The 55,571-nt window shown below is 70.5% G+C and carries 56 protein-coding genes (2 of these 56 only partly in view); 25 read left to right on the top strand and 31 right to left on the bottom strand.

Features of this window, described 5'->3' with window-relative positions; all coding sequences use genetic code 11:
* Positions 1-665, bottom strand: the 5' portion of a protein-coding gene (locus ABD197_RS11685; RefSeq protein WP_344054707.1) for an aminotransferase. 2,167 nt of this gene lie to the left of the window's left edge; 665 of the gene's 2,832 nt are visible here — the first part of the coding sequence; the start codon lies at positions 663-665; the stop codon falls past the left edge of the window.
* Positions 666-814: 149 nt separating this feature from the next.
* On the opposite strand from ABD197_RS11685, the gene ABD197_RS11680 reads away from it, so the two are divergent.
* Positions 815-3,367, top strand: coding sequence for an ATP-dependent Clp protease ATP-binding subunit (locus ABD197_RS11680; protein ID WP_344054705.1), 2,553 nt, complete (start codon positions 815-817; stop codon positions 3,365-3,367).
* 368 nt (positions 3,368-3,735) lie between these two features.
* Here the strand turns inward: ABD197_RS11680 and ABD197_RS11675 are convergent, their stop codons facing one another.
* A complete protein-coding gene (locus tag ABD197_RS11675; RefSeq protein ID WP_344054703.1) occupies positions 3,736-4,479 on the bottom strand; it encodes an EI24 domain-containing protein in 744 nt (247 codons plus the stop codon).
* A gap of 46 nt (positions 4,480-4,525) precedes the next feature.
* Here ABD197_RS11675 and ABD197_RS11670 point away from each other — a divergent pair, with 46 nt between their 5' ends.
* On the top strand, positions 4,526-4,990 hold the full coding sequence (locus ABD197_RS11670) for a DUF3817 domain-containing protein (protein WP_344054701.1): 465 nt from the start codon (positions 4,526-4,528) through the stop codon (positions 4,988-4,990).
* Between the two features lie 3 nt (positions 4,991-4,993).
* Here ABD197_RS11670 and ABD197_RS11665 read toward each other — a convergent pair whose 3' ends face one another.
* From ABD197_RS11665 to ABD197_RS11645, 5 genes are all read right to left on the bottom strand, one after another.
* Positions 4,994-5,365, bottom strand: a complete 372-nt coding sequence (locus ABD197_RS11665; protein ID WP_344054699.1) for a VOC family protein — start codon at positions 5,363-5,365, stop codon at positions 4,994-4,996.
* Between the two features lie 67 nt (positions 5,366-5,432).
* The gene (locus ABD197_RS11660) at positions 5,433-5,900 is read right to left on the bottom strand and encodes a heme-degrading domain-containing protein (RefSeq protein ID WP_344054697.1); all 468 of its coding nucleotides are present in this window, start codon (positions 5,898-5,900) and stop codon (positions 5,433-5,435) included.
* Positions 5,897-6,157 (bottom strand): DUF6510 family protein, encoded by a 261-nt coding sequence (locus tag ABD197_RS11655; RefSeq protein ID WP_344054695.1) that lies wholly within the window; start codon positions 6,155-6,157, stop codon positions 5,897-5,899. Before ABD197_RS11655 ends, ABD197_RS11660 begins: the two co-directional genes overlap by 4 nt.
* Positions 6,157-6,921 (bottom strand): FAD-binding oxidoreductase, encoded by a 765-nt coding sequence (locus ABD197_RS11650; RefSeq protein ID WP_344054693.1) that lies wholly within the window; start codon positions 6,919-6,921, stop codon positions 6,157-6,159. The genes ABD197_RS11655 and ABD197_RS11650 overlap by 1 nt, the downstream gene beginning before the upstream one ends.
* The gene (locus tag ABD197_RS11645) at positions 6,918-7,508 is read right to left on the bottom strand and encodes a molybdopterin-dependent oxidoreductase (protein WP_344054691.1); all 591 of its coding nucleotides are present in this window, start codon (positions 7,506-7,508) and stop codon (positions 6,918-6,920) included. The genes ABD197_RS11650 and ABD197_RS11645 overlap by 4 nt, the downstream gene beginning before the upstream one ends.
* An 83-nt stretch (positions 7,509-7,591) precedes the next feature.
* On the opposite strand from ABD197_RS11645, the gene moaA reads away from it, so the two are divergent.
* Together moaA and ABD197_RS11635 are read left to right on the top strand one after the other, a co-directional pair.
* Positions 7,592-8,656 carry a GTP 3',8-cyclase MoaA gene (gene moaA / locus ABD197_RS11640; RefSeq protein ID WP_344054689.1) on the top strand — a complete coding sequence of 355 codons (1,065 nt, stop codon included), beginning with the start codon at positions 7,592-7,594 and terminating at the stop codon, positions 8,654-8,656.
* Positions 8,649-8,894 (top strand): MoaD/ThiS family protein, encoded by a 246-nt coding sequence (locus ABD197_RS11635; protein WP_344054687.1) that lies wholly within the window; start codon positions 8,649-8,651, stop codon positions 8,892-8,894. Before moaA ends, ABD197_RS11635 begins: the two co-directional genes overlap by 8 nt.
* A gap of 93 nt (positions 8,895-8,987) precedes the next feature.
* Here the strand turns inward: ABD197_RS11635 and ABD197_RS11630 are convergent, their stop codons facing one another.
* The 4 genes from ABD197_RS11630 to ABD197_RS11615 are packed head-to-tail and all read right to left on the bottom strand — an operon-like array spanning position 8,988 to position 12,666.
* Positions 8,988-9,404 (bottom strand): molybdenum cofactor biosynthesis protein MoaE, encoded by a 417-nt coding sequence (locus tag ABD197_RS11630; RefSeq protein ID WP_344054685.1) that lies wholly within the window; start codon positions 9,402-9,404, stop codon positions 8,988-8,990.
* Entirely contained in the window at positions 9,397-10,380 is a 984-nt protein-coding gene (moaCB, locus tag ABD197_RS11625) for a bifunctional molybdenum cofactor biosynthesis protein MoaC/MoaB (RefSeq protein WP_344054683.1), read from the bottom strand. Before moaCB ends, ABD197_RS11630 begins: the two co-directional genes overlap by 8 nt.
* On the bottom strand, positions 10,377-11,567 hold the full coding sequence (locus tag ABD197_RS11620) for a molybdopterin molybdotransferase MoeA (protein ID WP_344054681.1): 1,191 nt from the start codon (positions 11,565-11,567) through the stop codon (positions 10,377-10,379). Before ABD197_RS11620 ends, moaCB begins: the two co-directional genes overlap by 4 nt.
* Positions 11,568-11,586: 19 nt before the next feature.
* A complete protein-coding gene (locus tag ABD197_RS11615) occupies positions 11,587-12,666 on the bottom strand; it encodes a ThiF family adenylyltransferase (RefSeq protein ID WP_344054679.1) in 1,080 nt (359 codons plus the stop codon).
* Between the two features lie 75 nt (positions 12,667-12,741).
* Between ABD197_RS11615 and ABD197_RS11610 the strand changes: the two genes are divergently transcribed.
* From ABD197_RS11610 to ABD197_RS11595, 4 genes are read left to right on the top strand one after another with little or no spacing between them, the layout of a single operon-like run.
* A complete protein-coding gene (locus ABD197_RS11610; protein WP_344054677.1) occupies positions 12,742-13,143 on the top strand; it encodes a DoxX family protein in 402 nt (133 codons plus the stop codon).
* Entirely contained in the window at positions 13,133-13,735 is a 603-nt protein-coding gene (locus ABD197_RS11605; RefSeq protein WP_344054675.1) for a hypothetical protein, read from the top strand. The genes ABD197_RS11610 and ABD197_RS11605 overlap by 11 nt, the downstream gene beginning before the upstream one ends.
* Positions 13,736-13,751: 16 nt before the next feature.
* Complete coding sequence (locus ABD197_RS11600; RefSeq protein ID WP_344054673.1) at positions 13,752-14,162, top strand: DoxX family protein; 411 nt, start codon at positions 13,752-13,754, stop codon at positions 14,160-14,162.
* 37 nt (positions 14,163-14,199) lie between these two features.
* Positions 14,200-15,717 carry an ATP-dependent DNA ligase gene (locus ABD197_RS11595; RefSeq protein WP_344054672.1) on the top strand — a complete coding sequence of 506 codons (1,518 nt, stop codon included), beginning with the start codon at positions 14,200-14,202 and terminating at the stop codon, positions 15,715-15,717.
* Between the two features lie 4 nt (positions 15,718-15,721).
* On the opposite strand, the gene ABD197_RS11590 is transcribed toward ABD197_RS11595, so the two are convergent.
* From ABD197_RS11590 to ABD197_RS11535, 12 genes are all read right to left on the bottom strand, one after another.
* A complete protein-coding gene (locus ABD197_RS11590; protein WP_344054670.1) occupies positions 15,722-16,870 on the bottom strand; it encodes a class I SAM-dependent methyltransferase in 1,149 nt (382 codons plus the stop codon).
* Between the two features lie 104 nt (positions 16,871-16,974).
* The gene (locus tag ABD197_RS11585) at positions 16,975-18,243 is read right to left on the bottom strand and encodes a sugar ABC transporter permease (protein WP_344054668.1); all 1,269 of its coding nucleotides are present in this window, start codon (positions 18,241-18,243) and stop codon (positions 16,975-16,977) included.
* On the bottom strand, positions 18,240-19,043 hold the full coding sequence (locus tag ABD197_RS11580; RefSeq protein ID WP_344054666.1) for an ATP-binding cassette domain-containing protein: 804 nt from the start codon (positions 19,041-19,043) through the stop codon (positions 18,240-18,242). Before ABD197_RS11580 ends, ABD197_RS11585 begins: the two co-directional genes overlap by 4 nt.
* 87 nt (positions 19,044-19,130) lie before the next feature.
* Positions 19,131-20,213 (bottom strand): sugar ABC transporter substrate-binding protein, encoded by a 1,083-nt coding sequence (locus ABD197_RS11575; RefSeq protein ID WP_344054664.1) that lies wholly within the window; start codon positions 20,211-20,213, stop codon positions 19,131-19,133.
* A gap of 161 nt (positions 20,214-20,374) precedes the next feature.
* Positions 20,375-21,553, bottom strand: coding sequence for a sugar ABC transporter permease (locus ABD197_RS11570; protein WP_344055849.1), 1,179 nt, complete (start codon positions 21,551-21,553; stop codon positions 20,375-20,377).
* A gap of 62 nt (positions 21,554-21,615) precedes the next feature.
* The gene (locus ABD197_RS11565; RefSeq protein WP_344054662.1) at positions 21,616-22,485 is read right to left on the bottom strand and encodes an ATP-binding cassette domain-containing protein; all 870 of its coding nucleotides are present in this window, start codon (positions 22,483-22,485) and stop codon (positions 21,616-21,618) included.
* A 46-nt stretch (positions 22,486-22,531) separates the two neighbouring features.
* Positions 22,532-23,593, bottom strand: a complete 1,062-nt coding sequence (locus ABD197_RS11560) for a sugar ABC transporter substrate-binding protein (RefSeq protein ID WP_344054660.1) — start codon at positions 23,591-23,593, stop codon at positions 22,532-22,534.
* A 63-nt stretch (positions 23,594-23,656) separates the two neighbouring features.
* Positions 23,657-24,844: an ROK family transcriptional regulator gene (locus tag ABD197_RS11555; RefSeq protein ID WP_344054658.1), complete on the bottom strand. Its 1,188-nt coding sequence runs from the start codon at positions 24,842-24,844 to the stop codon at positions 23,657-23,659.
* 345 nt (positions 24,845-25,189) lie between these two features.
* On the bottom strand, positions 25,190-26,578 hold the full coding sequence (locus ABD197_RS11550; RefSeq protein ID WP_344054656.1) for an MFS transporter: 1,389 nt from the start codon (positions 26,576-26,578) through the stop codon (positions 25,190-25,192).
* Between the two features lie 88 nt (positions 26,579-26,666).
* Positions 26,667-27,863, bottom strand: coding sequence for an NYN domain-containing protein (locus ABD197_RS11545; RefSeq protein WP_344054654.1), 1,197 nt, complete (start codon positions 27,861-27,863; stop codon positions 26,667-26,669).
* Positions 27,864-27,910: 47 nt separating this feature from the next.
* Positions 27,911-28,894, bottom strand: a complete 984-nt coding sequence (locus ABD197_RS11540; protein ID WP_344054652.1) for a Gfo/Idh/MocA family protein — start codon at positions 28,892-28,894, stop codon at positions 27,911-27,913.
* Positions 28,891-30,207: an O-acetylhomoserine aminocarboxypropyltransferase/cysteine synthase family protein gene (locus ABD197_RS11535; RefSeq protein ID WP_344054650.1), complete on the bottom strand. Its 1,317-nt coding sequence runs from the start codon at positions 30,205-30,207 to the stop codon at positions 28,891-28,893. The genes ABD197_RS11540 and ABD197_RS11535 overlap by 4 nt, the downstream gene beginning before the upstream one ends.
* 95 nt (positions 30,208-30,302) lie before the next feature.
* Here ABD197_RS11535 and ABD197_RS11530 point away from each other — a divergent pair, with 95 nt between their 5' ends.
* A complete protein-coding gene (locus ABD197_RS11530) occupies positions 30,303-31,130 on the top strand; it encodes a sulfurtransferase (RefSeq protein ID WP_344054648.1) in 828 nt (275 codons plus the stop codon).
* 6 nt (positions 31,131-31,136) lie between these two features.
* On the opposite strand, the gene ABD197_RS11525 is transcribed toward ABD197_RS11530, so the two are convergent.
* Together ABD197_RS11525 and hrpA are read right to left on the bottom strand one after the other, a co-directional pair.
* A complete protein-coding gene (locus ABD197_RS11525; protein ID WP_344054646.1) occupies positions 31,137-32,078 on the bottom strand; it encodes a quinone oxidoreductase family protein in 942 nt (313 codons plus the stop codon).
* Positions 32,078-35,995, bottom strand: a complete 3,918-nt coding sequence (hrpA, locus tag ABD197_RS11520) for an ATP-dependent RNA helicase HrpA (RefSeq protein WP_344054644.1) — start codon at positions 35,993-35,995, stop codon at positions 32,078-32,080. The genes ABD197_RS11525 and hrpA overlap by 1 nt, the downstream gene beginning before the upstream one ends.
* A 130-nt stretch (positions 35,996-36,125) precedes the next feature.
* On the opposite strand from hrpA, the gene ABD197_RS11515 reads away from it, so the two are divergent.
* Positions 36,126-36,962: an aldo/keto reductase gene (locus ABD197_RS11515; RefSeq protein WP_344054642.1), complete on the top strand. Its 837-nt coding sequence runs from the start codon at positions 36,126-36,128 to the stop codon at positions 36,960-36,962.
* A gap of 2 nt (positions 36,963-36,964) precedes the next feature.
* Here ABD197_RS11515 and ABD197_RS11510 read toward each other — a convergent pair whose 3' ends face one another.
* On the bottom strand, positions 36,965-37,432 hold the full coding sequence (locus tag ABD197_RS11510; RefSeq protein WP_344054640.1) for a MarR family transcriptional regulator: 468 nt from the start codon (positions 37,430-37,432) through the stop codon (positions 36,965-36,967).
* Positions 37,433-37,531: 99 nt separating this feature from the next.
* Here ABD197_RS11510 and ABD197_RS11505 point away from each other — a divergent pair, with 99 nt between their 5' ends.
* The gene (locus tag ABD197_RS11505) at positions 37,532-37,915 is read left to right on the top strand and encodes a DUF7882 family protein (protein ID WP_344054638.1); all 384 of its coding nucleotides are present in this window, start codon (positions 37,532-37,534) and stop codon (positions 37,913-37,915) included.
* Between the two features lie 36 nt (positions 37,916-37,951).
* Positions 37,952-38,479 (top strand): MarR family winged helix-turn-helix transcriptional regulator, encoded by a 528-nt coding sequence (locus ABD197_RS11500; RefSeq protein ID WP_344054636.1) that lies wholly within the window; start codon positions 37,952-37,954, stop codon positions 38,477-38,479.
* Positions 38,480-38,528: 49 nt separating this feature from the next.
* Here the strand turns inward: ABD197_RS11500 and ABD197_RS11495 are convergent, their stop codons facing one another.
* Positions 38,529-38,801: a hypothetical protein gene (locus ABD197_RS11495; protein WP_344054635.1), complete on the bottom strand. Its 273-nt coding sequence runs from the start codon at positions 38,799-38,801 to the stop codon at positions 38,529-38,531.
* A gap of 93 nt (positions 38,802-38,894) precedes the next feature.
* On the opposite strand from ABD197_RS11495, the gene ABD197_RS11490 reads away from it, so the two are divergent.
* The gene (locus ABD197_RS11490; protein ID WP_344054633.1) at positions 38,895-39,137 is read left to right on the top strand and encodes a three-helix bundle dimerization domain-containing protein; all 243 of its coding nucleotides are present in this window, start codon (positions 38,895-38,897) and stop codon (positions 39,135-39,137) included.
* 4 nt (positions 39,138-39,141) lie between these two features.
* Here ABD197_RS11490 and ABD197_RS11485 read toward each other — a convergent pair whose 3' ends face one another.
* Positions 39,142-40,677 carry a dolichyl-phosphate-mannose--protein mannosyltransferase gene (locus tag ABD197_RS11485; protein ID WP_344055848.1) on the bottom strand — a complete coding sequence of 512 codons (1,536 nt, stop codon included), beginning with the start codon at positions 40,675-40,677 and terminating at the stop codon, positions 39,142-39,144.
* Positions 40,678-40,775: 98 nt separating this feature from the next.
* Here ABD197_RS11485 and rsmI point away from each other — a divergent pair, with 98 nt between their 5' ends.
* From rsmI to ABD197_RS11470, 3 genes are read left to right on the top strand one after another with little or no spacing between them, the layout of a single operon-like run.
* A complete protein-coding gene (rsmI, locus tag ABD197_RS11480; RefSeq protein WP_344054631.1) occupies positions 40,776-41,594 on the top strand; it encodes a 16S rRNA (cytidine(1402)-2'-O)-methyltransferase in 819 nt (272 codons plus the stop codon).
* A 51-nt stretch (positions 41,595-41,645) separates the two neighbouring features.
* Complete coding sequence (gene metG / locus ABD197_RS11475; protein WP_344054629.1) at positions 41,646-43,217, top strand: methionine--tRNA ligase; 1,572 nt, start codon at positions 41,646-41,648, stop codon at positions 43,215-43,217.
* Positions 43,214-44,098 (top strand): TatD family hydrolase, encoded by an 885-nt coding sequence (locus ABD197_RS11470; protein WP_344054627.1) that lies wholly within the window; start codon positions 43,214-43,216, stop codon positions 44,096-44,098. Before metG ends, ABD197_RS11470 begins: the two co-directional genes overlap by 4 nt.
* A gap of 1 nt (position 44,099) precedes the next feature.
* Here ABD197_RS11470 and ABD197_RS11465 read toward each other — a convergent pair whose 3' ends face one another.
* The gene (locus tag ABD197_RS11465) at positions 44,100-45,386 is read right to left on the bottom strand and encodes an MFS transporter (RefSeq protein WP_344054625.1); all 1,287 of its coding nucleotides are present in this window, start codon (positions 45,384-45,386) and stop codon (positions 44,100-44,102) included.
* Between the two features lie 41 nt (positions 45,387-45,427).
* Complete coding sequence (locus tag ABD197_RS11460; protein WP_344054623.1) at positions 45,428-46,870, bottom strand: sugar porter family MFS transporter; 1,443 nt, start codon at positions 46,868-46,870, stop codon at positions 45,428-45,430.
* A gap of 125 nt (positions 46,871-46,995) precedes the next feature.
* Here ABD197_RS11460 and rsmA point away from each other — a divergent pair, with 125 nt between their 5' ends.
* A complete protein-coding gene (gene rsmA, locus ABD197_RS11455) occupies positions 46,996-47,838 on the top strand; it encodes a 16S rRNA (adenine(1518)-N(6)/adenine(1519)-N(6))-dimethyltransferase RsmA (protein ID WP_344054621.1) in 843 nt (280 codons plus the stop codon).
* A gap of 111 nt (positions 47,839-47,949) precedes the next feature.
* A complete protein-coding gene (locus tag ABD197_RS11450) occupies positions 47,950-48,879 on the top strand; it encodes a phosphodiesterase (RefSeq protein WP_344054619.1) in 930 nt (309 codons plus the stop codon).
* Here ABD197_RS11450 and ABD197_RS11445 read toward each other — a convergent pair.
* On the bottom strand, positions 48,830-50,407 hold the full coding sequence (locus ABD197_RS11445; RefSeq protein ID WP_344054617.1) for a stealth conserved region 3 domain-containing protein: 1,578 nt from the start codon (positions 50,405-50,407) through the stop codon (positions 48,830-48,832). The two genes, ABD197_RS11450 and ABD197_RS11445, sit on opposite strands and share 50 nt — an antisense overlap.
* 140 nt (positions 50,408-50,547) lie before the next feature.
* Between ABD197_RS11445 and mgrA the strand changes: the two genes are divergently transcribed.
* The 7 genes from mgrA to ABD197_RS11410 all read left to right on the top strand — a co-directional run.
* Positions 50,548-51,615: an L-glyceraldehyde 3-phosphate reductase gene (gene mgrA / locus ABD197_RS11440; RefSeq protein WP_344054615.1), complete on the top strand. Its 1,068-nt coding sequence runs from the start codon at positions 50,548-50,550 to the stop codon at positions 51,613-51,615.
* A complete protein-coding gene (locus ABD197_RS11435; RefSeq protein WP_344054613.1) occupies positions 51,612-52,535 on the top strand; it encodes a 4-(cytidine 5'-diphospho)-2-C-methyl-D-erythritol kinase in 924 nt (307 codons plus the stop codon). Before mgrA ends, ABD197_RS11435 begins: the two co-directional genes overlap by 4 nt.
* Before the next feature lie 140 nt (positions 52,536-52,675).
* Positions 52,676-52,978, top strand: a complete 303-nt coding sequence (locus ABD197_RS11430; RefSeq protein ID WP_344054611.1) for a DUF427 domain-containing protein — start codon at positions 52,676-52,678, stop codon at positions 52,976-52,978.
* Positions 52,979-52,991: 13 nt separating this feature from the next.
* A complete protein-coding gene (locus tag ABD197_RS11425) occupies positions 52,992-53,813 on the top strand; it encodes an ABC transporter ATP-binding protein (RefSeq protein ID WP_344054609.1) in 822 nt (273 codons plus the stop codon).
* Positions 53,810-54,505, top strand: a complete 696-nt coding sequence (locus ABD197_RS11420) for an ABC transporter permease (protein ID WP_344054607.1) — start codon at positions 53,810-53,812, stop codon at positions 54,503-54,505. Before ABD197_RS11425 ends, ABD197_RS11420 begins: the two co-directional genes overlap by 4 nt.
* Complete coding sequence (locus ABD197_RS11415) at positions 54,502-55,236, top strand: ABC transporter permease (RefSeq protein ID WP_344054605.1); 735 nt, start codon at positions 54,502-54,504, stop codon at positions 55,234-55,236. The genes ABD197_RS11420 and ABD197_RS11415 overlap by 4 nt, the downstream gene beginning before the upstream one ends.
* Before the next feature lie 34 nt (positions 55,237-55,270).
* Positions 55,271-55,571 carry the 5' portion of an ABC transporter substrate-binding protein gene (locus ABD197_RS11410; RefSeq protein WP_344054603.1) on the top strand. Its footprint extends 617 nt past the window's final position, so 301 of the gene's 918 nt are visible here — the first part of the coding sequence; the start codon lies at positions 55,271-55,273; its stop codon lies beyond the right edge, outside the window.

The raw sequence follows: 55,571 nt of genomic DNA, 5'->3' as shown, positions 1-55,571 counted from the left end.
GGATCGCCGGCGACGACGTTGTCGTCGGTCAGGTCGCCGTGGATGAACTGCGAGGGGAGGCGGTCGGCGAGCCCGGCCACCACCTTCCATGCCGCGTCGGCGGCTCGGGACAGGCTCTCGCGCAGGTCGGCGTCCGTGACGTATTCGCGAAGCTCGGCGAGGACGCCCGGCGCTTCGCGCAGATCCCACTGGTGCGTCCGCTCAGCGGCGGGGGCCACCAGGTCTCCCAGCGCGACGTCGACCGCGGCCGCCAGTGTCCCGATCTCGCGCACGGCGGCGGGGGAGAGGTAGCCGGACAGCGTCTCACCCTCGAGGAACTCCAGGAGGCGAGCCTGCATCGTGACACCCTCCACCACGACGGGGCGGACCGTGGATCCGTCGGCGAACCGCACCGCGCGCGGCGCGCGCACGCCTGCTCGCACGATTGCGTCCGCCGCGGCGGACTGGGCTTCGAGCTCGGCCGCCGTGACACTCGGGTTCGCGATCTTCAGCAGCACCCGCGGCGCGGCGTCCGCCGGGGTGATCAGGAAGTTGCGGTCCTGATGACTGCCGAGCGCCCGCGCCGCGCCGCGCACGCCCCACAGATCGCGCGCGAGGACCGCGGCGGTTTCCTCGTCGATCTCGGGCGGTGCGGGCTGGACGAGGGCGTCCGAGGTGTCGGTCATGCGGTGCTCTCCGTCGGTCGGGATGCGACGAGGCTACCGTTCCCGCCGCAGCCGGGAATACGCCGTGCGCCGAGGCGTTCAACTTGATACGAGTTCACTCAACTACCTAGAGTTGATACGTAACGACTCATGTTTCACCAGGGAGAGAAATGCCCGAAGACTTCACCCCGCAGGATGCCGAGAACGGCGCGAGCGCGTTCGACGAGTTCCTGTCGCGCTACCTCGACGGTGAGCGCGCCCGCGCGTCCCGGTCGATCGACCTGACGCGGTTCCTCAGCGCCCGGACGCAGGAGCTCCTGCAGCAGGCGGGAGCCTTCGCCCTCGCCCGCGGGCAGCGCGAACTCGACGCCCTCCACGTGCTGCGCATCCTCGTCGACGAGTCCCCCGCGAAGGACGCCGTCCAGCGCATCGGCGCTGACCCCGCGGCGATCGTCCGTGCGGTCGAACAGCGGCTGCCGCAGGCCTCCGACCCCGCCGACGTCGACGGGGCCGTCGTGACCCCATCGGTGCAGCGGGCGCTGTTCCACGCCTTCCAGGTTGCGCGGTCCTCCGGATCGACCTACCTCGACCCCGAGCACCTCTTCTTCGCGCTCGTCCTCGGGCAGGACACCCCCGCCGGGCAGATCCTCGCGCACGCCGGCGTCACCGCGGACGCACTGCTGCAGGGTGCCCGCGAGACCGTCACCCCGGGTGCCGCCCCCTCATCCGCACCGGAGGCGGAGGATCCGGCATCCGACACGCCCATGCTGGATCGCTTCGGCACCGACCTCACATCCCGCGCTCGTGAGGGTGGGATGGACCCGGTGATCGGACGCGAGGACGAGATCGAGCAGACGATCGAGATCCTCAGCCGCCGCACGAAGAACAACCCTGTCCTCGTCGGCGAGGCCGGTGTCGGCAAGACCGCGATCGTCGAGGGGCTCGCGCAGGCGATCGTCGCCGGCGCCGTGCCTGAGCAGCTACGGGACAAGCGCGTGATCGCACTGGATCTGCCGGCGATGCTCGCGGGCACGCGCTACCGCGGCGACTTCGAAGAGCGCCTCACCAAGACGATGGACGAGGTCGCCACGCGATCCGGCGAGATCATCCTCTTCATCGACGAGGTGCACACCGTCGCCGGCGCCGGAGGTGGCGGCGAGGGGGCGATGGATGCGGGGAACATCCTCAAGCCCCGCCTCGCCCGAGGCGACCTGCACCTCGTGGGCGCTACGACGCTCAAGGAGTACCGCGTGATCGAGAAGGATCCCGCGCTGGAGCGCCGCTTCCAGCCGGTGCGCGTCGGCGAGCCGAGCCTCGAGGACGCCGTGCTGATCCTGCGCGGCCTGCGACCCGCCTATGAGGAGCACCACGGCGTGCGCTTCACCGACGACGCGCTGCGCGCCGCGGTCGAGCTCAGCGACCGCTACCTCACCGAGCGTGTGCTGCCCGACAAGGCGATCGACCTGATCGACCAGGCCGGCGCGCGACTGCGCCTGCGGCTCGGTGTGCAGGTCGACACCCAGGCGCTCGTGGCGCGGCTGGCCGAGCTCGAGGCCGACAAGAACGCGGCGGTGAGCGCGGAGAAGTACGAGGAAGCCTCGCGGATCCGCGACCAGATCACCGAGGTCCAGGCGCGTCTGCAGGAGGCCACCGCCCGCCCGTCCGCGGACGCCGTCGTCGGGGAGCCCGAGATCGCGGCGGTCATCAGCCGGGCGACCGGCATCCCGGCGGCGCGGCTGACCGAGACGGAGCGCGAGCGCCTGGCGACGCTCGAGGACGACCTCCACGCGCGCGTGATCGGGCAGGACGCGGCCGTGACCGCCGTCGCCAAGGCCGTGCGGCGCAATCGCACCGGCATGGGAGACGCGCGCCGTCCCGTCGGCTCGTTCCTGTTCCTCGGCCCGACGGGTGTCGGCAAGACCGAGCTCGCGAAGGCCCTCGCGGCGGACCTGTTCGACGATGAGACCGCCGTGATCCGGTTCGACATGAGCGAGTACGGCGAGCGGCACACCGTCTCTCGTCTGGTCGGTGCCCCTCCCGGATACGTCGGCTACGACGAGGCCGGGCAGCTGACCGAGCGCGTGCGGCGAAACCCCTACTCGATCGTCCTGTTCGACGAGATCGAGAAGGCGCACCCCGACGTGTTCAACCTGCTGCTGCAGGTGCTCGACGACGGGCGCCTGACCGATGGCCAGGGCCGGACGGTGGACTTCCGCAACACCGTGATCGTGATGACCTCCAACATCGGCAGCGAGTTCCTCGCGTCGCGCTCCGGCGCGATCGGCTTCATCGCCGACGGCGGGGGAGCGACCGGGTTCGGCAGTGAGGACGACCTGCGCGTCCGCGTGATGGGTCGGCTCCGCGAAGCGATGCGGCCCGAGTTCCTGAACCGGATCGACGAGATCGTGCTCTTCCGCAAGCTCGAGAAGACGCAGCTGCGCGAGATCGTCCGGCTCATGCTGGGCGCGACGACGCGGCGCCTGAACGCCCGCGAGGTCTCGATCGAGGTGACGGATGCCGCCGTGGACTGGCTGGCCGAGCACGGGTACGAGCCCGAGTACGGCGCGCGGCCGCTGCGCCGGCTGATCCAGCGCGAGCTCGACGACCGGATCGCCGACCTGTTCGTGAGCGGTTCGCTGACCGACGGCGGGGCCGTGACGGTCGATGCGGTCGACGATGCGCTCGCCGTGCGCTCGGCGGGTGTCCTCGCGACGGCGGCCTGACCCCGGCTGCCCGGGTTCGGGGCGCAGAACGACCTGTGGGGCGCGATTCTCGCGCCCCACAGGTCGTTTTCGCGCCCCGAACCCGCATGAGCGTGTCGTCGCAGGGCTCGGTGGGCGGCATCCGTCGGCACCGGCAGGACTGGGCGACGGATCGTGTCCACCGAGCGTCAGACCCGTTCACTCGGTGGGCGATATCGGCCGCGCGAGCAACGGTCGAGCGACGGATGCCGTCCACCGAGCGCGGCGCGCGGCCGGTCCGGCCCCTTCGGCGGAGGGCGCGCCGCTCCCGGCACGTGCACGATGTCGCGGCACGTCTCCTGCCACGTGCCGCGAGCCCTGCCACGTGCCAGGAGTCGGGGCGCCTGGCCTCAGGGTCTGGGTGCGGGGGCGGGCTCGCGCAGCGAGCGGGCGAGCACGGTCGCTCCGGCCACGGCGGCGGGCATCGTCGCCACGGCGCCGAGCGGGATCAGGAAGCACAGCTGCGTCGCGACGCCGAAGCCCAGCACCCGGGCGCGTCGGCCGCGGAGCAGGGCGCTCCGGGCAGCGCGGTCGAGGCCGCGGGCTTCGAGGGCGCGCGAGGACAGCTCGTCGGCGATCAGCCACCCGGTGAGGGCGACGCCGGTGACGGTGGCGAGCACGCCACCCACCGCGGGGATCAGTCCGATGAGGGCGGCGAGCAGCGCGACCGCCATGCCGCGGACGAACAGCCACAGCGCGTCCGCGACCGAACGCCAGAATCCGGTGCCGCGGTCGATGTCGTCGGGCCCCAGGTCGCGCTCGACCGCTCGCCAGATGCGCTCGTAGAACGGGTCGCCCACGACGAGGGTCAGGGCGGTGAACGAGATCGCCACGAGTACGAGCGCGGCGCCGATCATCGCCGTGCCGATCGCGGCGCGCACGACGGTCGCCCACAGTCCCGGCCAGCCATCGGCGAACGGAGTGATCGCGACCGTGATCCCCGGGAGCGTCGCGGCGAGCGCGACGACGCCCGCGAGGAGAAGGATGCCGACGATCGCGGCCGGCACGAGGCCGAGTGCCATCATCCCGGGCCGGCGGCGCCAGAAGGCGAACCCGCGACCGAGCAGGGCCATGCCCGCGAAAAACTCACGCACCGGCTCAGCCTAGGCTGGAAGCCTCGCCACCCGAACGAGGAGCACCGTGTTCCGGACCCCGCTGAACCTCTTCCGCGTCCTCGCGATCGCCGAGGCGATCTCGTGGACTCTGCTGATCGCGGGGCTGATCCTGCGCGCCGTGGGCGATGTCGCCCTCGCGGTGACGATCGGCGGCGGCATCCACGGGTTCGTCTTCCTGTCCTACGGAGCGACGGCCGTCCTGGTCGCGAAGAATCAGCGCTGGGGCGCGTGGCCGACGATCGTCGCGATCGCGAGCGCGGTGATCCCGTACGCCACGATCCCCACCGAACTCTGGTTGCACCGCACCGGCCGGCTGCAGGGTGACTGGCGACTCGAGGAGACCGATGACCCGCGCGACACGCGCTGGCACGACCGGCTCATGCGTGCACTGCTGCGCCGCCCGTGGGTTTTGGCGGTGCTGATCGCCGCGGCCGTCGTCGTGCTCTTCACGGTGCTGCTGATCCTCGGTCCGCCCGGCGGCCGCGAGTAGCGCTCACGTGCGCGCCGGCAGCTCCTGGAGTGTCCACGTGTTGCCGTCGGGGTCGGCGAACGTCACGAACCGCCCCCAGGACTGCGGATCGACGTCGGAAGCGTCCACACCCACGGAGCGCAGATGCGCGAGCGCCTCATCGGCGTCCGGCACGACGACCTGAATCGTGTTCTGCTGCCCCGGTTCGAGCCGGATCCCGAGCCCGTCGCCGAACGCGATCGAACAGGCCGACCCCGGCGGCGTCATCTGCACGAATCGCAGCCCCTCGAAGGGCACCTGGTCGTGGTCGGCGTGGAAGCCGATCCGTTCGTAGAACTCCTTCGCCCTATCGACATCGGTCACCGGGACCAAGATGAGCTCGATCCGCCAGTCCATGCTGCCGCCTTCCGTCGGGAGCGCCGTCGCGCCAGGTCAGAGGCTACGGCGGGGCGCCGACACGGCCTCATACGGAGCGATACCGGCGGATCGTCTCCGCGACGAGCGCGTGATCGACGACGTCCGGCTCGCCGGACATCGTGATCGTGCCGACCACCTCACCGTCGACGAAGATCGGCACCGATCCGCCGTGTGCGCGGAACACGTCGTGGTCGATGTCGGTCCGGTCCGCGAACGGCGTCCCTGCCTCCTCGTGCCGGCGCCGCACGAGCAGCGACGGCTCGCCGAAGCGCTCGGCCACGGCGGCCTTGCCCGCCAGCCACGGATCATTGCCCGGGCCGGTCGTGCCGAGTTTCGCGACGAACACGACATCTCCGCGCAGCACGATCCGCACCGCGAGGTTCGCCCGGTGGTGGCGGATCACCTCCACCCCGAGCAGCCCCAGCGCGACGGCGTCGTCGTTGTCGAAGCGCTCCGGCTCGAAGCGGGGCACCGCCTCCAGATCGGCCACCGTGAACACCGGCAGTGCGGTCATGGTCTGGTCACCTCCAACGCGCTGATGCCCGGCATCCCGAACCACATCCGCCCCGTGTCGCTCTCGACGAACGTCGCGAGGATCGCGTCGCAGTGCGGGCAGCGCACGACGGAACCCATCGCCGACACGTAGACCACGGCGCCCGCGAGGGCTCCGTGCGAACCGCAGCCGGCGCAGCGTGCGTCCGCGGCGGTGGCGTCCCACCCGAGCGCGTCCACGAGCCGGCCCGCCAGCACATTGCCGTCCAGTCTGGTCATCACGATCCTCCGAATCGCTCGGTGCGCACATCCCCGGGCCGGTGCCCGAGCTCGAGCAGCCAATCGGCCACAGTCTCGACGAACGGCGTCGGTCCGCAGACGAAGATCCGTGGGGCGGATGCCGCCGGCACGGTGACCGCCTCGAGCAGGTCCTTCGTGACCCGACCGGCCGGTGCGGGCCAGCCGGACGGCACACGGCGGGTGTAGACGAAATCCAGCGCGAGCCCGGCCGCCCGGAGCGCCGTCAGCTCGGGACGGAAGAACACGTCGTCGGGCGTGCGCACCGAGTACAGCATCCGGAATTCGGTGGCGTCCCCCGCTGCGTCGTGCGCCGACGCCATCGCATAGAGAGGCACGACTCCGGAGCCGCCTGCGATGAGCTGAACCGGTCGCTGCGGCTCGGCGCCGACCGGAGGCCTCCAGACGAAGAACGCACCCAGCGGGCCGTGCAGCTCGACCTGGTCGCCCACCTGCAGATCGTGCACGAGGAACGGCGAGACCTCCCCGGTGGGCACTTCGTCGACCGCCAGCACCACACGGGTCTCCGAGCCGGCCGAGGCGATCGAATACGACCTGGTCGCCTGATAGCCGTCCGGCGCGGTCAGGCGCACGTCGAGGTGCGCGCCCGCGTCGTTGCCGGGCCAGGTGGGGACATCGAGCTCGATGCGCCGTGCGGTCGCGGTCTCGGGACGCGTCGACGCCACCGTCGCGACGTGCCAGGCGGCGCGTGGCGCCGTCGCCGGAATCGACGCGGGGGCACTCACCAGTACCGCTCCTCCTGCCACGGATCGCCGTGCAGGTGGTAGCCGTTCTGCTCCCAGAATCCGGGATCGTCGGTGGGCATGGTCACCAGACCTCGCACCCACTTCGCGCTCTTCCAGAAGTACAAATGCGGTACCAGCAGGCGTGCCGGCCCACCGTGCTCGGGATCGAGGGGCTCACCGTCCGCTTCGAACGCGATCCAGCTCTTGCCGTCCAGCAGATCCTCCAGCGGCACGTTCGTCGTGTATCCGCCGTACGAATGCGCCATCACGTACTCGTGGTCGGTCTCGACGTGCTCCCAGATGCGGTCCAGCGGCACGCCCCGCCACGGCATCTCGAGCTTGGTCCAGTGCGTCACGCAGTGGATATCGGTCGTGATGTCCTCCAGGCCCAGTGCCCGCAGCTCTTCCCAGTTCCAGCGCTGCGTACCGTTCTCGGTGCGCACCGAGAACTCCCACTCCGCCGTGTCGATCTCCGGGGTGGGGCCTGCGGAGAGGACGGGCCAGTCGGAGACGAGGGTCTGACCGGGAGGAAGCCGCGGGTCGCGCTCGCCGCGCCTGCCGGTGAAGCCTCGAGTGATGAACGACATGATGCCCCTTCCCGCCGGAGACGTTCCGCTGTCGATCACCCTAGCCAGGCCGAGGCCCGGGCGGGGACGCATAGGCTGAACTCATGTCGACGCTTCTGGGGATGCCGCGGATCCACCACGACCCCGCGGGCGCTCCCGACACCACGGGTCGACCCGCTACGTCGGCGCTCGTCGACACGTTCGGACGCGTCGCGCACGACCTCCGCATCTCGGTCACCGAGAAGTGCTCCCTGAGGTGCACCTACTGCATGCCGGCCGAAGGGCTGCCGAGCATCCCGAAGGCCGATCTGCTGACCGCGGCCGAGATCGCGCGACTCGTCGGCCTCGCGGGGCGGGAGCTCGGCATCCGAGAGGTGCGCTTCACGGGCGGCGAGCCGCTCACGCGTGCGGATCTCGTGCAGATCGTGGCGCTGTCCTCGGCGGCCGCGCCCGGCATGCCGATGTCGATGACCACGAACGGCATCGGCCTCGACAAGGTCGCTCCGGCGCTCGTGGCGGCCGGGCTCGGCCGCGTGAACATCTCGATCGACACGATCGATCGCGAGCACTTCGCCAGACTCACCCGCCGCGACCGACTGCCCGCGGTCTTCGCCGGCATCGACGGCGCCGTCCGCGCGGGCATGGGACCGATCAAGCTCAACGCGGTGCTCATGCGCGAGACTCTCGAGGACGCCCCCGACCTGCTCGGCTGGGCGATCGAGCGCGGCCTGCGGCTGCGCTTCATCGAGCAGATGCCGCTGGATGCCGACGCCGCGTGGCGCCGGGCGAACATGGTTCCCGCCGCGGAGCTGGTCGAGGTCCTCTCGCGGCGGTTCACGCTCGTCGAGGCCGGACGTGAGGACCCCTCCGCACCGGCGGAGGAGTGGACGGTCGACGGTGGGCCGGCGACCGTCGGCATCATCGCGTCGGTCACGCGCTCCTTCTGCGGGGCCTGCGATCGCACGCGCATCACGGCGGAGGGCACGGTGCGCTCGTGCCTGTTCGGCGACGACGAGACCGATCTGCGGGCGCTGCTGCGCAGCGGAGCCGGTGACGCCGAGATCGCGGACCGCTGGCGCGCGGCGATGTGGGGCAAGCAGGCCGGGCACGGCATCGCCGACCCCGGCTTCGTCCCACCCGAGCGGTCGATGGGCGCGATCGGTGGCTGACGTGCACGTGCGGTACTTCGCGGCCGCCGCGGATGCCGCCGGCCGACGCGAAGAGAGCCTCCAGGTCGACGGTGCCACGGTGGGTGCCCTGCGCGCGGCGTTGCAGGAGCGCTACGGCGAGCCGATGGAGCGCGTGCTGCGCACCGGGTCGATCCTCGTGGACGGGGTGGTCGGCCGCGACCCCGACCGCGCGCTCGGCGGCACGGCTGACGTCCTGCCGCGCTTCTCCGGCGGCTGATCTCCGTTTCGCTGAAACGACATCTGCGCGTCGAAACCACGGGTGGAGCCCACAGTCTCGACGTGCAGATGGCGTTTCAGCGTCAGGGGGTTGCTACAGACCCACCCACTCGGTCGTGCCCTCGGCGAGGTGCTGGCGCTTCCAGATCGGCGTGCGCTCTTTGATCAGATCCACGAGCCGGGCGCACACGGCGAACGCGTCCGCGCGGTGCGGGGAGGCGACGGCAGCGACCAGCGCGACGTCGCCGATCGTGAGGGCCCCGACCCGGTGGATCGCGGCGACGCGCAGCCCTGACTCCTGCGCGATCTCCCGGCACACCTCCGCGAGGAACTCCTCCGCCTGCGGGTGCGCCTCGTAGTCGAGCGCGTTCACCGCGGCGCCGTTGTCGTGATCGCGCACGACCCCTTCGAAGACCACGAGCGCTCCGTCCTGGGGTGTCGAGACGAACGCCTCGGCGGCCGCGCGGTCGATCGGGTTCGCCGTGATCGCGGCGAGGAAACGCTCACTCATGTCCGCCCCCGGCGATCTGGTCGAACACGTGCGCCAGGAGCGGCTCGAGCACGGACAGCCCGTCACGGACACCGCCCGAGGACCCCGGCAGATCGACGATGAGCGTGCGCCCGGACAGCCCCGCCGTCGCCCGGCTGAGCGCTGCGGTCGGGACCTTGTCGCGCCCCGCGGCGCGGATCGCCTCCGCGATGCCGGGCAGCTCGAGATCGAGCAGGGCGCGCGTCGCCTCGGGGGTGCGATCCTGGGGGTGCAGGCCCGTGCCGCCCGTCACGAGCACGAGGTCGGGCGCGGCATCCACGAGTCCGCGGAGTCCGCGTGCGACATCGGCGTCCGCCACGACGACGGGCTCGCCCGCGTCGAACCCGCGCTCGCGCAGCCAGCCTGTGATGAGCGGTCCGGTCGTGTCGGTGCGTGCTCCGGCCGCAGCGCCGGTGGAGGAGACGAGCACCGCGGCCGTGCGGCCGGTGCCGATCGGATGCCGCTCCTCGGCATCCGTCGACGAATCGGCGTCGCGCGTCCACTGCCCGTTCTTGCCGCCCGACTTGCTCACGAGTCGGATCTCGCCGAGCACGGCCCGCGGGTCCACCGCCTTGACCATGTCGTGGAGGGTGAGGCCCGCGATCGCGACCGCGGTGAGGGCCTCCATCTCCACCCCGGTGCGCGCGGTGACCGACACGGTCGCCTCGATCAGGACGGACGCGTCCTCGAAGGTGAAGTCGATGTTCACGGAGTCCAGCGGCAGGAGGTGGGCGAGCGGGATCAGCTCGCTGGTGCGCTTCGCACCCGCGATCCCCGCGATCCGGGCCGTGGCCAGCACGTCCGCCTTCGGCAGGTCGTCGGCGCGGATGAGCGCGATGACCTCTGCGGTCGTGCGCAGCCGGCCTGCCGCGCGGGCGACTCTGCGCGTGACCGCTTTCGCGCCGACGTCGATCATGCGGGCGCGGCCGTCCTCGTCGAGGTGGGTGAGGGAACTCATAGCTCCACGGTAGCCACGCTCGCGCCGGTCGGGAGCGCGGCGACGTCGGCCGGCACGTCGATCAGCACGTCCGCGGCGGCGAGCGCCGCGACCAGATGGGAGCCCGGCCCGGCGACGGTCTGCACGGCGCCGTCCGCGGTGAGCCGTCCGCGGAGGAACTGCCGACGACCCGGAGTGGACGTGAGCGCGGCGGCGAGCGGCCGCGCAGCGCGGACTGCGGGCGGCATCCCCGCGATCTCCCGCAGGAGCGGCGCGAGGAAGAGGGCGAAGCTCAGCTGGCTGCTCACGGGGTTGCCGGGGAAGCACACGACCGGCACGTCCCGATAGCGCCCGTGCGCCTGCGGCCCGCCGGGCTGCATGTCCACCGTCCCGACGGTCGCGCCGAGGGGCTCCAGCAGCTGCCGGACCGGCTCGTGGGTGCCCATCGAGATGCCGCCGCTCGTGACGACGAACTCGGCGCCGCGCGCGACCGCCTGATCGAGCACGCGCGCAAGGCGGCCGGGCTCGTCGCCGACGAGTTCGAGCGCGACCACCTCCGCGCCCAGGTCGGCCGCAGCGCTCGCGAGGGCGATCCCGTTCGCGTCGGGCAACCGGCCGCTGCCGAGGGGGTTCCCGGGGGCGACGAGCTCGTCGCCGGTGCTGATCACTGCGACGCGCACGCGCGAGCGCACGGCCACTTCGCTGAGGTTCGCCGCCGCGAGCGCGGCCAGGTGGCGCGGGGCGAGGCGTCGCCCGGCTGGAAGCAGCGCCGCGCCGCGGGGCAGGTCGGACCCGGCCTCCCGGACGAACTCGCCGACGGCGCGACCGCGCTGGATCTCGATGCCGCCGCCGACGCGCCGCGTGTCCTCCACAGGGACGACCGCGTCCGCACCCGACGGGACCGGAGCGCCGGTCATGATCGCGACGGCGGTCCCCGGCCGCAGAGGCTCCGGGTCGATCGCGCCGGCGGCGATCTCGCCGACCAGCGGCAGTGTGACGGGCGCGTCCGACACATCGGCGGCCCGCACGGCGAACCCGTCCATCTGCGAGTTGCGGAAGGTCGGCAGATCGATCGGGCTGCGCACCTCCTCCGCCGTCACCCGGCCGGCGGCCATCGCGATCGGGGAGAGCTCGGCGGGACGTTCGCCGAGCGAGGCGAGCAGGTCGCGGATGATGCGGGCGTATTCCTCGACGGGAATGCGATTCATGACGTTCCTCTCGGACGATTCAGTACCGGGGGAGGGTGGGGTCCACCGTGCGCGACCACGCGTCGATGCCCCCGGCGAGATGCCGGGCGCGGGTGAAGCCGGCCGCCCGCAGGCGGTCGAGCGCGCGTGCGGAGCGGACCCCGAGGTGGCAGTAGACGACGATCGCCTCCTCGCGGTCGAGCTCACCGAGCCGGTCCTCCAACTCGCCGAGGGGGATCAGCACGGCTCCCGGCAGGGCGGCGAGGGCGAATTCGTGCGGCTCCCGGACATCCAGCAGCACGGGAGCGTCGCTCGCGAGCAAAGCGGTGAGCTCACGCGCAGTGACCGCCGAATCGGATGCCGCACCCGTCGCCGGCGCGGGGGGATCGGCATCCCGCGCCGGATCACGCTGGTACGCCAGTTCCTGCGTCGTGCCCGTCAGGCCGTCGAAGAGGAGGACCCGGCCGATCAGCGGGTCGCCGAGGCCCGTGAGGAGCTTGAGCGCCTCCGTCGCCATGAGTCCCCCGGTCACGGTGCAGACGGAGGGCAGGATGCCGGCGGTCTCGCACGTGTCGGCCTCCGCATCGGGGCCGTCCGGGAAGAGGTCGCGGTAATCCGTGCCGCCCCACGCGACACCGACCTGGCCCGACCAGCGCAGCGCGGAACCCCACACGAGCGGAATGCCGGCGGCGATCGCGGCGTCGTTCGCGGCGAAGCGGGTCTGGACCGTGTCCGATCCGTCGATCAGAAGGTCCGCGTCTTCGAGCAGCGCCGCGGCCATGGCGGCGGTGAACAGGTCGCGACGGGGGAGAACCGTCGTGTCGGGGGACAGCGCGCGGAGGGTGTCCGCGGCGGAGTCGGCCTTCGGGCGGCCGAGGTCGGCGGGGGTGTGCAGCAGCTGGCGGTGCAGGTTCGTCTCGTCGACCAGATCGTCGTCGATCACGGTGATCGTCCCGACGCCGGCGGCGGCGATCACCGGGAGAACGGCGCTGCCGAGACCTCCGGCGCCGATCACCACGACCCGGGCCGCTGCGAGCCGCGCCTGTGCGGCCTCGCCGAACCCGGGCAGGATCCGCTGACGGGCGAAGCGGGCCGCGCGCGGGTCGGGGGAGGTGGCCATCCGGCGATTCTCGCACCTCCCGCGGCGGAGGGGCGCGCGCGCCGACCGCGGTGATCCGTCGGGTAGCGTCGAGGGATGACCGCGACCTCCCGCCTCGCGCGCGCCGCACGGTTCGCGCTCGCGGGTCTCCTCGCCGCCGCGGGGGCCTCGCACCTGACCTGGGGGCGTCGCGGGTATCGGATCGTCGTGCCCGACTGGGCGGTGCGTGCGACCTCGATGGACAAGGACGCGATCGTCGTCGCCTCCGGAGCCGTCGAACTCGTGCTCGCGGGCGCGCTCGTCGCCCTGCCGCGGGAGCGCCGCACGATCGGCGTGCTGGTCGCGGCGTTCTTCGTCGCCGTGTTCCCGGGCAATGTCCACCAATGGCAGACCGGGCGCTCCGCACCGGGCCTGCGCACCGACCGCGCCCGCTTCGTCCGGCTGTTGCTGCAGCCGGTCCTCATCGCCTGGGCGATCTGGAGTACCCGTGGCCGCTGAATCCCGACTCACCCACCGGATCTTCGGCTACCCCGGTTCGGAGCGTCTCGTGGTGCTGATCGGTACGGGCGTCGGCGTCGCGATGGATCCGCTTCCCGCCGAGACCGCGGCGCGGAAGGTCACGGTCCTCGCGGTCGCCCTCGGCGAGGCGACGATGCTCGATCCGGGCGGGTACGGCGGCGAGACCCCCGCAGAGCAGACCGCCGACTGGCTCGTCGCCCTCACCCGGCAGACGCTCGCGGCGATGGAACCGACTGCCGCCCAGTCCGCCGGCGTCGTCGTGTACGGCCCGGCGATGGACGTCGCCGTGCGGGCAGCCGCTCTCCTGGGCGAGGAGGTCGACCGACTGGCACTCGTCGCCGTCGCGACCCCCGAGCAGCCCTTGGACCGCGACGACCTGGGCGAGCTCATCGGGCGCATCACCGCGGAGGCGCTGATCATCAACGACGACTCCGCCGCGGAATCGGCGTCATGGTACGCCGAGCGCCTCGCCTCAGCACAGGTCGAGCTCGTCGCGCAGGCAGCTCCGCTGCCCTTGTCGGCGGTGTGGGGACGCGCGCTGTCGCACGTCGCGCCGGATGCGGGCCGATGAGCGGCAGACTGGTCCCATGACGACGACACCCCGCTCCACGCCCCTGCGCACGGCCGCCCGCTGGATGCTCGGGGGTGCCATGGTGTTCGCCGGTCTCTCGCACCTGTTCTGGGCGCGACGGGAGTTCCAGGCTCAGGTGCCGGATTGGACCGGCAAAGTCCTCGACAAGGACGCCGTCGTGGTCGCCTCCGGCGTCGTCGAGGTCATGCTCGGGGGCGCTCTCGTCGCGCTGCCGCGTGAGCGCAGCCGCGTCGGTGCGATCCTCGCCGCCTTCTTCGTGGCGATCTTCCCCGGAAATCTCGAACAGTACACGAAGGGCAAGAACGGCTTCGGTCTGACGGATGACCGCACGCGCCTGATCCGACTGTTCTTCCAGCCCGCGCTCGTCGCGGTCGCCCTGTGGAGTACGCGCGAACCCCGGCGCTGACACGCTCGATGTCGACGGCCCCTGCGAAGATGAGCGGATGCTGCTGCACGAGCTCGTGGTGACCACCGACGCCGTGACCGCGACGAGCTCGCGTCTGGCGAAGGTCGCGGCGCTGGCCGGTCTGCTCCGGCTTCTCGAGCCGGCCGAGATCGTCCCGGCGGTCGGCTTCCTGCTCGCCAGCCCGCGCCAGCAGACGCTCGGCGTGGGGTGGAAGACCCTGTCCGCCGTCTTCTCCGTGCACGCCGCGAGCCCGGTCCTCACGGTCGAAGAGGTCGACGAGGCCTTCGATGCGCTCGCCTCGGCGGCCGGACCGGGCTCGGTCGCGACCCGACGCGCCGTCCTCGAGGACCTGGCCGGGCGTGCCACCGCGGCCGAATGGGACCTGCTGACCCGCATCATGCGCGGCGAACTGCGCACCGGCGCGCTGGAGGGCGTCCTTGTCGACGCGATCGCTCGGGCAGCCGGCGATCCCGTCTCCGCGGTGCGACGGGCGGCGATGCTGTCGGGCGATCTCGGTGAGACCGCACGTCTCGCGCTCACCGGCGCCGACCTCGAGGCGGTGGGTCTGCGGGTGGGGCGGCCGGTGCTGCCGATGCTGGCCTCCACCGCGGGGTCGCCGACCGAAGCCCTCGCGAGTGTGGCCGGCCCGGCATCCGTCGAATTCAAGCTCGACGGCGCCCGCATCCAGGTGCATCGGCAGGGCGAGGACGTGAAGGTCTTCACGCGCAACCTCGCCGACATCACGCGCCGCGTGCCCGAGATCGTCGAGGCGGTGCGGTCGATGCCGGTGGACGAGGCGATCCTCGATGGCGAGACGCTCTCGCTCGACGAGGACGGCGCGCCGCGCGCGTTCCAGGACACGATGGCGCGGTTCGGCTCCGAGGCGGTGAGCGACACGGCGCTCCGACCGTGGTTCTTCGACGTGCTGCACGTCGACGGACGCGACCTGATCGACGAGCCGCTGCACGTGCGACTGACCGAGCTGGAGCGCATCGCCGGGCCGTGGCGGGTCCCCGGCATCGTGACGGATGATCCCCAAGCCGCTGAACAGCTCTCCCGCGACGCGCTCGCCGCGGCGCACGAGGGCGTCGTGGTGAAGGCTGTCGACTCGGTGTACGCCGCGGGCCGCCGCGGCAAGAGCTGGGTGAAGGTCAAGCCGGTGCTCACGTACGACCTCGTCGTGCTGGGCGTGGAGTGGGGGTCCGGCCGCCGCGCGGGCCAGCTGTCGAACCTCCATCTCGGCGCGCGCGACGAGGACGGCGAATTCGGGCCCGCGGGCGGATACGTCATGGTGGGCAAGACCTTCAAGGGACTGACCGATGAGCTGCTCCGCTGGCAGACCGCGCACTTCCCGACGATCGAGACCTCCCGCGACGGCTACGCGCTGCACGTGCGGCCCGAGACGGTCGTCGAGATCGCGATCGACGGGGTGCAGCGCTCGCCGCGGTATCCGGGCGGGCTCGCGCTGCGGTTCGCGCGGGTGAAGGGGTATCGGCCCGACAAGGCCCCCGGTGAGGCGGACACGATCCAGACGTTGCGGACGCTGCTGCGGTGACGGCTCAGCGGGCCGTCGACACCGTCACGGTGAACTTGGCGTTGCGCGCCGCCTGACGGGTGGGGCCGACCAGCCGCTCGAGCGCCGGTCGGTGCTGCTGCGCCGAGTTCCAGACCGCCCACAGCTCGCCGCCGGGAACGAGGACACGGCCGGCGTCCGCGAACAGCGGATCGGCGACCCCGCCGCGCGGCACAGCAGCGCCGGCATGGAACGGCGGATTCAGCACGATGAGCCGTGCGCTCCGCGACGGCTGCATCGACAAACCCAGATCGCGCACGACCTCCACGCGGTCGGCCAGCCCGTTCGCTGCGACCGTGGCGCGGGCGGAGGCGACCGCAGCGGCGGAGCGATCCGTCGCGATCACGGGGAGCGACGGGTGCCGCGCGGCGAGCCACGTCGCGAGGACGCCCGTGCCGCACGCGAGGTCGATCACCGAACCTTCGGGCCGTCGCGGTTCGGCGAGCGGGTCGGCCGCGGTGAGCTGCTCGAGCAGGAACCGCGTGCCGATGTCGACCGCGGTGCCGGCGAACGCGCCGCCGAACGCGCATACGGCGAGTGGCCGGCTCAGCCCCGCGACGGCATGGTCGGCTCGCCGGGGCTGCGGGTCGGATCCGCCGAGCGGGGATCGCGCGATGAGGACACGGGACTTCTGCCGGGCGTGCGAGACGTCGAGTCGCGCGAAAGACCGCCGTAGCACGTCGTTCATCCCGAGGCTCATGTGCTTGGTGCGTCCGCCCGCGAAGACGACGACATCGGGGGTGGCGTGCGCGGCGATCAGCGCCGCGACATCCTCGAGTGCGTCGAGGGCGCGGGGGAGGCGCAGAAGCACGACCCGGGCGTCGGCGACGAGGTCGGCATCCAGCGGCATCGCGCGCAGGTGCCCGCCCAGGCCCGCGGACTCGGCGTTCGCCGCGATCGCGCGCTCACCGGCGAGCGAGTCCTGATGCACGCGGATCCCGCTGGCACCGGCATCCGCTGCCCCGAGGGTGAGCGCGCCGTACTCGTCGCCGATCACGACGACGCGGCCGGGCCCCGCCGCATTCCGCTCCGCCGCGGACTCGTCGAGGAGGAGACGGTCTGCCGCGTCCGACGCGGTCAGGTCCGGGGCGTCGGTGTCGGGGAAGCGCCGCAGGGCGTCGGGGGAGTAGGGCACCCCGCAAGTCTGGCCCACCTGCTCCTGCGCGAAAGGGCAGTTATGTCGGGCTGACACGGCGTGTCGCCCTACATAACTGCCCTCTCGCGAGCGGCGGTGCCGGGTCAGACCCGCATCGCACCGCCGGAGCGCAGCCGGGACAGCGCGTCGACGGTCGCGGCGAGGATCAGCACGCCACCGGTGACCAGCAGGTTGACGCCCGCCGGGAGGTTGAGCAGACCCAGGCCGTTCGTGATCACGGCGATCACGAGCGCACCGATCGCGGCGTGCATGAGCCGGCCGCGTCCGCCGAAGAGGCTGACGCCACCGACGACCGCCGCCGCCACACCGCTCAGCACGATGTCACGACCGACCGTCGCGTCCACCGATCCGACACGGGCGACGCTGAAGAGCATCGCCGCGACCGCGAGGGAGGAACAGATCACGAACGCCCACCACTTGATCCAGCGCACCTTGACGCCGGAGCGGCGCGCGGCCTCGGCGTTGCCGCCGATCGCGTAGACGTAGCGGCCGAACTTCGTGCGATCCAGGGCGAACGTTCCGATCCAGAGGATCAGCAGCACGACGGGCACGATGATCGGGACGCCGGCCACCTCGTTGACGGACTGCCCGCGGTTCTGGTTCAGCACGAACACGAAGATGCCGCCGAGCACCGCGATCACCGCGAGCTTGATGAACACGAGCGAGATCGCCCGGTTCGGCACGCCCGCCTTCGTGCGACGGGCGCGGTCCCAGAAGGACGTTCCGGCCGAGATCGCGAGGATGACGACGAGCATGACCCAGCCCGCCCAGACCGGCAGGTTGCCGTTCTGCAGCGCGATCAGCTCGGGGACCTCGATGCGGAACAGACCACCGGGGCCGATGATCACGAGCGCGAGTCCCTGGTAACCCAGGAACAGGCCCAGGGTCACGACGAACGACGGGATGCCGACCCTCGCGACGAAGAAGCCGATCAGCGCACCGGTGAGGAAACCGAAACCGAAACCGGCCAGGAGCGCGATCGGCCACGGGATGCCGAACTGGGAGTTCAGCACGACGAACAGTGCCATGCCCACGCCGCCGGTGACACCGGCGGACAGGTCGATCTCGCCGAGCAGCAGCACGAACACCAGGGCCATGCCGAGGACGACGAGCGGAGCGGCCTGGTTCAGCAGGTTCGCGAAGTTGCGCTCGGTCAGGAAGAACGGGCTCAGGATCGTGAAGAGCAGGCTCAGCACGATGAGTCCGCCGACGGCGGGGAGGGCGCCCATGTCGCCACCGCGGACGCGCTGCCACCATGCCCTGATCTGGTCGCCGAGGCCGCCTTCGACACCGCTGCCGATCAGGTCGCTGGCGACCGGGTTGGGGGCCGCGTTGGTCGTGGTGCCGCTCACTCTGTGCCTCCGGTGCTGATGTTGGTGGTGCCGATGAGCTCGACGCCCATCGTCTTGGTGCCCGTGATGTAGCCGACGACGTCGTCGCGGGTGGTGTCGGCGACGTTGATCTGCGCGACCATCTGGCCGAGGTACAGCACAGCGATGTCGTCGGCCACCTCGAACACGTCGGCCAGGTTGTGGCTGATGATCACGACGGCGACGCCCTGCTCGGACAGCCGCTTGACGAGGTTGAGGACCTGCTCGGTCTGGGCGACACCCAGGGCGGCCGTGGGCTCGTCGAGGATGACCACGCGGGCCTTCTTGAGCACCGCGCGGGCGATCGCGACGGTCTGACGCTGGCCGCCGGAGAGAGAGGAGACCTTCTGGCGGACCGACTTCACGGTGCGCACCGACAGGCCGCGCAGCGTGTCGGAGGCCTCCTTCTCCATCCGTCCCTCGTCGAACGTTCCGAACGTGAGCTCCTCGCGACCGAGGAACATGTTCTGCACGATGTCGAGGTTGTCGCACAGCGCGAGGTCCTGGTAGACGACCTCGATGCCGAGGGCGGCGGCATCGCGCGGAGCGTTCAGGTCGCGGTGCTGCCCATCGATGAGCACCTCGCCTTCGTCGTAGGGCTGGACGCCGGCGAGCCCCTTGATCAGGGTCGACTTTCCGGCGCCGTTGTCGCCGACCAGGGCGGTGACCTTGCCGGGATAGACCTTCAGGTCCACCCCTTTCAGGACGCTCACCGGGCCGAACGATTTCTTGACGCCGACCAGTTGGATGATCGGCTCATTCGAGGGAACAGTGTCTGACATGCTCGCTTCCTTGCGGGTTCGGGGAGGTACGCGTCGAGGACGCCGCGCTGTTGCGGGCGCGGCGCCCTCGATGCGGGTGACTCGTGCTTACGGTGCGACGACGCCGTACTGCTCGCACGCGGCGGCGACGTCGGGGGTGCAGACATCGTCGTAGGCGGCGTCACCGGCGGCGACGACGTCCTTGACCTGCTCCGGGCCGACCAGAACCGGCGTGACCTGAATGTACGGCGTGCCGTCGTCCAGCTTCGCGTCAGCGGTGACGTCCTCGCCGCTCAGCAGAGCGACCGCGACGTCGACGGCTGCGGCAGCCTCGTCGGCGACGGGCTTGTAGACCGTCGCGGTCTGCCAGCCGAGCAGGATGTTCTGCAGGCCCGCGACGTTCGCGTCCTGGCCCGAGACCGCAACACCCTTGAGGTTGTTGTCCTGGAGGACCTTGATGACACCGGCCGCGTTCGTGTCGTTGGCCGCCCACACGCCGTCGACCTGACCGCCGAGCGAGGTCAGAGCCTGCTCGAAGTTGGTCTGCGACTTGGCCTGGTCCCAGGCCCCCGGGGGCTCGGCGGCCGCGACGATGCCGGCGCCTTCCATGACCTCGACAGCGCCTTCCTTGAACATCGCGGCGTTTCCGTCCGTCGGGTCTCCACCGATGTAGACGACCTTCGCGGCGGCCGGGTCGACACCCTTGGCCTCGAGGCCGTCGAGCACCGTCTGGCCCTGCAGGCGGCCGACCTCGACGTTGTCGAAGGACACGTAGTAGTCCGCGCCCGCGAAGGGACGGTCGTACGCGATCACCGGGATGCCCTCGGCCTTGGCCTTGGTGGCCACGGCCTCGGCGGCGCCCTGGTAGTCCACGAGGAGCATCACGCCGCAGCCCTGGGTGAGCTGCTGGTCGGCGATCGTCGAGTACTTGTTGACGTCACCCTGAGCGTTCTGGATGTCGACCTCGAAGCCGGCGCCCTCCAGACCCTCCTGGAGGTACTTGCGGTCGAAGTTCTCCCAGCGCGGCGAGGACGCCGCGTCCGGAAGGATGACGCACGCGCGGCCCGCTGCGTCGCCTCCACCCGCGCTGCTCTCGCTGGGCGTACCGCCGCTCGAGCCGGAACACCCGGCCAGGAGCAGCGCGGCAGCACCCGTGAGGGCGGCCACGGAGAGGATTGAAGACTTCTTCATCTTTCGCCTTTCGTCTTTGAATATGCGTACGCCGGACCCCCAGGGGAACCGGACGCGTTCGTCGCTAACAGCGATACTCCTGGCATCCGTCCTTGGCGTCAAGACATGAACGTAACGCTTTTGCAACGGCGTTTTCGGATTCGCGCCGTGAACGCATGACGTCAGGCGCGACCGACGGCGGTGCGCTTCCTGCGGGACAGCGAGTCGACAGTGACGGCCAGGACGAGCACGATTCCGGTGATCATGAAGATCACGGACGAGTCGAGGTTGAGCAACGTCAGGCCGGACGAGATCGACTGGATCACGAAGATGCCCAGGAGCGCCGCGAACGCCGTGCCCCGGCCGCCGAACAGGCTCGCACCGCCGATGACGGCGGCGGCGATCGCATTGAGATTCACATCCCCGGTCCCCGAACTCTGGTTCGCCGACGCGAGGCGGGCGGCGGCCAGCACGCCGCCGACGGCGGCGAGGGTGGAGCACAGCATGAACACCGAGATGTAGATGCGGTCGACGCGGATGCCGGCACGCCGGGACGCATCCACGGATCCACCCACCGCATACACGGCTCGACCCCAGCGCGTGCGGGTGAGCGCGATGTCGAGGATCACCACGAGCACGAGGAAGAACAGGAACATGACACCCACACCGCGCGACAGATTCAGGTACCACGCGGCCACGAGCAGGAACGCCAGCAGGGCGCCGGTGCGCACCCCGATCTCGACGTAGGACTGGCTCACGAGGTTCGCTGCGCTGCGCTGCGCGGCGCGGCGCAACCGGATCCAGGCGTACGCCGCCGCCGTCGCGCCGGCGACGAGGTAAGACGCCCACGCCGGCAGGTACCACTGCTGGGCGAACTGGACGATCCACGAATCGAACGGCAGGCCGATCGACCCCGTGTCGCCGAGGATCCACAGCTGCAGCCCGAGGAAGCCGAGGAGCCCGGCGAGAGTGATCACGAAGCTCGGAAGACCGAAGCGCGTGTAGAGGAAGCCGTACAGCAGGCCCACGAGCGCGCCGGCGGCGATCGCCGCGGCGATCGCGAGAACGGGGTTCCACTGCAGCTGCACGAAGCTGACCGCGAGGATCGCCGCGGCGAGCCCGGACACCGAACCGACCGAGAGATCGATCTCGCCGACGAGGAGCACCAGGACGATTCCCAGCGCGATCGTGCCGATCGCCGCGCACTGCATCGTGAGGTTCACCAGGTTCGTGCTGGAGAGGAACACGGGGTTCAGTGCTTGGAAGATCGCCCAGATCACGACGAGACCGATGATCACCGGGAGCGAGCCCAGATCGCCGCCGCGGATGCGGTTCAGCAGGGACTCCGCCGCCGAGCGCATGCCGTCCGCGGTGAAAAGCCCGCCCTCGCTCTCCAGCTGGGGTGCGAGGTCTTTGCCGGCGTTCATCGCTCACTCCGTCCGCGGCGACGCGCGTCGCGGTCGTTCAGCGGGATGACCTTCGGATCGGCGGGCCGGTCGGACGGGCGGTCGGCCGCCCGCCGTGCGACCGCATTGTCCACCGCGCCGGTGATCGCGGCGATGAGCGTCTCGCTCGTGACGTCCGCGATGTTGTAGACGCCGTTGTTGCGGCCCAGGCGCAGCACGACGACCCGATCGGCGACCGCCATCACGTCCGCCATGCTGTGGCTCACGAGCACGACGCCGTGCCCGCGTTCCCGCAGGCGCTCGATGAGATTCAGGACCTCCGCGGTCTGCGCGACGCCGAGGGCGGCGGTGGGCTCGTCCAGGATCACGATGCGCGGGTCGCCGATGAGCGAGCGTGCGATCGCGACGGTCTGGCGCTGTCCGCCGGAGAGCGAGGCGACCGGAATGCGCACGGACGGGATCTTCGCCGAGAGCTCGCGAAGGAGCGTCCACGTCTGCTGCTCCATGTCGACTTCGTCCAGCATCCGCCCGTTTCTGAGTTCGCGCCCGAGCCACAGGTTCGCCACGACGTCGAGGTTGTCGCACAGCGCGAGGTCCTGGAACACCGTCGCGATCCCGAGCTCCTGCGCGTCCGCGGGGCTCCCGATCTCAACCGGGTCGCCGTCGTACTCGATCGCGCCGGAATCGGGGGAGTAGACGCCGGAGAGGAGCTTGACGAGCGTGGACTTGCCGGCGCCGTTGTCGCCGATCAGGGCGACCACCTCGCCCTCGTTCACCCAGAAGTCCACGTCGGTGAGCGCCTTCACGGCCCCGAAGCGCTTGTTGATCGCCCGGACGGTGAGCACGCGCTCCCGCGAGCGCCCCGGTCGCGCCGGCGTCATCGACATAGAGGTCATGCTCTCACTTCGCGGCGCCACGGGCGCCTCACATCGATCATCGGATGCCGGCCGCGTCGCACGCGGCCGCCAGGGCGGGGGTGCAGATGTCCTCGACGCTCCAGAATCCGTCCGCGATCACGGTCTCGGCGATGTTGTCCACGGTCACGGCCACCGGCTCGAGGAGGGTCGACGGTGTGCCCTGGATCTCCAGCGGCGCCTCGATCTGCTCGCCGCGGATGAGCGCGACGGCGACGTCAGCGGCGCGCTCGGCCTGCGGGCGGATCGCCTTGTACACCGTCATCTGCTGGTCTCCGGTGAGGAGGCGCTGGATCGCGGACAGCTCGGCATCCTGCCCTGTCACGACGGGGAAGGGCTCGACGTTGGCCGCTTTCAGCGCCGAGATCGCCCCGCCGGCGACGCCGTCGTTCGCGGCGTAGACACCCACGATCTCATCGCCGTACTGGGCGATCTGACCGGCGACCCACTCCTGCGCCTTCTCCGGACTCCACCCCGGGGTGTCGTACGCGGCGAGGACGCGCAGATCGCTGCTCTGGATCACTTCGGTCGCACCCGCCTTGAACTGCGCGGCATTGCTGTCGGTCGGAGACCCGTTCACCATGAGGACGCCGCCGGAGCCGCGTCCGTCTTCGTCGAGCGCCCGCACGAACTCCGTCGCCTGGAGGTCGCCCACGAGCTCGTTGTCGAACGAGATGTAGTACGCGAGGTCGCCGCCGGCGATCAGTCGGTCGTAGGAGATCACCGGCACATTCTGCGCGTTCGCGGACAGCACGATGCTGACGGCAGCCTGCGTGTCGAACGCGTCGAGCACGAGCACGTCGGCGCCGGCCGCGAGGGCGGACTCGGCCTGCTGCTGCTGCTTGGTCGCGTCGCCGTCGGCGTTCGAGTAGAGCACCTCGTAATCGCCCAGCTCCGCCACACGGGCCTCGAAGATCGGCCGGTCGAACGTCTCGTAGCGGGCGGTCTTCGCGTCTGGCAGCAGGAGTGCGATCGTCCCGGCCCCGTCGTCCGGCGCCGTGCCACCCGTGCACGCCGCGAGCGAGCCGGCGAGGATCGCGCCGGTGATCACCACCATGCCCGTGCGGGAGAGGCGCTTCATCGGACCCCTTCTTCGGGTGCGACCCGGATGCGGTCCGGGCGGGAGGGAAACGGGATGTCGAGCCTACGCCGAGAACGGCACGGCTTCGGCATCCACCGTGACGTGATCCAGCGCGATCGTGATCGCGCCGCGCGTCTCGGCCCATCCGCCGAACGTCGCGCCGACGATCTCGGGCAGTCCGTCCGCCGAGGCGAGCGCGGTGCGCTCGAGCGAGTGGCGCATCGGGGCCATCAGGATCTCGCCCGCCTCGCCGAGTTCGCCACCGACGATGATGAGCTCCGGGTCGAACAGATTGCACAGGCTCGCCGCGGCGATGCCGATGTGCCGTCCGGCGTCGGCGATCACCCGGCGGGAACTGCCGTCACCGGCATCCGATGCCTGAATGAGGTCCCGGAGACGCTGCATGCCCTCGCTCGGGGGGAAGAGCGAAAGCAGGGCGGGGCCGCCCGCGTACGTCTCGAGGCACCCGCGGTTGCTGCAGCGGCACATCGGACCGTTCTCGTCGATCGTGACGTGGCCGATCTGACCCGCTTTGCCGTTCACGCCGCGGAAGAGGTCGCCGCCGACGATGAGTCCGGCGCTGATCGTGTGGCCGACCCGGATGAACACCGACGACGACGCATTCCGACCGGCGCCTTCGCGGGCTTCGGCGAGTCCCGCGAGATTCGCCTCGCTGTCGACGAACACGGGGCGCCCGATGCGGGCGGTGAGGCTTTCGGCGACGTCGACGCCCTCCCAGCCGCGGAGGAGTCCCGGGGTGGAGACCATCCCGGTGCGCGGATCGATGGGTGCGGGCAGTGCGAGGCCCACGGCGAGCAGGTCGCTGACGGTACCGCCCAGGGTCTCCATCATGTCGCCGAGGAGGATGCTGAGACGGTCGAGTTCGGCGTCGTGCCGGTGATCGAGCGCGAGCGGCAGCGATGTCTGCGTGATCACGGTGCGTGTGGCGTCAGCGATCGCGATGTGCAGCTGGCGAGAGCTGAAGTGGACGCCGGCGACGAGACCCAGCTGGCGGGCGAGGGAGACCAGGGTCGCACGGCGTCCGCTGCGCGAAGTGATCGAGGTGTGAAGCAGACCCGAAGCGGTGAGCTCCTTGACGATGTTGGACACGGTGGCAGGCGAGAGGCCGGTGCTGCCGGCCAACTCCACTTGCGTCAGCCGCCCATGTCTTTTGAGCGACTCGACGAGCCGGGCTCGGTTGGCTTCACGGAGTGAAGTCTGCGAGCCGGGCGGGGCGATGCGTCCTACCACGATCGACACTGTACCGGACGCCCTCCCGGCCGTCCCGTCCCGGTGGTCCTCTTTCCGCCGAGGTGGTCCCCTTTGCCCCGAGGTGGTCCCTTTTCCGCCGAGATGGTCCCTCTTGCCCCGAGATGGTCCCCTTTCCGCCGAGATGGTCCCTTTCGCGCCGAGATGGTGGGCACCATCTCGGCGGGAAACCCACCACCTCGTGGGAAAACCCACCATCTCGGGGGAAGAGCCACCACCTCGGGGGAAGAGCCACCATGGGGCCGGGGCCGGGGCCGCGGCGGGAGGCAGGACGAAGCCCCCGCCACCTTCCGGTGACGGGGGCCCGGTCAGGCGAGCGGATGCCGGTCAGACGCGATCAGCCACGCGCTCGGCCTCGGCGCGCCGCGCATCGTCGATGCGATCGAGCTCGTGCAGCGACGAGCCCTTGGTCTCGCGCATGGAGACCACAGCGACGAGGGACACCGCCGCAGCGATCGCCAGGTACACCGCGACCGGGACGTACGAGCCGTACGCGGACAGGAGCGCGACCGCGATGATCGGCGCGAGCGAGCCGGCCACGATCGAGGTGACCTGGTATCCGAGTGAGACTCCGGAGTACCGCATGCGCGTCGGGAACATCTCGGACATGATCGCCGGCTGCGGCGCGTACATGAACGCGTGGATGAACAGGCCGAGCGAGATCGCGAACACGATCACGAACGGGTTCTTCGTGTCGAACAGCGGGAAGGCGATGAAGCCCCAGACCGCGGCACCGAGGACGCCGATCAGGTAGGTGGGCTTGCGGCCGATCCGGTCGGCCAGCCCGCCGATGAGCGGGATCACGATCATGTGGACGATGTGCGCGATCGCCAGGAGCCCGAGGATCTCGGCGGTGTTCACCTCGAGCGCGACGCTCAGATAGGTGATCGAGAACGTCACGACGAGGTAGTACATGATGTTCTCCGCGAAGCGCAGACCCATCGCGGTGAAGACGCCGCGCGGGTAGCGCTTGAGCACCTCGAACACGCCGTAGCGCGTCTGCTTCGACTCCTCGATCTCCTTCTGCACCTCGAGGAAGATCGGGGCATCGGTGATGCGGGTGCGCACGTAGTAGCCGATCGCGACGATCACGACCGAAAGCCAGAAGCCGATACGCCATCCCCACGAGAGGAACTGCTCCTCACTGAGCGTGCGGCTGAGCACGAGCAGAACGAGCGTCGCGGTCAGGTTGCCGATCGGCACGGCTGCCTGCGGGAAGGACGCCCAGAACCCGCGGGACTTGTCGGGGGAGTGCTCGGCGACCAGAAGCACGGCACCGCCCCATTCGCCGCCCACCGCGAAGCCCTGGGCGAAGCGCAGCACGACGAGCAGGATCGGCGCGAGGAGGCCCACTTGCGCGTACGTCGGCAGGCATCCCATCAGGAACGTGGCGACGCCGACCAGCACGATCGCGAACTGCAGGAGCTTCTTGCGGCCGTACTTGTCGCCGAAGTGGCCGAAGACGATGCCGCCGAGCGGGCGGGCGACGAAACCGACCGCGTACGTCACGAAGGCGGCGATGATCGGAGCGTACGGGTCGTCCGACGGCGGGAACATGATCTTGTTGAACACGAGCGTCGCCGCCGTGGCGTAGAGGAAGAACTCGTACCACTCGACGACCGTGCCCGCCATCGAGGCGGTGACGACGCGACGCAGACTCGAGGGAGCGGTCTGAGGTGGCGATGCGGGGGTGCGGGGAGACGTGGCTGATGCCATGCGCTGATACCTCCTTGTAGGCGCGGGAACGGCAGGGGGGATGCCGCTCACGCACATTACCTGAAACTTGATTCAGGTTTCAAGGGGGCTACTCCCGCAGACGCACCAGACGCTCGTGTCCGGTCTCCTCGAGCTCCGCGATCGACTCGCGCGCTTTGAGGAAGTCCGAGAACGATCGATAGCCGAGCGCCTTCTCGCTGAACGACGGGTCCATCCGGCGCATGTGGGTCTTCACGGCGGAACTGTGCAGCCACTCCGCGTCGTCGTCCTTGTCGCGACCGAGGCGCAGGGCGCGCTCCAGCAGGCGCGTCGCGACGTCCTGCGGGTCTTCGGCGGATTCTTCGGATGCCGTCTCCTCGGCGGCCGCCGCGGCTACGGAGCTGGACGTCGCCCGCCGGTTCGTACGGCGAGCCGGGGCGAGAGGCTCGGGTGCCTGGAAGAGGGGTGCCACGTCGTCGGCCGTCGCCTGCGCGCTCGCCTTCTCGGGGCTCGCCGGCTCGTCCGCCGCCGGAGTCTCCTTCGCCGGCTGCTTCTTCGAGCCGCGCCCGCCCCGGGTGCGGGCAGGGGTCTCCGCCGGCGTCTCGGCGGCGACCGGGGCCGCGGATTCCGCCTCGGCGGCCTCGTCGGCGGCGGGTGTGCTGCTCTTCCCGCGCGAACCGCTGCCACGGCCGGTCGCCCTGCCGCCGGCATCCTTTCCGGCGGGTGCGGTGCGGGCCGGGCGCGGCACGCCCGGCAGGGAGTCGTAGGCCTCGAACTCGTCGCACGCCGCCGCGAGGGATTTCGCCGTGGACCCCGCGACGCCCACGCCGACGACGTAGCGGCCCAGGCGCCGGCAGCGCTGCGCAAGTGGCACGTAATCGGAGTCGCCCGCAACGATCACGACGTGCGTGAGGTCGGGGAGCCGGAACATGTCTTCGACGGCATCCACGGCGAGGCGGATGTCGGCGCCGTTCTTCGCGTACGCCGCGGCGGGGAAGAGCTGCACGAGGTCGACCGCGCGGGCGACGAGCTGGCTGCGGTAGACCGCGTTCACGGGCGACGACCAGTCGGCGTAGGCGCGCGTCAGGACGAGAGTGCCCAGCGACGCGGCGTAGTCGATGATCGCGCCGACGTCGATCGTCGCCGCCGCGAGGCGTTCCGCGATCTCGGGATCTTCGGGTGTCTCGATGATCCGCTGACGGTCGCGCCCGTACGAGTTCCGGCCGTGCACCCGGTCGTACCAGGAGATGACGATGTTGTCGAAGTCGAGGTAGACGGCGACGCGGGAATTCTGGGAGTCGGGCATCCTCCCAGTGTGACAGGCCGGCCCGGCGCGGCGTGCGGGCGCGGTGCTCAGGCCTCGCCCGGGTAGCGCAGTCCGATCTGCCGGCGCACTTCGTCGAGGGTGTCCATGATCGCGACGGTCTCGGACAGCGGCAGGATGTCGCTGTCGTTCGCGCCCGAGGCGACGTAGCGCTCGGCGGCGAGCGCCTGGAACTGCATGCCGCGGCCCTCGATGTCGGATTCGAACGACTCCTGCACGGTGCCGTCGGGCGAGACGAGACGGAACGACGTCGGGGTGTACCAGACGCGGTCGATGTCGATCCGGGCCTCCGTGCCGATGATGCTCGCCGTGTTGGGGCCGGCGGCGTGCGACGCGGACAGCGACGTCGAGACAGCGCCGCGCTCGTGCGTGAAGATCGTCGCCACTTCGTCGTCCACGCCGGTGGCCCCGAGGTTCGCGGCGGCGGTGACGGAGGTCGGGGCGCCGAGGATGTCCCACGCGAACGAGATCGGGTAGATGCCGAGGTCCAGCAGGGCGCCGCCGCCGAGGGCGATGTCGTTCAGCCGGTGGGCGGGGTCGGTCGAGATCTTCTGGGTGTGGTCGGCGGTCAGCGCACGGATGTCGCCGAGCGCACCCTCCTGCACGAGCTCGCGCACGCGGAGCATGTGTGGGAGGTAGCGCGTCCACATCGCCTCCATCGCGAGGAGACCGGTACGTCGGGCGACGTCCTGCACCCGTGCCGCCTCGGCGCCGTTCAGGGTGAACGGCTTCTCGACGAGGACGTGCTTGCCGTTCTCCAGCGCGAGGATCGCGTTGTCGGCGTGCATCGGGTGCGGCGTGGACACGTACACGATGTCGACGTCGGGATCCGAGACGAGGTCCACGTACGACGAGTGCACACGCGGCACGTCGAACTCCCGCGCGAAACGCTCGCCCGACTCCGCCGAGCGCGAGCCGACGGCGGTGAGCGTCAAACCCGCCGTCCGCAGGTCGCTCGCGAAAGCGTGGGCGATGCCGCCCGTGGCAAGGATTCCCCAGCGCAGTCCAGTCATCCCTCGAGCGTAGCGAGCGCAGCGCCCAGATCGGCGATCACGTCGGCCGGATCCTCCAGGCCGATCGACAGGCGGAGCGTCGTGGGCGAGATCCCGGCTTCGGCGAGCTGCTCCGCGGTCAAGTGGCTGTGTGTCATGGAGGCGGGATGCGCGATCAGGCTCCGCGCGTCGCCGATGTTGGCGACGAGGCGCACGACCCGCAGCGCCGCGATGAGGCGCTCGATCCGGTCGAAATCGGCGAGGGGGTCCCCGGAGGAGGCGACGTCGAAGGAGAAGACGGATGCCGCACCCCGCGGCAGGTATTCTTTCGCGCGCTCGTGCCACGGGCTCGAAGCCAGGCCCGGGTGGCTGACGCGCGTGACCGCGGGGTGCTCGGCGAGGAATGCGGCGACCGCGAGGCCGCTCGCGCTGTGCCGCTGCATGCGCAGGTCGAGCGTCTCCAGGCCCTGGAGCAGTTGGAAGGCGTTGAACGCCGACAGCGACGGACCCAGGTCGTGGACGTACTTCGTCTTGACCAGCGCGATGAAGGGCGACCCGGTTCCGCCGAAGCGCTCGACGAGACTCCCGCCCGCGACGCGCCGGTAGGGGAGCGCGAGTTGAGGCCAGCGCTCGGGGTCGGCACCGAAGTCGAACGTGCCGAGGTCGACGATCACGCCGCCGAGAGAGGTCCCGTGGCCGCCGAGGTACTTCGTCGCCGAGTGCACGACGATGTCCGCGCCGAAGTCCTTCGCGCGTTGCAGATAGGGCGTGGCCACGGTGTGGTCGATCACGAGCGGCACGCCCGCGTCGCGGGCGATCGCGGCGACGGCGCGGACGTCGAGCACCTGCGCGTTGGGGTTCGTGATCGACTCCGCGAACAGTGCGCGCGTGGTCGGGCGGACGGCCGCCGACCAGGCCGCGATGTCGTCCTGATCGACGAAGTCGACCTCGATGCCCCAGTCGGCGAACGTGTCCTGCAGCAGATCGACCGTGCCGCCGTACAGCTGACGCGCGGCCACGATGTGCTCGCCCTGCCTGGCGAGCGCGAGCAGCGCGAGGGCGACCGCCGCCTGGCCCGAGGCGACGGCCGCTGCGGCGATCCCGTCCTCGAGTGCCGCGACGCGCTGTTCGAACACGAGTACGGTCGGGTTCGCCGCGCGGCTGTAGATGTTGCCCTCGCGTCGGAGCGCGAACAGGTCGCGGGCTTCGCTGAGCGAGGCGAACTCGAACGCGTTGGACTGATGGATCGGGGGGACGGCCGTGTTCTCGGCCTGGGCGGGAACGTAACCCGCCTGCACCTGAGCCGTCGCGAAGGACCGGGCGACCTCGGACATGTCCCCATCATCCCGGGGCTCCACCGCCGCCGCATCGGCGTGTGTCGAACTGTTGCACGGAGCGGGTCGGGCTCGCGGGCGCGGACAATGGAGGGATGTCGCTGCTGATCAGCCCCGCAGAACTCGCCGCCCTCCTCGCCGGCGCGGCGCGCGTCGTCGTCCTGGACGTGCGGTGGCGCCTCGATCGACCCGACGGCCGACCCGAGTATCTGACCGGACACATCCCCGGCGCCGTATGGGTGGACCTCGAGCGCGAGCTCTCGAGGCACGGCGATCCGGCCGAGGGCCGGCATCCGCTGCCCGCACGGGATGAGCTGCAGGTCGCCGCGCGGCGATGGGGCCTGCGTGAGGGCGACACGGTCGTCGTGTACGACGACGCGAACGCGCTCGCCGCCTCCCGCGCGTGGTGGCTGCTCACCGGGAGTGGCGTGGCGGACGTGCGGCTCCTGGACGGAGGACTGCAGGCGTGGGCGGATGCGGGACTCCCGCTGCAGACCGGTGAGGTGACGCCCGAAGCGGGCTCGATCGTCCTCACACAGCTTGCGCATCCCGTGCTGTCCACCGACGAAGCCGCGACGTGGCCGGCGAGCGGGATCCTGCTCGACGTCCGCGCGCCGGAGCGCTACCGAGGCGAGACCGAGCCGATCGACCCGGTCGCCGGGCACATCCCGGGGGCTCGCAACCTGCCGATCGCGACGCTGCTCGAGTCCGGTCGGTTCCGTGACGCCGAGGTGCTGCGCGACGCGTTCGCCGCGGTGGGCGCCGTCCCGGGTGCGCGGGTCGCGGCGTACTGCGGATCGGGCATCACCGCGGCCCAGACGGCGCTCGCCGGAGTCCTCGCCGGGGTCGAGGTCGCGGTGTACCCGGGTTCGTGGAGCGCGTGGTCGAACACCCCCGGTCGGCCGGTCGCGACCGGGGACTGACCGCGGCTACGGCAGCAACGTGATCTTGCCGTCCGTGCCCGACTCCAGAGCGCGGTGGGCCTGCGTCGCATCGGCGAGCGCGAAGGACGGGCCGAGCTCCACCGAGAACCGCCCGGCGGCCATCAGGGCGATCGCGACCGGCACGGCCTCGCGCCGCCACTCCTGCTGGCGCGGGCTGAGTCCCTCCGGGCTCCCGCCCGAGAACGCCCGGATGCCGAAGGAGCCGGCATCCCGACCACGCACGATCGTCGCGATGCGATCGCGGTCGGCGACGAGCTCGAGCGACGTCTGGATCGCCTCGTCGGTGCCCGCGGCGTCCAGGGCGACGGTGATCCCGTCGGGTGTGGCGTCGCGCACCCGTTCGGCGAGCCCTTCGCCGTACGCGACCGGCGTCGCACCGAGCGCGCGCACACGGTCGAACCGCCGCGGGGACGCCGTCGCGACCACCCGCGCTCCCCACAGCACGGCGAGCTGGATCGCGGCCTGGCCGACCGCGCCGGACCCGGCGTGGATCAGCAGGGTGTCGGACGGTCCGACGGCGAGCGAACGCAGCGACTGATACGCCGTGCCGACCGGGATGCCGATCGCAGCGCCTTCGGCGGCGCTCACCTCGGGCGGACGCGGCTGCGCGTTCGCGGCATCCACGACGACCTCGTCCGCGTATGTGCCGCTTGCGCCGAACAGGACCACAGCGTCGCCGACCCGGAATCCCTCCGCACCCTCACCGACGGAGGTGACGATGCCCGCGGCGTCCGAGCCGGTCCGGCGCGGCTCGGAGATCTCGCCCGAGGGTCGGAGGCCGCTGCGCAGCTTTCCGTCGATCGGGTTCACCCCGGCGGCCTCGATGCGGACGGCGAGCTGGCCCGGCCCCGGGTCCGAGGCCGGCACGTCGGTGAGGGTGAGCACGTCGGGTCCGCCGAACGCGCTGTAGGTGATCGCTCTGGTCATCACGGGCCTTTCTGAGAGGGCGGCGAGTCGGCGTCGCGGAGCGACTTCTGGATGCGCTGCAACGAGACGGGCTCGGCGGTGCCGAGGTGCTGCGCGAACAGGCTCACCCGATACTCCTCCAGCAGCCAGCGGGTGCGCACGATCGATGCGGGCGCGTCGGCAGGGACCGGGATCGTCCCGCCCGCCTCGGCGAACGCGGCGGCCGCGCGCTCCAACTCGGTCATGCGCTGCCGGTCTCGTCCGGGGTTATCGGCGAGGCTCTGCACGCGCTCGGTCGCCCCACGCAGGTAGCGCGGGACGTGAGCGAGGCGTGCCAACCCGATGCGCGAGACGAAGCCGGGGAAGACGAGACCTGCCAGCTGGCTCTTGACATCGCCGAGCGCTCCGAGCAGGGTGAGCGAGTTCTGTGCGCGGAGCGCCCGTTCGCCCTCGCGGGCGGCGGTGAGGATCCGCGTGGCGAGCGAGACCGCCTCGAACGTCTCCGTGACGACTGCGCTCGAGAACGCATCGCGGACGCGCTCGAAGTCTTCCCGTGTGCGCACGGGCCCGCCGGCTGTCCGGTCGAGCACGGCGTCGGCGACCGCGAGCCGGGCGTCTTCGATGAGCGCTTTCGCGGACGGATAGGGGGATGCCGCCAGGGCGAGCTTCTCGGTCGAGGTCAGGTGCTCCAGCACATAGGTCGCGGGTGACGCCACGGCGAGCAGCATGAGGCGACGGACCCCGGCGCGGGTGGCCCGGGCGGCCGCCTCGGCGGTCGCCTCCACGCGCACCGTGACACTGGTTCCGGCATCCACCACCGCCGGATAGCCGCGAACGACGCCGCCCGCGACTTTCGTGTCCACGACGTCGGGCAGATCGCCGAAGTCCCAGTCGGTGACGCCGGGGCGCTCAGCCGCCCACGCTGCGCCGCCGCTCGGCGCGTTCGACGCCGCGGGCCCCGGGGGATCGGGACGTACGCGTGCGGTCGCCCGCGCGACCGAGGTGCGCGCGCGGTCGGCGAACCGTGCCTGGAGGGCGGGGAGGTCGCGCCCCGATCCGACCGTTCGCCCGCGTTCGTCGACGACGCGGAAGGAGACCTGCAGATGGGCGGGGACGCGGTCGAGCTCGAAGTCCGCCGCGGTGACGGGTTGGTTCGCGATCGGCTGGATCCGCGTCGCGAGCGCCGCGCGCAGTGCCACCGGAGGCAGGCCGCCGTGCGACTCCGGCCCCTGGCCATCGAGTTCTTCGGAGAAGCGCGCGGCCCAGTCCGCCGCCGGGACGACGTGCCGGCGGATGTGCTTGGGCAGGGCGCGCAGCAGCGCGGTGATCATCTCGTCCCGCATGCCCGGGACCTGCCAGTCGAACCCGTCCGGGCGGATCTGGGCGAGGAGGGCGAGCGGCACGACGGCGCTCACCCCGTCGTCCTCGGCGCCCGGTTCGAAGCGGTAGGCGAGCGTCAGCACCTGGTCGCCCTGCCGCCAGCGTGCGGGGAAGGCCCGTTCGTCGGTGCGTGCGGCGTCTTCGAGGAGGTCTGCCTCGGTCATGTCGAGGAGCCGGGGCGTCCGGGAAGCAGCATCCCGCCACCACTTCTCGAAGGAGCGCGCATCGAAGACGTCGCGGGGGATCCGCGCGGCGTAGAACGCGTACACGGCCTCGTCGCCGACCAGGATGTCGCGGCGGCGCTCCCGCTCCTCGATCTTCTCGAGCCGCCGCCGCAGTTCGAGGTTGCGGCGTTCGAACGCGGTGAGGCGCTTGTCCAGCGCCGTGGAGTCCCAGTCGCCGTCGACGAGCGCGTGGCGCACGAAGAGCTCACGGGCCAGCGGGCGGTCGAAGCGCGCGAGCTGGGCGCGACGGCGGGGGATGATCTCGACCCCGAACAGCGTCACCTTCTCGTAGACGGATGCCGCTCCCGCCGCCTTCGACCAGTGCGGTTCGCTGAGCTGGCGCTTGACGAGATCGGGGGCGAGGGACTCGGCCCACGCCGGGTCGATCGCCGCGACCGTGCGCGCGAACAGACGCGACGTCTCGACGAGTTCGGCCGCCATCACGGCGGCCGGACGGCGTTTGCGCAACCCCGACCCGGGGAAGATCGCGAACTTCGTGCCGCGGGCGCCGCGGTATTCCGCGAGCGGCTGCCGTCGTCCCTCGGCGGGGGCTTTGGCGCCCGCCGCCTTCGCGGCGGCGCGCTGGTCCAGGATGCCGATGTGCGAGAGGAGGCCGGACAGGATCGCCCGGTGCAGGTCGTCGGGTTCCGCCGGGCTCTCCGGTCCGGCGTCCCGCCGCGGCGCCCCGACGAGCGTGCGCAGCTGGCGGTGCACGTCGACCCATTCGCGCACGCGCACGTAGTTGAGATGCTCCGCGCGACACAAGCGCCGGAAGGCGCTCGAGCCGAGCGCCGCCTGCTGCTCCTGGAGGTGGTTCCACAGGTTCAGCAGGCTGAGGAAGTCGCTCGTGGGATCCGTGAAGCGCGCGTGCAGACGATCCGCCTCCTCGCGCCGCTCTTCGGGCCGCTCACGGACGTCCTGGATCGACATGCCTGCGACGATGGCGAGCACGTCGCGCTGCACTCCCGCGCGTTTCGCCTCGATCAGCATGCGCGCGAAGCGCGGATCGATCGGCAGCCGCGAGATCTCGCGGCCGACGTCGGTGAGCCGTGCGGGGCCGCCGTCGCCGCGGGCGGGAGCCTGGACCGCGCCGAGCTCGAGGAGCAGGTCGAACGCCGCCTTGACACCGCGCGAGTCCGGCGGAGTGAGGAAGGGGAAGGCAGTGATCTCGCCGAAGCCGAGCGAGAGCATCTGCAGGATGACGGAGGCCAGGCTCGTCCGCAGGATCTCGGGTTCGGTGAACAGCGGACGCCGGTCGAAGTCGTCCTCGGAATACAGGCGGATCGCGATACCCGGCGCGGTGCGGCCCGCGCGGCCGGACCGCTGCTGCGCGGACGCCTGCGATATCGCCTCGATCGGGAGCTGCTGGATCTTCGTGCGGTTGCTGTAGCGCGAGATGCGCGCGGTGCCGGTGTCGATCACGTACCGGATGCCGGGCACGGTCAGACTCGTCTCGGCCACGTTCGTGGCCAGGATGACCCGGCGGCGGACCCCGGCGACCGCGGATCGCTCGAACACGCGGTGCTGTTCGGCGGCGCTCAGGCGGCCGTAAAGGGGGAGGACCTCGGTCGGGGCGGCGTCCTTCGCGTACATGCCCCGGACGGCATCCGTGGCGTCCCGGATCTCGGCCTCGCCGGGAAGGAACACGAGCACGTCGCCGGGAGCTTCACGATCGAGCTCGGCGAGGGCGGAGGTGATGCCGTCGACGTCGTCCTCGGTGGCCGCCTCGGGTCCGCGGTAGCGGATCTCGACCGGATAGGTGCGGCCGGACACCTCGATGATCGGCGCGGGCTGCCCGTCGGCATCCGCGAAGTGCGTCGCGAAGCTCTGCGGATCGATCGTCGCGCTCGTGATGATGACCCGCAGATCGGGCCGCTTCGGCAGGATCTGGGTCAGATAGCCGATCAGGAAGTCGACGTTCAGGGATCGCTCGTGCGCTTCGTCGACGATGATCGTGTCGTACCGGCGCAAGAGGCGGTCGCGGTGGATCTCGTTGAGCAGGATGCCGTCGGTCATGAGCGCGATGCGCGTGTCGTCCTGCACCTTGTCGGTGAAGCGCACCTTGTACCCGACGGTCGTGCCGAGGGGCACATCGAGCTCATCCGCGATGCGCTCGGCGATCGTGCGCGCGGCGATCCGGCGGGGCTGGGTGTGGGCGATGCGGGTCCGCCCGAGCTCGAGGCAGATCTTCGGCAGCTGCGTCGTCTTGCCCGACCCCGTGGCCCCCGCCACGATCACGACCTGATGGTCGCGGATCGCACGCGCGATGTCGTCCCGCGCGGCGCTGACGGGCAGCTCCGGGGGATAGGAGATCACGGGTTCCGGTGCGGACATAGCCTTCCATCGTATCGATTCGCGTCCCGCTCCTGCCCGACTGCTCCTCGCGAGAGGGCAGATATGTCACCCTCGGACGGCGTGTCGCCCTACAGATCTGCCCTCTCGCGAGCGCATTTAGGCTGGAGCGATGACGATCCCCACGCTTCAGCTCAACGACGGCTACGACATCCCCCAGCTCGGCTACGGCGTCTTCAAGGTCCCGCCGGCAGACACCGAGCGCGCGGTCACCGAAGCGTTCGAGGTCGGCTACCGTCACATCGACACCGCCGCGATCTACGGCAATGAAGAGGGCGTCGGTGCTGCGATCGCCGCGAGCGGCATCCCGCGCAGCGAGCTGTTCATCACGACGAAGCTGTGGAACGACCGCCACGACGGTGAAGAGCCGCACGTCGCGATCCGCGAGAGCCTGGACAAGCTCGGCCTCGAGCGCGTCGACCTCTATCTCGTGCACTGGCCGACCCCGGCGAAGGACAACTATCTGCACGCGTGGCAGAAGCTCATCGAGATCCGAGATGCCGGGCTCACCCGCAGCATCGGCGTCTCCAACTTCCTCGTGCCCCACCTCGAGAAGATCGTCGCCCAGACGGGCGTGACACCCGCTGTCGACCAGATCGAGCTGCATCCCGCGCATCAACAGCGCGACATCACCGGATGGGCTGCCGATCACGGCGTCCGCATCGAGTCCTGGGGGCCGCTCGGTCAGGGCAAGTACGACCTGTTCGGGCTGCCCGAGGTGCGCGATGCCGCCTCCGCGCACGGGAAGAGCCCCGCGCAGGTCGTGCTTCGCTGGCACCTGCAGAAGGGCTTCATCGTCTTCCCGAAGTCGGTGCGGCGCGAGCGCCTGGAGGAGAACCTCGACGTGTTCGATTTCACGCTGTCGGATGCCGAGATGCAGGCAATCGACCAGGTCGAGCCCGGCGACGGCAGTGGTCGGGTCAGCGCGCACCCCGACGAGGTGAACTGAGCTCAGCTCGTGACGTCGCGACGCTGGCCTGCGGTCAGCGTCGCGGCGAGCTGCGTGAGGGCCGCCGCGAGCGCTTCGCGCTCGGCCGGCGACAGGGTCTCGACCATCGTCTCCCGGCGCCGCCGGCTGCCGTCGAGAGCGGCCCGTGCGGGCGAATCCGCCGACATCGTCGGCGTCAGCACCACGCTGCGCCGGTCGTTCGGGTTCGGTGAGCGCGTGAGGTGACCCGCGCTCGCCAACCGGTCCACGATCGCCGTCGTCGCGGCGCTGGAGGTACCGAGGGTCCTGGCGATGTCGCTCGGAGTGAGCAGGTGGCCTTCCGCTTCGGCATCGGTCACGAGACGAAGGACGGCGATGTCGTTGCCCCCGAGCCCGAGCGATGCCCGCAGATCACGCTCTTCCTCGAGCAGGGCGTGCTCGAACAGCATGAGCGAGGCAAGAGCTCGCTGTTCCTGCGCGACGGTGTACACGGATGATCCCCTTCTGGAAAAGATCATACGCCGAGAAGATGTTGCATTTACCTAAAAGAACGAGATACTAGTTAGATCAGCTAACTAGGGAGGTTGGGAATGGGCACGCTCTTCTACGGAAACAGCGCCGGGATCCACGTGGATGACCGGACGCTGGAGCATCTGCGTCTGGCGATGGCCGTACGACTGCGTCGCGACGAGTCGTTCATGGTGAGCCTGCCGGTGGAGGAGCTCGGCTCGGGCAGTCGCCGCAACCTCTGGGTCTCCGCCGCGGTTCCGCTGCAGTTCGTCTCGAGCGGGAGCCGCGTTCCTTCGCTGAACCGCCTCTGGATCCAGGCCATGGGGGAGAGCGAGGACTCGACGGGAACGCTCACCGTGATGCCGGAGTCCGAAGCGGCCGCGTACCTCGAACGCAAGCACATGCGTGTCATGAACCAGTTCGGGGCGGAATCATCGCACAGTGAGGTCAGGGTCGCCAGCTGAGCCGACCCTGTGTCCCTCGGCTTTATCATCGACACCATGCCGGAGTATTCGACCGACAGCAGCGGTTACTGGTACGACCAGAGTGACGACGCGCGCAGGCGGCGCGCCATCGCCCTCCTGCAGTCCTTCCGCCTCTACCGAGCCGCAGAAGTCGCGATGCGCCGTCGCACGCGGGACTCGATGTCCATGGGCGAGAACGACCTGCTCGTCCTGCGCTACCTGCTCAAGGCGCATCAGCAGGGGCTCTCGGTGTCACCGGGCGAGATCGCCCGCTACCTGGGCGTCTCGACCGCCTCGACCACCGCGATCGTGGACCGACTCGAGAAATCCGGGCACGTCCGCCGTGAGCGGCACGCCACCGATCGTCGGAGCATCTACGTCGTGCCCACCGCCGACAGCGACGAGGAAGTGCGGCGCACGCTGGGCGACATGCACGATCGCATGCTGGAGGCCGTGATCGACATGAGTCCGGAGGACATCACCGTCGTCATGGACACCCTCGCGCGCCTGCAGGCTGCTGTCGATCAGGTCGACGCCCACGAACCCGCGGTCCGCTCCGTGTGAACCGCCGATCGGTCTGAGCCGCCGATCGGATGCTGTCAGCCCTCCGCGTTCAGATGAGCGGTGCCAGCGCGCCCGCTGTGAGCGCGAGCGTCGCCGCGATCGCTCCCGCGCCCGTGGCGGCGGCGAACTGCAGCCGGCGCACTCGCGCGCGCTTCTTGATGAGCTGCGGACCGCTCGCGCTCGTCAGGGCGCGTCGCGCCGTCCTCTCGTCAGCGAACAGGCCGGTCGCTTCGCCGCGACGATCCACGGCGACGAACCCCGCGGTGGTGCGCTCGACCGTGCCGAAGAAATCACCGGCGGTGCTGGCGACGACGCTGCTCATGATGCCTCACTAGTTAGCTGAACGAGTTACTCACCTTTCTACCTAAATAAACGACATTCGTCTTCGGCCTTGACCTGTTGAGAGGATGGCGGTATGTACGAGACCGAGCCATCAGCGATCGTCGACGGCGCCGCTCTCACGATCGACGGCTGGCGGGTCGTGTCCTACGCCCAGGTGATCGCCCGTCTCGCCGATCGCTATCCGGAACGGCCGCTCCACGAGATCGAAGCGATCGTGGACCGTGAGGCCGACGCCTTCACCGGTGGTCGGGTTCTCGTGGTGCCGTTGGGTGTCGAGGAGGGCGCGGCCGAGATCCTCGGCCGATCCTGCAGCTAGACGGTCAGATCCAGCTCGGCATCCAGTTGTGCGCTCGCCAGAAGTCGTACGGCACCGGCGTCGCCGTGAGGATCGGATACCAGAACGCCGACAGGACGACCGCGAGCACCAGGAAGACGATCACGACCCGCTGACCGCTCGTGCGTCGTGACGCGTCCGCGTGGGACGCTCCCGCCACATCGCGCAGCGCGAACGTGAGGGCGAGCACGAGGAACGGCAGGATCGCGATCGTGTAGAACTGGAAGACCGTCCGCTCGGGATAGAGCAGCCACGGCACGTAGGTCGCGCCGACGGCGGTCAGGACGAGCGCGTAACGCCAGTCCCGGGAGACCGCGAACCGGTAGATCAGATAGGCCGCCGCGGCCACACCCGCGTACCAGATCAGCGGGTTCGGCATGCTGTAGATGTTCTCGACGCATCCGTTCGCCGCGCCGCAGCCCGCTTCGCCCTGGGGCGTGGACTGGTAGTACATCGACGTCGGTCGCAAGAGGAGCGGCCACTGCCACGCCGGACTCGCGTAGCCGTGCTCGGCGGTCAGCCCCACGTGGAAGTTGTAGATCGCCCGGTGGTAGATCCACAGGCTCTGCAGCGCCGGGGGAACCCAGGACCAGAAACCGGTGGCGGGCTCCTCGAGCCCCTTCTGGCGGTCGTAGCCGCCGTCGGCGGTGAGCCACCCGAACCACGAGCCGAGGTACACCACGAGGGCGACGGGGATGAAGAGCACGAAGGTGATCGGTCCCTGGCGGAAGGCGGCATCCGCGGGCCAGATCCGGATCCCGGCGCGTCGACGGGCCAGGGCGTCCGTGACGACGAGGTAGATCCCGAACGCCGCGATCGCGTACAGACCCGACCACTTCACCGCGGACGCGGCGCCGAGGGCGGCGCCGGCGGCGATGAGCCACGGACGATTCCACATGACCGGTCCCCAGTCCGCCGGCCCACGTGCGGCGACGAGCGCTGCGAGTCGGGTGTCGTGGCGCCGGCGGTCGAGCAGGACGAACCAGAACCCGAGGAGGAGGAAGAACGTGAGGATGCCGTCCAGAAGCGCGACGCGACTCATCACGATCGCGAGTCCGTCGATCGCCAGGAGTGACGCTGCGACCGCGGCGAACGGCACCGAATCGGTCATCGCCTTGGCGACCAGGTAGAGGATGAGCACCGTGGCCGTGCCGATCAGCGCCGTCGCGATGCGCCAGCCGAACGACGAGTCCGCGCCGAAGAGCGCCATCCCTGCACCGATCAGGAATTTGCCCAGCGGCGGGTGAACCACGAAGCTGCCGGTCGTCGAGAAGACATCGGTGTCGCCGGCGACGAAGCTCTCGTTCGCGCCGTCCGGCCATTCCGCGGCATAGCCGAGGACCCACTGGCTCCACGCGTCCTTGACGTAGTACGTCTCGTCGAAGACGAGGGCGTGCGGATGGCCGAGGTTCCAGATCCGGAGGACGCCCGCGAGCAGCGTCACCATCAGCGGCGCGAGCCACGACCAGCGACGTACGAGTCGCGGGTCCGCTGCGACCCGCGCCCGCCACCGGTCGTACATGGACGTGCGCACCGGGAGGAGCGGAGGCGCCGCAGGGCCGGTGGCCGCGACGGGCTCGGACTCGGGCGGGGTCACGAGCACCAGCCTAAGGTGGGACCGTGATCATCCTCGCCGCGACGCCGATCGGCAATCTCGGCGATGTCTCCCGGCGACTTGTCGAGGCGCTGGAATCGGCGCCGGTCATCGCCGCCGAGGACACCCGCACGACGCAGCGGCTGCTCGCAGCCCTCGAGATCGCGCACCGCCCCCGGCTGATCGCTCTGCACGATCACAACGAGAAGGAACGCGCCGGCGAGCTGGTTGAGATCGCGCGCGGCCAGGACGTCCTCGTCCTGAGCGATGCCGGGATGCCCACCGTGAGCGACCCGGGCTATTCGCTCGTCGCCGCGGCGGCAGCGGCAGGCGTGAGGGTCACCGCGATCCCGGGACCGAGCGCCGTCCTCACCGCCCTCGCCGTCTCCGGCCTGCCGACCGACCGTTTCACGTTCGAAGGATTCCTGCCGCGAAAGGCCGGCGACCGGCTGCGGACGCTGCGGAGCCTCGCCGTCGAGCGCCGCACGATGGTGTTCTTCGAGTCGCCCTCCCGCATCGCGCCGTCGCTGGCGGACATGGCGACCGCCTTCGGCGCCGATCGTCGAGTCGTCGTCGCCCGGGAACTCACCAAGAAGTTCGAGGAGATCGTCCGCGGCACGGCTGCCGAGCTCGCGGACTGGGCCGAGGCGGGCGTACGCGGGGAGATCGTCGTGGTCGTGGAGGGTGCGGCTGCCGCGCAGGTGACATTCCCGGATGCCGTGACGCAGGTCCTCGAACTGGTTCGGGGCGGAACGCGACTCAAGGACGCCGCGGGTGAAGTGTCGACGAACACCGGGCACTCGTCCCGCGAGCTCTACCAGGCGGCGCTCGCCGTCAAGGGCTGAGCACCCGTCACACGCGAGGGTGCGGCATCCGCCCCCGTCTAGAATCCTCTGGTGAGCACCGGCGAATCCTTCTACATCACCACGCCGATCTACTACCCGAGCGACGTGCCCCACATCGGACACGGCTACACGACGGTGGCGGTCGACGCCCTCGCGCGTTGGCACCGCCAGGCGGGCGATGACACCTGGATGCTGACCGGCACGGACGAGCACGGTCAGAAGATGCTGCGCGCCGCAGCAGCGAACGGTGCGACCCCGCAGGAATGGGTCGACCGGCTCGTGAGCGAGGCGTGGTTCCCGCTCCTGAAGACCCTCGACGTCGCGAACGACGACTTCATCCGGACGACGCAGGAGCGCCACGAGGAGCGCGTGAAGAAGTTCGTCCAGGCGATCTACGACCGCGGCTACATCTACGCCGGCGAGTTCGAGGCGCTGTACTGCGTGGGCTGCGAGGAGTTCAAGACCGAGTCCGAGATCGTCGACGGCACCGGACCGTTCGAGGGCCTCAAGGTCTGCGCGATCCACTCCAAGCCCCTCGAACTGCTGCAGGAGAAGAACTACTTCTTCAAGCTGTCCGAGTTCCAGGACCGGCTGCTCGAGCTCTACAAGACGGATTTCGTGCGCCCCGAGTCGGCGCGCAACGAGGTCGTGTCGTTCGTGAAGCAGGGTCTGAAGGACCTCTCCATCTCCCGCTCGACGTTCGATTGGGGCATCGAGGTGCCGTGGGATCCGTCCCACGTGATCTACGTGTGGGTCGACGCCCTGCTGAACTACGCGACCGCGGTCGGCTATGGCAGCGACCCCGAGCAGTTCGACCGGCGCTGGCCGGCGTATCACGTCGTCGGCAAGGACATCCTGCGCTTCCACGCGGTGATCTGGCCGGCGATGCTCATGGCCGCCGGCGTCGACGTCCCGAGGGGCGTCTATGCACACGGCTGGCTGCTCGTGGGCGGCGAGAAGATGAGCAAGTCGAAGCTCACCGGCATCGCCCCGACCGAGATCACCGACGTCTTCGGCTCGGACGCCTACCGGTTCTACTTCCTGTCCGCGATCGCGTTCGGCCAGGACGGGTCGTTCTCGTGGGAGGACCTGGCGGCCCGCTACCAGGCCGAGCTCGCGAACGGCTTCGGCAACCTCGCTTCGCGCACGGTCGCCATGATCGAGAAGTACTACGAGGGCGTCGTCCCGCCCGCCGCGGCATACACCGACGCTGATCTGGGCATCCAGAAGATCGTGGCGGATGCCGTCACCTCGGCGGATGCGGCGATCGAGCGCTTCCGGCCGGACGAGGCGATCTCCTCCATCTGGACGATCGTCGAGGCTCTCAACGGCTACATCACGGACAACGAGCCGTGGGCGCTCGCGAAGGACGATGCGCAGCGCGGCCGGCTCGGCACGGTGCTGTACACCGCGGCCGAGGGCCTCCGGGCGCTCGCGGTCCTGCTCTCGCCGTTCACCCCGATCGCGACGCACAAGCTGTGGGTGGCCCTCGGCGCCGCCGACACGCTCGGGGCCCTGGACGCGCAGCCGATCCGCGGGGCCGGCCGGTGGGGCATCCTCCCCGCCGGCGCCGCGGTCAGCGGACTCGCGCCCCTGTTCCCGCGCGTCGAGCAGTCTGCATGAGCGATCCGAGCCAGTACGTCCGCGAGCGCCATAACGACGGCACGCGGGACGTCCGCTGGCCGGCGGCTCCGGAGCCGCTCGCGGTCCCGGTGTACGACAACCACGCCCACCTCGAGATCGCCGACGGCGATGAGCCGCTGACCCTCGAGGACCAGCTCGAGCGCGCGGCGGCGGTCGGCGTGATCGGCGTCGTGCAGGCCGGGGGCGACGTCGACTCGAGCCGGTGGTCGGCGTGGGCTGCGGCATCCCACCCGCGCGTCCTCGCGGCCGTGGCGATCCACCCGAACGAGGCCCCCGCGTACGAAGAGGCGGGGGAACTGGATGCCGCGCTCGCGGTGATCGATGAGCTCGCCGCCGAGCCCCGCGTGCGCGCGATCGGCGAGACCGGACTGGACTTCTTCCGCACGCAGGACGCGGGGCTGCCCGCACAGCACCGGTCGTTCGAGGCGCACATCTCCCTCGCGAAGAAGCACGGCATCGCGATGCAGATCCACGACCGCGACGCGCACGACGCCGTACTGGAGACCCTTGAGCGTGTCGGGGCTCCGGAGCGCACCGTGTTCCACTGCTTCTCCGGCGACGAGGCGATGGCCCGCGTCGCCGCCGATCGCGGGTACTACCTGTCGTTCGCCGGCAACGTGACCTTCAAGAACGCGCAGAACCTCCGCGACGCGCTCGCCGTCACGCCGCGCGAGCGCATCCTCGTCGAGACCGACGCGCCCTTCCTCACCCCGACCCCGCATCGCGGCCGCCCGAACGCCCCGTACCTGATCCCGGTCACACTCCGCTTCATGGCTGCCGAGCTCGGTGTCGAGCTCGATGCGCTGTGCGCGCAGCTGGCCGCGAACACGCGCGAGGTCTACGGCTCCTTCGAGGACTGAGTCACCCGATCAGCGGCTCGCCGCCCGCGCCCGGCTCGGGCTGCGCGTCGGTCTGTGCCACCGGTTTCGCGGCGGCGATGTGCGAGATCGGTCGCCACACCAGGGCGAGGGTGACCGCCGCTCCGCCGAACGCGAACCACCACGGTGCCGTCAGCCCGAAGAACTGGGCGAGGATGCCGCCGATGAACTGTCCGATGACGAGGCCGCCGAAGACGCCCACCATGTTCACCGACGCGATCCGGCCCTGCAGTTCGCGGGGGACGAGGCGCTGCCGGACGGTCGTGGAGATCGTCGCCCAGACGAACGCGTACAGGCCGAAGACGAACATGATCACGAAGGCGACCGCGGGCAGCGTCGTCAGGGCGAAAGCCAGGTGCATGAGCACCTCGAGGGCGAGGCACACGCGCATGAGCGTGGCGAAGGACACGTGCTTCTCGAGCCAGCCGAACAGGAAGATCGCGACCATGCCGCCGAGCGCCGACGCGGTCATGAGCGCGCCGTAGCCGACCGGACCCATGCCGAGGTGTTCGGTCGCGTAGAGCACGAGGATGCCCCAGGGGGCGGCCCAGGTGACGTTGAAGACCAGGATGATGATCACGAGCGTCCGCACGGGTGCGTTGTGCCGCAACCAGCGCAGACCCTCGCCGATCGCCTTCAGCGGGGCTCGCGACGACTCCGCAGGGTGCTCGGGCACCGGCGTGCGCGCGATGCGGGAGATGAGGACCACGGCGAGCGAGACGCACAGCACTTGCGCGGCGAACGGCCAGAACGACCCGATCGCGAACAGGAACGCGCCCAGCGGCGGGCCGGCGAGCTGATTCGCGACGAGGAACCCGGCCTGCATGCGGGAATTGCCGATGCCGAGGTCGTCGGGTCGCACGATCATCGGCAGGAGCGTCGAGCCGGCGGAGTCCGCGAAGACCTCAGCGGTGCCGTAGAGGAACGCGACGGCGAGCACCATCCACACCGTCACGGTGCCGGTGACGAGGAACGCGACCAGGGCGAGCACGATCACCGCGCGAACCCCGTTGGCTACCATCACCAGGCGACGTCGGTCGTGGTGGTCCGCGATCGCGCCGGCGAGCAGTCCGAAGAGCAGCCACGGCAGGTACTGCAGCATGGCGCCCGCGGCCACGACGAGCGGCGACGAGGTCAGGGAGGCCAGGAGGAGGGGAGCCGCCGCCAGGGCGATGCCGTCACCGAGGTTGCTCGTCCACGACGAGCTGAGCAGCCACGGGAAGTCGCGTCCGAGCCGACGGGGCGCGATGATCTCGCCGGGGGAACGCATCCCTCGATCCTAGATCGCCCCTCCGACGGCCGCCCGGCGGGTCAGCGCTTCGGGGCGACCGGCGCGGGCGCGTCCTCGCTCATCGACTCGAGCGTGCGCCCCTTGGTTTCCTTCACGTACTTGATCACGAAGAAGATCGCCACGAACGCGAAGAACGTGTAGACCCCGTAAGCGAGTCCGAGTCCGACCGATGCCAGCGCCGGGAACGTCGTGGAGATCACGAAGTTCGCGGCCCACTGCGCTGCTGCCGCGACCGAGAGGGCGACGGCGCGGATCTTGTTGCTGAACATCTCGCCCAGCAGCACCCACACCACCGGTCCCCACGTGGCGCCGAAGAACACGACGTACAGGTTCGCGGCGATGAGCGCGATCGTGCCCGACGAGCCCTCCAGGACCGGCTGCCCGTCCACGACCGTGGCCGTGGCGAACATGAGCGTCAGCACCCCGAGGCAGACGAACTGGCCGATCGCGCCGACGAGCAGCAGGGGCTTTCGACCCACCTTGTCGATCAGGAGGATCGCGACGATCGTCGTGACGATGTTCGTCACCGAGGTGATCACGGTGATCGTGAGGGAATCCTGCTCGGTGAAGCCCACCGCCTGCCAGAGCGTCGTGGAGTAGTAGAAGATCACGTTGATGCCGGTGAACTGCTGGAGCACCGACAGTCCGATGCCGATCCAGACGATCGGCAGCAGGCCGAACTTGCCGCGCCGGAGGATCGAGAAGCGCGCGCGCTCCGACTTGCCCTCGACGGTCTTGAGGATGTCGGTGGACACCTTCTCGACGTCGCCGCCGACGTAGCGGGTGAGGACTTCCTTCGCCTTCGTCATCTCGCCGCGCGCGATCAGGTAGCGCGGGGACTCGGGGATCGTCAGCGCAAGGACGCCGTAGATCACGGCGGGCACGACCTCGACCAGGAACATCCACCGCCAGGCTTCGAGGCCGAACAGCCACGGCGCGGACGCCGTGCCGGCGGCCGCGACGATCGCCGCGTCGCTGAGGAGTGCGACGAAGATGCCCGAGACGATCGCGAGCTGCTGCAGCGAGCCGAGCCGGCCGCGGTACTCGGGCGGAGAGACCTCGGCGATGTACGCCGGGGCGATGACGGATGCCGCTCCCACGCCGAGCCCGCCGACGATGCGCCAGAACGAGAAGTCCCACACGCCGATCGCGAGCGCGCAGCCGACAGCGCTGGCGACGAACATGACCGCGGCGATCAGCATCACCCGGATGCGGCCGTATCGGTCGGCGATGCGCCCGGCGTACCAGGCGCCGATCGCACAGCCGATCAGGGCGGAGGCGACCGCGAAGCCGAGGAGGAGGTCGCCGGTCTGGAACTGCTCGCCGATCGCGTTCACCGCACCGTTGATGACGGCGGTGTCGAAGCCGAACAGGAAGCCGCCGAGCGCCGCCGTGGCTGCCACGAGGACGACGCGTGTCAGTGGCACGGAGACGTGCGATCCGGATGTCGGAGCCGAACTCATGGGGGGCCTCCTCGTTCGCGAAGACGGACGGCAGTGCCCGCCTGGCCTTACCCTGGCCGCCGCGCGCAGGACTGTCAACCCGACGTGCCGCGGGACGGCGAGCCCGTCCGCACTACAGTGTTCTCATGCCCGTGACCCTCCTCGGCGCGTCCGAGATCCGCTCGCTGGCCGCAGGACTCGACGTGACTCCGACCAAGAAGCTCGGTCAGAACTTCGTCGTCGACGCGAACACGGTGCGCCGGATCGTTCAGGTCGCCCGGGTCTCCTCGGGGGAGCGCGTCGTCGAAGTCGGACCAGGTCTCGGGTCTCTCACGCTCGCGATCCTGGAGACCGGGGCGAGCGTCACGGCCGTCGAGATCGATCACCGCCTGGCTGCGCGGCTCCCCGCGACGGCCGCCGCCCACGGTGTCCCGGCCGATCGGCTCGACGTCGTGGATGCCGACGCCCTCCGGGTCACCGAGCTCCCGGGCGAGCCGACCGTCCTGGTCGCAAACCTCCCCTACAACGTCTCCGTGCCGGTGCTGCTGCACTTCCTCGAGCATTTCCCCGCGCTCCAGCGCGGCGTGGTGATGGTCCAGGCGGAGGTCGGCGAGCGACTCGCGGCGGCGCCGGGGTCCAAGACGTACGGGGCGCCGAGCGTGAAGGCCGCGTGGTACGGTCCGTGGCGGCTGTCCGGCATGGTCTCGCGGCAGGTGTTCTGGCCGGTCCCCAACGTCGACAGTGTGCTCGTCTCCTTCGCCCGCGATCCCGAGCCGCGCGGCACCGAGGCGGAGCGGCTTCGCACGTTCCAGATCGTCGACGCCGCGTTCCAGCAGCGGCGGAAGATGCTCCGGCAGGCGGTCTCGGCGGTGCTCGGCGGCTCTGCGGCAGCGGCCTCCGAGATCCTCGAACGTGCGGGGGTCGCGCCCACGGCGCGCGGCGAGGAGCTCGGCGTCGAGGACTTCCTGCGGATCGCGCGGGTCGCCTGATTCTCGACGTTCGCGCGTCGGACCCACCCCGTTCACGAAACATGCCGGTAACATTCAGGGCATTCCGTCACCGTGGCGGGTGGCGCATCCAGCGCCGAGGGGGAGGGTGCGATGCGCACCGCGGAGTATCCGGCGCCCGAGCGCGTCCTGCTGCACCTGAGTGACACGCACCTTCGTGCGGCCGGATCGCGGCTGTTCGACCTCGTGGACGCGCGTGAGCATCTCGCCAGGGCCCTCGCGACGATCGAGGCGTCCGGGATCGCCCCGGACGGCATCGTCTTCACGGGTGACCTCGTCGACCTCGGTGAAGGTGACGCATACGCGCAGCTGCGGGATCTCGTCGAGCCGTTCGCCGCACGACTGCACACGCGCGTGTTCTGGGTGATGGGCAATCACGACGACCGCGCGGGGCTTCGGACGCACCTGCTCGGGTCCGGCGGCGACGCACCTGTGGACCGCGTCGACGAGCTCGACGGACTGCGCCTGATCACCCTCGACACCTCGGTCCCCGGCGCCCACCACGGCGAACTGCGCGACGAGCAGCTCGCGTGGCTCGCCCGGATCCTCGCGACACCGGCGCCGCTCGGCACGATCATCGCGATGCACCATCCCCCGGTGCCGAGCGTCCTGCCGCTTGCTGCGACGGTCGAGCTGCGCGACCAGCAACGGCTCGCCCCCGTGCTGCGCGGCACCGATGTGCGCGCGATCATCGCCGGACACCTGCACTACTCCACGTTCGCGACGTTCGCCGGGATCCCCGTGTCGGTGGCCTCCTCCACCTGCTACGCGCAGGACCTCACGGTTCCGGTCGGCGGGACGCGACCGCAGGACGGCGCGCAGGCGTACAACGTGATCCACGTCTACGACGACACCGTCGTCCATTCGGTCGTCCCCGTCGATGCGCCGCGCACCCTGGAGTACGTCGACGCGGCAGAAGCGCGTCGACGCCTCGCGGATGCCGGAATCCGCCAGCCCGGGGCGCCGGAGCGGATCAGCCCGCGGACAGCCCCGCCGACGGAGCCGATCGCGATCCCGCACTGAGGTCCGCGCGCTCCCACGGTGCGCGCACCGGGAACATCCGCTCCAGGATGTCGGTCACCGTCCGAACCCGCAGCTCTTCCGGCATCTCACCCGCGCCGCCGTCGTTCAGGCAGAACATGTCCACGTCGCGACGGCGGGCGAGGCGCTCCATGCCCGCGAGCGAGGCCGCGAGCGTCGTCTGCACGTAGCGCACCCGCGGCTTCGTGCTCGCGATCGCCCGCCCCGTGAACTGCGCGTAGTAGTGGTACAGGCTGTTCGTGACGGAGATGTCGGTCGCGGACCGGAAGCGGGAGGCGGCGGTCCGGGCGAAGTCCTCGGGGAACGCCTGCTCGAGCTCCGCCATGACGCTGCGACGCAGCGGGGTCGCGCAGTGCTCGAGATCGCGGGTGATCGTGCGGCCGAAACGCTCCTGCAGCAGCGCCCGGTTCACGCGCAGCGCGTTGTCGTGGCCGCTGCGGTGCGTCTGCGGTCCGCCGGCGCCGATGCGGATCCCGCACTCCACGAACCGGGTGATGCCGGCGGGGGAGAAGAAGAGTTCGGGCTGCACGGGCCGGCCGAAGAACATGTCGTCGTTCGAGTAGAGGAAATGCTCGGCGAGCCCGTCGATGCGGTGCAGCTGCGACTCGACGGCATGCGAGTTGTGGATCGGCAGGACGGACGTGTCGCCGAAGAACTCCTCGCTGCGCACGATCGTGACCTTCGGGTGATCCAGGAGCCATGCCGGTGCGGGGGAATCGGTCGCGATGAAGATGCGACGCACCCACGGGGCATACATGTGGACGCTGCGCAGGGCGTACCGCAGCTCGTCCACGTGGCGGTAGCGGGCCGGCCCGTCGTCGCCCTCGCCGACGACGTACTCGGCCATCTGCGCGGCGCGCTGCCGCTGGAAGTCGGTGGACGAGCCGTCGACCCACGAGAACACCATGTCCACGTCGTGCGTGAACTCGCCCGGGTGAACGTCGAACATCCCGGCGATCGTGCGGAAGGACCGGCCGTGCCGCACGACGTCAACGAAGGAGAGATCGGAGGCGGCCGTGATCCGCCGCGTGACCGCGTTGTCGTGCGGGGCCTCGATGACGTCGTCCCCGAATCGCCAGAACTCGAGCCGGATGCCGACCTCGTGGTCGTAGCGGAGGTCGCCCTGCGCGCTCATCCGCGGGCGATAGACACGCAGCGCCGCGGGAACATCCGACGGATCCTCGAGGTCGGCGGCGAGCACCGCCCCGAGGGCTTTGCGCTTCACGTACACCGGTTCGGGCAGCCCGCGCAGGGCCTGCACCGCGGCTGCGGCATCCGTCACGTCGACCGCGAGTCCGACGGTGTGCACGTCGTGGCGGATCAGCAGGATGCCGACGCCCGCGTGTTCGAGCGCGCCGGCGATCAGCAGGAGGTCCTCTTCGCGCGCCTGCGCCGGGGTGGTCTGCTCGTGCAGCAGTCGAAGGACGCCGCGGTCCAGAACGATGTCATCGCGCTCGAGCAGCGCGGCCCAGCTGCGGGGCTGGACGGGCAGTGCGGACAGCATCGCCATGATTCCTCCTTCGACAGGGGGACAGACTAAGCGGCCATCGTTTCGGTGACGTTTCGCGGTCGTCCCCTTGACCACGAGGTCGCGACGTGCTGTGCGTCCGCACCCTCTCGCGCTCGCACGGCCGGGGATAGGCTCGGTGCGTGACCGACTCCCCGCGCTTCCGCCCCGACGTCCGAGAACTGCACCGGCCCTATGCGGCCGCCGCCGACCGCTACTCCGCGACCGAGTTCCGCCAGGTCGGATCGTCCGGGCTGTTCCTTCCGCCCATCTCGCTGGGCCTGTGGTGGAACTTCGGCGACAACATCCCGTTCGACAACCAGCGTGCGGTGCTGCGCCATGCTTTCGACATCGGCATCACGCACTTCGACCTCGCGAACAACTACGGTCCGCCGTACGGCACGGCCGAGACGAACTTCGGCCGCATGATGCGCGAAGATTTCGCGCCCTACCGCGACGAGCTCATCCTCTCCTCGAAGGCCGGCTACGACATGTGGCCGGGGCCGTACGGAGATCACGGCTCGCGCAAGTACCTGCTCGCCAGCGCCGAGCAGTCGCTGCGCCGCATGAGCGTGGACTACGTCGACATCTTCTACTCCCACCGCGTGGATCCGGTGACGCCGATCGAGGAGACGATCGGGGCGCTGGACACGCTCGTCCGCCAGGGCAAGGCGCTGTACGTCGGGATCTCCTCCTACAGCGCCGAGCGCACCGCGACCGCGGCCGCCGTCGCGCGGAGCCTCGGCACCCCGCTGATCATCCACCAGCCGTCCTACTCGATCCTCAACCGCTGGGTCGAGGACGGGCTGACCGGCGTGCTGGCGCAGGAGGGGATGGGGGCGATCGCCTTCACTCCGCTCGCCCAAGGGCTGCTCACCGACAAGTACCTCGGCGACGGCACCGCGCAGCGCGCGCAGAGTCGATCCTCGCTGCCCGATCGCAAGCTCTCGGAGAGCGCGCTCGAGGCGCTGCGCAGCCTGGATGTGATCGCGAAGGAGCGCGGGCAGTCGCTCGCGCAGATGGCGATCCAGTGGGTGCTGCGCGACGCGGTCGTCGCGTCCGCGCTGATCGGCGCGTCGCGTCCGGAGCAGCTCGACGAGAACGTCGCCGCTCTCTCCGGTCCGGCATTCGACACGGCCGAACTCGAGCAGATCGACGCGCTGTCCGGACGGCTCGACGTCGACCTGTGGGCGGAGTCGGCGCAGCTGTGACGCACGCGTTCGTGGCCGACCGCGTCCACGTCCGGGCGCCGGGGAAGCTCAACCTCTTCTTCGAGGTGGGCGACGTCCAGGACGACGGCTATCACGATGTCGCGTCCGCCTACCAGGCGGTCTCGCTGTTCGAGGACGTCTGGGCCGAACCGGCGGATGACTTCACGATCGCGATCTCGGGCACGGTCGATGTGAGCGGTGTGCCCGCCGACGACCGCAACCTGGCGCTGCGCGCCGCGCGCCTGGTCGCGCAGAAGGCGGGATATGCCGGCGGCGTGCACCTGGACGTCGTCAAGCACGTGCCGGTGGCCGGTGGCATGGGCGGGGGGTCCGCGGATGCCGCGGCCGCACTCGTCGCGTGCGACGCGCTCTGGGGCACGGACCTGGGAGCCGCGACGTTGCACCAGCTCGCCGCCCGACTCGGTGCGGACGTGCCGTTCGCCCTCATGGGCGGCACCGCGGTCGGCACCGGTCGCGGCGACGAACTGAGTGCGGCGCTGGTGCGGGGACGCTTCGACTGGGTCGTGGTGCCGGCCGAGGGGGGACTGTCCACACCGGAGGTCTACGCGCACCTGGACGTGCTGCGAGCAGACCACGGGGCGCTCTCGCGCGTGCGGACGCCGGCAGTCGACCCCGGCGTCCTGAAGGCGCTGCGCGCCGGAGACCCGGTGGCCCTCGCCGAACACGCCCGCAACGACCTCCAGGCCGCCGCGCTGTCGTTGCGCCCCGATCTGCGGGCGACCCTCGAACTCGGCGATCAGGCCGGGGCGCTGGCCGGAATGGTGTCCGGCTCGGGTCCGACGCTGGCCTTCCTGGCGGCGGACGCGGAAGCGGCGCTCGAGCTGCAGGTGGTGCTGTCCGCGGCGGGTCTCCGGGCGCTGCACGTGCACGGGCCGGTGCCGGGCACCCGGGTGATGTGAACGCGGCAACGTAGCGTTCATTTCGGTTCATTGCAAGGATTCCGTCGGACGGATCCCGTGTCGACGGGGTTCGCTACGCTCGGAAAGCGGCTTCGTGCTGCGCACTGATCCAGGCGCCGTGAGCGCCTCGAGGAGGAATCATGAAGGCGCATCTGAACGGCACGGTCATCGCTGAGGCGGACGAAGCCGACCTGGTCAAGATCGAGGGCAACTGGTACTTCCCGCCGGCGAGCGTGAAGCGCGAATTCCTCCAGGAGAGTCCGACGCCCTACACATGCCCGTGGAAGGGCGAGTGCCAGTACTACTCGGTCGTCTCGGGCGACGACGTGCTCGCGGACCGTGCCTGGGCGTACCCGACCCCGTACCCGACCGCGATCGAGCGAGTCGGACGCGACTTCTCGGGGTACGTGGCCTTCTGGAAGGAAGTCGAGGTCACGGCCTGAGCAAGGTCGTCCCATGATCGAGTTCTCGAACGTCACGAAGGAGTTCCCCGACGGCACGCGCGCGGTCGAGGACTTCCATCTGATCATCCCGTCGCGCAAGACGACGGTCTTCGTCGGATCCTCCGGCTGCGGCAAGACGACGCTGCTGCGCATGATCAACCGCATGGTCGAGCCGTCCGGCGGCGATATCTCGATCGACGGGGAGAGCATCCTGGCGAAGGATGCGGTCAAGCTGCGTCGCAGCATCGGCTACGTCATGCAGAACTCCGGGCTCATGCCCCACTTCACGGTGATCGACAACGTCGCCACCGTGCCGGTGCTGAGCGGCGTGCCCAAGAAGAAGGCCCGGGAGCAGGCGCTCGGTCTGCTCGACACGGTGGGCCTGGACCGCTCGCTGGCCGGCCGCTACCCGAGCCAGCTGTCCGGCGGTCAGCAACAGCGCGTCGGCGTCGCCCGCGGACTCGCCTCCGACCCCAACATCCTGCTGATGGACGAGCCGTTCGGCGCGGTCGACCCGATCGTGCGCGCCGATCTGCAACAGGAGCTCATCCGACTGCAGAGAGAACTCGGCAAGACCGTCGTGTTCGTCACGCACGACATCGACGAGGCGTTCCTCCTGGGCGACCAGGTCGTGATCCTCCAGAAGGGCGCCCGCATCGCCCAGGTCGGCTCGCCGAGCGAGATCATCGAGAGTCCCGCCGACGACTTCGTCGCGAGCTTCATCGGCGTCGACCGCGGCGCGCGGGCACTCACGATCAAGCAGACCGACCGCGGCGCGGTGGTGGTCGACAGCGAGGGCCGCACCCAGGGAGCGATCGTCGGAGACGCCCGATGAACTGGGTCGCGAACAACCTGGATCTGATCTGGGAGCTGACGCTGGTGCACCTGCGGCAGTCGATCATCTCGATCATCCTCGGGTTCGTGCTGTCCGTGCCGCTCGGGTGGCTCGCCTGGCGATACCGGGCCGCGCGAGGCGGCATCCTCACCGTCACGGGTCTGCTGTACACGATCCCTTCGCTCGCGCTGCTCCCGCTGCTCCCCGTTCTGATCGGAACGCCGATCTTCAGCGAAGTCAACCTGATCCTCGCCCTCACGATCTACGCGATCGCGCTCATGACGCGGTCGGTTTCGGACGGACTCGGCTCGGTCGACCCCGCCGTGCGGCTGTCCGCGACGGCGATGGGGTACGGCGCGGGGCGGCGGTTCTGGGCGGTCGACTTCCCCCTCGCCGGGCCGGTGATCCTCGCGGGGCTCCGAGTCACCGCCGTCAGCACGATCGCCCTCGCGACCGTCGGCGCGCTCATCGGCGTGACGAACCTCGGCTACCTCTTCACGAACGGCTCGCAGCGGCGGATCATCGCCGAGGTGCTCGCCGGCATCGTCGCGGTGGTGCTCATCGCGCTCGTGATCGACCTGCTGCTCGTCCTGATCGGGCGCGCGCTCATGCCGTGGTCGAAGACGCCGTCCCGCGCCGCGCGCCGGCGTGCGCGCCGGGCGAACCTGCCGCTGGAGGTGAGGGTCGCGTGAACCTCATCGGCGATGCGATCGCGTGGATCTTCTCCGGTGACCCCGGGGCGGGCCTCGCACCGATCCCGGTGGCGCTCGCGCAGCACATCTGGTTCACGTTCCTCTCGATCCTGATCGCCGCGCTCATCGCCGTGCCGCTCGGCTGGCTGATCGGGCACACCGGGCGCGGCCGGGACATCGCCGTCGCGATCTCTGGTGCGGCTCGCGCCATTCCGTCCTTCGGCCTGCTGATCCTGCTCTTCCTGCTGCTCGGAGTGCTCCGCACGACCGAGGCCGCGATCATCACCTTCGTCCTCCTGGCGATCCCGTCGATCCTGGCCGGGGCCTACACCGGGTTCGAGGCGATCGACCGTCGAGTGCTCGACGCCGCCCGATCGATGGGGATGACGCCGTGGCAGGTGCTCTGGCGCGTCGAGGTTCCGCTCGGTCTGCCGCTGCTGGTGGCGGGCCTGCGGTCGGCGACACTGCAGGTCGTGGCGACGGTCACGATCGCCGCGTACATCAACCTGGGCGGGCTCGGGCAGTACATCCTGGCCGGCATCCCGCTGCGCCGTTTCGACATCGTCCTCGGCGGCGCGCTCCTCGTCGCGGCGCTCGCACTCGTCCTGGACGGCTTGTTCGCCCTCCTGCAGCGCGCATCCGTCCCCGCGGGCATCCGCGCCGCCCAGACCCACCACTCCGCTCCCCGGCGATCGGCATCCGCACGCACCACGGCTGCCGCCGCATCCTGAAAGTCCTGCACCACCACACACAGAGGAAAGAACCATGTTCACCATCAACAAGTCCAAGGTCGCCTTCACCGCGGCCATCCTGACCGGCGTCGCACTCGTGGCCTCGGGTTGCGCCTCCAGCGACCCGCTCGCGCCCGAGACCGAGGCTCCCGCGGCCGGGGGCGAGACGATCGTCATCGGCTCGCAGGCGTACTACTCGAACGAGATCATCGCCGAGATCTACGCACAGGCGCTCGAGAACGCCGGCTTCGACGTGTCGCGCGACGCGTTCAACTCCGGTCAGCGCGACGCGTACATCCCCGCCCTGGAGGCGGGGGAGATCACCCTGTTCCCCG

It is taken from the genome of Microbacterium lacus (assembly GCF_039531105.1).
GTDB classification, from domain to species: Bacteria; Actinomycetota; Actinomycetes; order Actinomycetales; family Microbacteriaceae; genus Microbacterium; species Microbacterium lacus.
Note: the sequence above shows the minus strand (reverse complement) of the source record. Positions and strands in the feature narration are given on the sequence as shown.

Bases quoted from the DNA above. Each gene is read 5' to 3' on its own strand.
- ABD197_RS11680 (WP_344054705.1), top strand. From the start codon at position 815: ATGCCCGAAGACTTCACCCCGCAGGATGCCGAGAACGGCGCGAGCGCG.
- ABD197_RS11665 (WP_344054699.1), bottom strand. From the start codon at position 5,365: ATGGACTGGCGGATCGAGCTCATCTTGGTCCCGGTGACCGATGTCGAT.
- ABD197_RS11660 (WP_344054697.1), bottom strand. From the start codon at position 5,900: ATGACCGCACTGCCGGTGTTCACGGTGGCCGATCTGGAGGCGGTGCCC.
- ABD197_RS11655 (WP_344054695.1), bottom strand. From the start codon at position 6,157: ATGACCAGACTGGACGGCAATGTGCTGGCGGGCCGGCTCGTGGACGCG.
- ABD197_RS11645 (WP_344054691.1), bottom strand. From the start codon at position 7,508: ATGTCGTTCATCACTCGAGGCTTCACCGGCAGGCGCGGCGAGCGCGAC.
- moaA (WP_344054689.1), top strand. From the start codon at position 7,592: ATGTCGACGCTTCTGGGGATGCCGCGGATCCACCACGACCCCGCGGGC.
- ABD197_RS11630 (WP_344054685.1), bottom strand. From the start codon at position 9,404: ATGAGTGAGCGTTTCCTCGCCGCGATCACGGCGAACCCGATCGACCGC.
- moaCB (WP_344054683.1), bottom strand. From the start codon at position 10,380: ATGAGTTCCCTCACCCACCTCGACGAGGACGGCCGCGCCCGCATGATC.
- ABD197_RS11620 (WP_344054681.1), bottom strand. From the start codon at position 11,567: ATGAATCGCATTCCCGTCGAGGAATACGCCCGCATCATCCGCGACCTG.
- ABD197_RS11615 (WP_344054679.1), bottom strand. From the start codon at position 12,666: ATGGCCACCTCCCCCGACCCGCGCGCGGCCCGCTTCGCCCGTCAGCGG.
- ABD197_RS11610 (WP_344054677.1), top strand. From the start codon at position 12,742: ATGACCGCGACCTCCCGCCTCGCGCGCGCCGCACGGTTCGCGCTCGCG.
- ABD197_RS11600 (WP_344054673.1), top strand. From the start codon at position 13,752: ATGACGACGACACCCCGCTCCACGCCCCTGCGCACGGCCGCCCGCTGG.
- ABD197_RS11595 (WP_344054672.1), top strand. From the start codon at position 14,200: ATGCTGCTGCACGAGCTCGTGGTGACCACCGACGCCGTGACCGCGACG.
- ABD197_RS11580 (WP_344054666.1), bottom strand. From the start codon at position 19,043: ATGTCAGACACTGTTCCCTCGAATGAGCCGATCATCCAACTGGTCGGC.
- ABD197_RS11575 (WP_344054664.1), bottom strand. From the start codon at position 20,213: ATGAAGAAGTCTTCAATCCTCTCCGTGGCCGCCCTCACGGGTGCTGCC.
- ABD197_RS11570 (WP_344055849.1), bottom strand. From the start codon at position 21,553: ATGCGCTCGGCGGCGGAGTCCCTGCTGAACCGCATCCGCGGCGGCGAT.
- ABD197_RS11565 (WP_344054662.1), bottom strand. From the start codon at position 22,485: ATGTCGATGACGCCGGCGCGACCGGGGCGCTCGCGGGAGCGCGTGCTC.
- ABD197_RS11560 (WP_344054660.1), bottom strand. From the start codon at position 23,593: ATGAAGCGCCTCTCCCGCACGGGCATGGTGGTGATCACCGGCGCGATC.
- ABD197_RS11550 (WP_344054656.1), bottom strand. From the start codon at position 26,578: ATGGCATCAGCCACGTCTCCCCGCACCCCCGCATCGCCACCTCAGACC.
- ABD197_RS11545 (WP_344054654.1), bottom strand. From the start codon at position 27,863: ATGCCCGACTCCCAGAATTCCCGCGTCGCCGTCTACCTCGACTTCGAC.
- ABD197_RS11540 (WP_344054652.1), bottom strand. From the start codon at position 28,894: ATGACTGGACTGCGCTGGGGAATCCTTGCCACGGGCGGCATCGCCCAC.
- ABD197_RS11535 (WP_344054650.1), bottom strand. From the start codon at position 30,207: ATGTCCGAGGTCGCCCGGTCCTTCGCGACGGCTCAGGTGCAGGCGGGT.
- ABD197_RS11530 (WP_344054648.1), top strand. From the start codon at position 30,303: ATGTCGCTGCTGATCAGCCCCGCAGAACTCGCCGCCCTCCTCGCCGGC.
- ABD197_RS11525 (WP_344054646.1), bottom strand. From the start codon at position 32,078: ATGACCAGAGCGATCACCTACAGCGCGTTCGGCGGACCCGACGTGCTC.
- hrpA (WP_344054644.1), bottom strand. From the start codon at position 35,995: ATGTCCGCACCGGAACCCGTGATCTCCTATCCCCCGGAGCTGCCCGTC.
- ABD197_RS11515 (WP_344054642.1), top strand. From the start codon at position 36,126: ATGACGATCCCCACGCTTCAGCTCAACGACGGCTACGACATCCCCCAG.
- ABD197_RS11505 (WP_344054638.1), top strand. From the start codon at position 37,532: ATGGGCACGCTCTTCTACGGAAACAGCGCCGGGATCCACGTGGATGAC.
- ABD197_RS11500 (WP_344054636.1), top strand. From the start codon at position 37,952: ATGCCGGAGTATTCGACCGACAGCAGCGGTTACTGGTACGACCAGAGT.
- ABD197_RS11495 (WP_344054635.1), bottom strand. From the start codon at position 38,801: ATGAGCAGCGTCGTCGCCAGCACCGCCGGTGATTTCTTCGGCACGGTC.
- ABD197_RS11490 (WP_344054633.1), top strand. From the start codon at position 38,895: ATGTACGAGACCGAGCCATCAGCGATCGTCGACGGCGCCGCTCTCACG.
- ABD197_RS11485 (WP_344055848.1), bottom strand. From the start codon at position 40,677: ATGTACGACCGGTGGCGGGCGCGGGTCGCAGCGGACCCGCGACTCGTA.
- ABD197_RS11470 (WP_344054627.1), top strand. From the start codon at position 43,214: ATGAGCGATCCGAGCCAGTACGTCCGCGAGCGCCATAACGACGGCACG.
- ABD197_RS11465 (WP_344054625.1), bottom strand. From the start codon at position 45,386: ATGCGTTCCCCCGGCGAGATCATCGCGCCCCGTCGGCTCGGACGCGAC.
- ABD197_RS11460 (WP_344054623.1), bottom strand. From the start codon at position 46,870: ATGAGTTCGGCTCCGACATCCGGATCGCACGTCTCCGTGCCACTGACA.
- rsmA (WP_344054621.1), top strand. From the start codon at position 46,996: ATGCCCGTGACCCTCCTCGGCGCGTCCGAGATCCGCTCGCTGGCCGCA.
- ABD197_RS11450 (WP_344054619.1), top strand. From the start codon at position 47,950: ATGCGCACCGCGGAGTATCCGGCGCCCGAGCGCGTCCTGCTGCACCTG.
- ABD197_RS11445 (WP_344054617.1), bottom strand. From the start codon at position 50,407: ATGGCGATGCTGTCCGCACTGCCCGTCCAGCCCCGCAGCTGGGCCGCG.
- ABD197_RS11430 (WP_344054611.1), top strand. From the start codon at position 52,676: ATGAAGGCGCATCTGAACGGCACGGTCATCGCTGAGGCGGACGAAGCC.
- ABD197_RS11425 (WP_344054609.1), top strand. From the start codon at position 52,992: ATGATCGAGTTCTCGAACGTCACGAAGGAGTTCCCCGACGGCACGCGC.
- ABD197_RS11420 (WP_344054607.1), top strand. From the start codon at position 53,810: ATGAACTGGGTCGCGAACAACCTGGATCTGATCTGGGAGCTGACGCTG.